This window comes from Pseudomonas sp. RV120224-01b, from assembly GCF_003208145.1.
Classification (GTDB): Bacteria; Pseudomonadota; Gammaproteobacteria; order Pseudomonadales; family Pseudomonadaceae; genus Aquipseudomonas; species Aquipseudomonas monteilii.
Window position 1 is genome coordinate 395,779 of the sequence record NZ_QKMQ01000002.1, and the last position, 57,671, is coordinate 453,449.

A 57,671-nucleotide genomic window follows, 5' to 3' on the forward strand; every position below is an offset into this window, starting at 1 on the left:
GCACCGTGCGTATCGTTGCCGCCGACGGTACCGAACTGGGCTCCGCCGTGGTCGGCCCGACCGGCGTGTTCAGCATCAACCTCAACCCGCCGCAAGTAGACGGCGAAGTGCTGCAGGCCACCGCCACCGATACGGCCGGCAACACATCCACAGCCAGCTCGGTCACCGCACCGGATATTGACGGTGTCGATACCACGCCACCCGCAGCACCAACCGACCTGGTGATAGGGCTGGCCGGCCAGCGCTTGAGCGGCCGCGGCGAACCCGGCACAACGGTGCAGGTACGCGATGCCGCAGGTAATGTGCTGGCCACCGGCACTGTCGGGGCAGACGGTAGCTTCGCTATCACGCTGGCACCGGCCGTGAACGACGGCAGCACCCTGCAAGTCACCCTGACTGATGCTGCAGGCAACGTGTCGCAGCCGGGCTCGGTAACCTCCGTCGACCTGCTGCCTCCGGCTCAACCCACCGACCTGGCCTTGGCCGATGGCGTGACCTTCACCGGTCGCGGCGAACCAGGCGCCACCGTGCAGGTGCGTGATGCTGCCGGCAACCTCATCGGTACGGGCATCGTCGGTACCGACGGCCTGTTCAGCGTCACCCTTAACCCTGCCCAGGCCAACGGCGAAGCACTGGACGTCCGTCTCGTGGACGCGGCTGGCAACACTTCTGCCCCGCTGCAGTTCGATGCCCCGGATATCACTGCGCCCGCCGCACCGACCGAACTGGCTGTCAGCGCCGATGGCACCGTGCTTACCGGCCGGGCCGAACCGGGCAGCACCGTGCGCATCGTTGCCGCCGACGGTACCGAACTGGGCACCGCCGTGGTCGGCCCGACCGGCGTGTTCAGCATCAACCTCAACCCGCCGCAAGTAGACGGCGAAGTGCTGCAAGCCACCGCCACCGACGCAGCAGGCAACATATCCACAGCCAGCTCGGTCACCGCACCGGATATCGACGGTGTCGATACCACGCCACCCCCAGTACCAACCGACCTGGTGATCGGCGTGGCCGGTAGCCAGCTCACTGGTCGTGGCGAAGTGGGCACCACCGTGCAGGTCCGTGATGCCGCCGGCAACCTGCTGGCGACTGGCACTGTTGGGCCGGATGGTACCTTTGTGGTGTCCTTGAGCCCTGCCGTGATCGACGGCAGCACCCTGCAAGTGACCCTGACCGATGCCGCCGGCAACGTGTCGCAGCCGGGCTCGGTGACCTCCGCCGACCTGCTGCCTCCGGCTCAACCCACCGACCTGGCCCTGGCCGATGGCGTGACCTTCACCGGTCGCGGCGAGCCAGGCGCCACCGTGCAGGTGCGTGATGCCGCTGGCACTATCATTGGTACGGGCGTGGTCGGTGCCGACGGCCTGTTCAGCGTCACCCTTAACCCAGCCCAGGCCAATGGCGAAGCGCTGGACGTTCGTTTGGTGGACGCGGCTGGCAACACTTCTGCCCCGCTGCAGTTCGATGCCCCGGATATCACGCCACCTGCTGCGGTCAGCAACATTGCAGTCGGCAGCGGCGGCCTGGCGCTGAGCGGCCGAGGTGAACCGGGTGCCACCGTCGAAGTCCGTGATGCCAACGGCACGGTGATCGGCACAGGTGTAGTGGGTGCCAACGGCACCTTCCTGATCGACCTTGACCCGGCCGTGCAGCCCGGCGAGCAACTGAGCCTGGTGCAGACCGACCCCAGCGGCAACGCCTCCGAAGCGCTGCAGTTCGAAGTCCCGGTAACCACCGCCCCGGCCAGCCCCAGCGACCTGGTGTTCGCCGAGGACGGCACCAGCATCAGCGGCACGGCGCCTGCCGGCACCCGCGTGGAAGTGCACGACGCCAACGGCACGCTGATCGGCAGTGTCGTGGCCGGCCCTGATGGCAGCTTCACCGTCGTTCTGGCCCCGGCCCAGGCCAATGGCGAACTGCTGGACGTCGTGGCCATCGATGATGCGGGTGTATCGTCACTACCAACGCAAATCACCGCGCCAGACATTACCGCGCCGGCCGCCCCGAGCGAACTGGCCGTCAACGCCGATGGCACTGTCGTCACCGGCCGTGCCGAACCGGGCAGCACCGTGCGGGTACTGGCCGCCGATGGCACTACCGTGCTGGGTAGCGTCGTGGTTGGCGCAACCGGCAGCTTCAGCATCACCCTCAGCCCACCACAAGTGGACGGCGAAGTGCTGCAAGTCACCGCCACCGATGCGGCAGGCAACACCTCGACGGCAGGTTCGGTCACCGCGCCAGATATCGACGGTGGCGACATCACGCCACCCGACGCACCAACCAATCTGGTGGTCGGCCTGGCCGGCAGCCAGCTGAGCGGGCGTGGCGAAGCCGGCACTACCGTGCAGGTGCGTGACGCCGCAGGTACTGTTCTGGCAACCGGTACGGTCAGCCCCGACGGCACATTTACGGTGACCTTGACTCCTGCCGTGAACAACGGTAGCACCTTGCAAGTCACCCTCACCGATGCCGCTGGCAACGTCTCGCAACCCGGTTCAGTCACTTCGCCGGACTTGCAGGCCCCTGCGCAACCTACTGACCTGGCCCTGACCGAGGGTGTCACCTTCACCGGCCGCGGCGAACCCGGTGCCACCGTGCAGGTGCGCAATAGCGCCGGCACTGTGATCGGCACCGGCCTGGTTAACGCAGACGGCACCTTCAGCGTCACCTTGTTCCCCGCCCAGGCCAATGGCGAGGCGCTGGATGTGCGGGTGGTGGATGCCGCCGGCAACAGCTCGGCGCCACTCCAGTTCGATGCCCCCGACATCACCCCGCCTGCTGCTGTCAGCAATGTCGTGGTCGGTGCCAGTGGCCTGGTGCTCAGCGGTCGCGGCGAAGCGGGTGCAACCGTCGAAGTGCGTGATGCTGGCGGTACCGTCATCGGCACCGCCACGGTCGGCGCCAACGGCACCTTCACGGTCAATCTCGACCCTGCAGCCCAGCCAGGCGCGGTGCTGAGCCTGGTACAAACCGACCCGAGCGGCAACGCGTCCGAAGCCTTGCAGTATGAAGTGCCACTGACCACTGCCCCCGATAGCCCAAGCGGCCTGGTGGTTGCCGCCGATGGCACCAGCCTCACCGGCTCTGCCCCGGTGGGCAGCCGTGTGGAGGTACGTGATGGCAACGGCATCCTGGTTGGCAGCGTGGTGGTGGGCGGCGATGGCACCTTCACCGTCATCCTCAACCCGGCCCAGGCCAACGGCGAACTGCTGGATGTAGTGGCCATCGACGGCACAGGGGCATCGTCGCTGCCGGTGCAGGTCAGCGCGCCAGACATCACCGCGCCAGCCGCGCCAAGCGAACTCGCGATCAATGCCAACGGCACCGTTGTCACCGGCCGTGCCGAAGTGGGCAGCACCGTGCGCGTGCTGGCTGCCGACGGCACTACGGTGCTGGGTACGGCGGTGGTGGGTGCGACCGGTAGTTTCAGCATTACCCTCACACCTGCACAAGTGGACGGTGAAGTGCTGCAAATCACCGCCACCGACGCCGCCGGCAATGCCTCCGGCGCCGGTAGCGTCACGGCCCCCGACATCGACGGTGTCGATACCACGCCACCCCTGGCGCCGACCAACCTGGTCGTTGGCCTGGCCGGTGGCCAGCTGAGCGGCCGTGGCGAAGCGGGTGCCACCGTGCAGGTGCGCGATGCCCAAGGCAACGTGCTGGCCAGCGGCACGGTCAACCCGGACGGCACCTTCCAGATCGTCCTGACGCCACCCGTCAACGATGGCAGCACCCTGCAAGTGGTGCTGACCGATGCCGCCGGCAATGCCTCCACGCCAGGCACGGTGGCCTCCCCAGACCTGCAGGCCCCTGCTCAGCCCACCGGCCTGGGCCTTGCCAGTGGCGTTACCTTGACCGGTAGCGGTGAACCTGGCACCACCGTGCAGGTACGCGACACCTCAGGCACCGTGATCGGCACCGGTGTGGTCAACCCGAACGGCAGTTTCAGCGTTACCCTGTCCCCCGCCCAGGCCAATGGCGAAGTCCTCGACATCCGCCTGGTGGATGCCGCCGGCAATACCTCGACGCCGCTGCAATTCAACGCCCCGGACATCACCCCGCCTGCGCAGGTCAGCAATATCGTGGTCGGTGCCGATGGCCTGACCCTGAGCGGTCGCGGTGAGGCCGGTGCCACCGTTGAAGTGCGGGACACCAATGGCACATTGATCGGCACAGGTACGGTGACCGGCAACGGCACCTTCGTGCTCGACCTCGACCCGGCCGCGCTGCCGGGCGAACGCCTGAGCCTGGTGCAGACCGACCCAAGCGGCAACGCTTCCCAAGCCTTGACCTTCGACGTACCGCTGGTGACCACGCCGGCCAGCCCGAGCGACCTGGTGTTCGCGGCGGACGGCACCAGCATCAGCGGTTCGGCGCCAGTCGGCAGCCGTGTGGAAGTGCACGATGCCAATGGGAACCTGGTCGGCAGCATCGTGGTGGGTGCCGGGGGCACCTTCACCGTTGTGCTCACCCCAGCCCAGGCCAACGGCCAGCTGCTGGATGTGGTCGCCATCGACACCAACGGGGCCTCGTCACTGCCGGCACAAGTAACTGCGCCGGATATCACCGCCCCAGCCGCGCCAAGTGAGCTGGCCGTCAGCGCCGATGGCAGCGCAGTGACCGGGCGCGCCGAAGCCGGCAGCACCGTACGCGTGCTGGCCGCCGACGGCACTACCCTGCTGGGCAGTGTCGTGGTGGGCGCCAGCGGGGCCTTCAGCATTGGCCTCACCCCACCGCAAGTGGCAGGCGAACAGTTGCAGGTAACCGCTACCGATGCCGCAGGCAATGCCTCCACGGCCGGTACCGTTACCGCGCCGGTCATCGATAACGGCGGCGATACCACGCCGCCCGCGCCAGCCACCAACTTGGTGATCAGCGCCGATGGCCGCACGGTTTCCGGCCGCGGCGAAGTGGGTGCCACCGTCAAAGTGCTCGACGACCAGGGCCAAGTGCTGGTGAGCGGCACCGTTCAACCCGATGGCAGCTTCAACGTGCAATTGCCAACTCCAGTGGTGGATGGCTCCTCCCTGCAGGTGACCTTGACCGATGCTGCCGGCAACGTCTCCACACCTAGCCCACTGACTGCGCCAGACCTTGTGGCCCCCCTGCAACCAACGGGCCTGGTGTTGACCAATGGCGACACCCTGGCCGGTACTGCCGAAGGCGGCGCCCGGGTAGAGGTGAAAGACGCCTTGGGCAACCTGATCGGCAGCGCCATCGCCCAGCCGGATGGCAGCTTCAGCCTGACCCTGAACCCGCCACAGGCCAATGGCGAAACACTGTCCATTACCGTAACCGATGCGACAGGTAACACCTCTGTACCGCTGAGCTATGTGGCCCCGGACATCACGGCGCCGACACTCGTCACTGACGTGGTAGCCGCCGATGGCAGCCTGGCCGTGTCTGGCCGTGGCGAACCCGGTGCCACGGTGGAAGTGCGTGATGCGCAGGGTACGGTGCTCGGCACCGGCACCGTCGCGCCAAATGGCACCTTCGTGGTCGACCTCGAATCGCCGTTGGCGGCGGGCGAAACCCTGGTGCTGGTGCAGACCGATGCCGCCGGCAATACCTCGGTAGGGCTTAGCGTGACGGTTGCCGATGCACCGCTGCCCGAGAGCCCGAGCGGTGTCGTGGTGAGCGCAGATGGCTCCAGCGTCTCCGGTACCGCACCGACGGGCACGCAGGTGCAGGTACGTGACGCGCAGGGCAATGTGCTGGGCAGCGCACAGGCAGGCCCGGACGGCAGCTTCACCATCGGCCTGACCCCGGCACAAGCCAACGGCGAAACCCTGGATGTGGTGGCTGTGGATGGCGCCGGCAACGCGTCACTGCCGACCCAAGTCACCGCCCCTGACATCACGCCACCCAATGAAGCCAGCCAGCTGCAACTGAGCGCCGATGGCAGCCTGCTCACCGGCCGCGGCGAGCCGGGCACCACCGTGCAGGTCATCAGCGCCCAGGGTGTCGTGCTGGGCAACGCCCAGGTCGGCGCTGACGGCGTGATCAGCGTGGTGCTCAACCCACCGCAAACCGACGGCCAGGAACTGGACGTGGTGCTGCGCGACGCGGCCGGCAATACCTCGACCGCCACCGTCATCGCACCCGATCTGGATGGCCCGCTGCAACCTTCCGGGATGGCCATCGATACTGCAGGCATTCACCTGACCGGCCTGGGCCAAAGTGGCTCCATCGTCACCGTGCGTGATACCAACGGCAACGTGCTGGGCACCGCCATAGTGGGTGCAGACGGACACTTCGATGTCACCCTCAATGCGCCACAGCGCAATGGTGAGAGCCTGAGCGTCGAGGCCACCGACAACCTGGGCAACAGCGCCGGGCCGGTGAGCTTCACCGCCCCCGATTCCACGCCGCCGCAGGCGGTCACCAACCCGACCATCGATGGCACAGGCACCACCGTCACCGGTAGCGGCGAACCTGGCGCCACCGTGACCGTGCGCGGGCCGGATGGCAGTGTGCTGGGCAGTGCCGTGGCAGGCCCGAACGGTGCATTCGAAATCACCCTCACACCACCACAGACCAACGGCCAGGCGCTGACCGTGGAGCAGCGTGACCCAACCGGCAACCTGTCGGCGGCCGCCGACCTGCCGGCCCCGGACACCGAGTTGCCGGCGCCCCCGACCGGCCTGACCCTGTCTGGCGATGGCAGGACCATTACCGGCAGTGGCGAGCCAGGTGCGCAGGTGAGTGTTACCAATACAGCGGGTACCGTGCTGGGCACCGCCACGGTTCAGCCAGACGGCAGCTTCCTGGTAAGCATCAACCCGCCCCAGCTCAATGGCCAGACGCTGTCTGTGACCCAGACAGACAGCGCCGGCAACGACTCGCCCGCCGGCACCGTGACCGCGCCTGACTTCGAGGCGCCGCTGCCGGCGCAAGGCCTGGGCCTGGATCCGGCCGGTACCCTGCTCAGCGGCCAAGGCGAGGCAGGCACCACCGTAGAGGTTCGCAACGCGGCAGGCGACCTGCTGGGTACTATTCAGGTGGCGCCCGACGGCACGTTCGAAGTACCACTCGCCCCCGCCCAGACCAACGGCGAAGTATTGTCGGTGGTGTTGATCGATGGTGGTGGCAATGCCTCACCGTCTGCCAGCTTCACCGCCGATGACAGCAGCGCGCCAACAGCGCCGGGCGGCCTCACCATCACCCCAGGCGGCAACGCCATCCAGGGTACTGGTGAAGCTGGGTCCACGGTGGAAGTGCGGCTTACCGACGGCACCCTGGTAGGTACCATCGTCGTGCCGGCAGGTGGCAGCTTCACAGTGCCACTCTCGCCCGCCCAACTGGACGGCCAGTCTCTCAATGTGACCCTGACCGATACTGCCGGCAATGTGTCCCTGCCCGGCCAGATCAATGCGCCGGACATCACGCCACCGGCAGCGCCCACGGGTGTGCTGGTCAGTCCGGACGGCAGCACCGTCACCGGCAATGCGCCTGGCGCCAACTCAGTGTCCGTGAACGACGGGAATGGCAATGTGGTCGTGGTGGCCGTCAATCCGGATGGCAGTTTCAGCGTACCGCTGAATACCCCGCTGACCAATGGCCAGACTGTGACTGTGGTGGTGACCGATGCAGCCGGCAACGACGCTGCTCCGGTCTCCGTCAACGCCCCGGACACCACCAACCCGGATTCTGCTACCGGGCTTACCGTGAGCCCCGACGGCAGCACCGTTGGGGGTACTGCGGAGCCTGGCAGCACAGTGGAAGTCCGTAACCAGGACGATGGCACCGTTCGCGGCACCATCACCGTTGGACCAGACGGCACCTTCGTGGTTGACGTCGACCCGCCACTGGCCACCGGCGAAACCGTTGATGTGGTGGTGATCGACCCTGCCGGCAACGAATCCCCCGAAGTGCCACTTGCCGGCCCGACCGGCACCGAGGTGGCCACACCGTCGGCCCTGTCCATCAGTGCCGACGGCTTCCTGCTGACCGGCCAGGGGACGGTCGGCTCGCTGATTACCGTGACCTCCGGGGGCACCACCCTGGGCACCGCCACGGTCGGCAGCGACGGCACCTTCCGTGTGTTCTTCCAGAGCGCCCAGCTCAACGCCCAGATCTTGCAGGTCAGCGCCAAGGCTACCGTCGATGGCCTGCCTTCGGTGCCAGCCATTGTCGTGGCCAACGACACCACCGCGCCAAACGCACCGACCCAAGTCGTACTCAATGCCACCGGCAGTACGCTGACCGGCCAAGGCGAAGTGGGTGCTACCGTGCGTGTGACCGATGCGCAGGGCAACCTCCTGGGAACCGCGCCCGTCGGCAGCAACGGCCTGTTCAGCATCGATTTCTCGCCAGCTGTCGCCAACGGCCAGAACCTGATCGTGACCCAGGCCGACGCGGCGGGTAACGTCTCGCTCGCGGCCACCCTGCAAGCCCCTGACCTGCAGGCACCGCTGGCCGCCAGCAACCTCAGCCTCAACAGCGCGGCCACCGTGCTCAGCGGCCAGGGTGAAGCCGGCGCCACCGTGACCGTACGCGATGCCAGTGGCGCCATCCTGGCCACCGGCACCGTCAACCAGAGTGGGCAGTTCCAGATCACCCTGCCCAGCGCGCAAACCAGCGGCAGCGCGCTGCAAGTCACCCTCAGCGATGCCGCCGGTAACATTTCCGGCCCGGCCAGCCTGGCGACGCCAGACCGCACACCGCCTGCCGCCATCACCAACCCGGTGCTGAGCCAGGACGGCCGGCAGCTGTCCGGCAGCGGCGAAGTGGGGGCTACCGTGCAGGTACGCAACGCCGCCGGTACTTTGCTGGGCACGGCCACGGTGGGCGCCGACGGTCGCTTCACCGTGACCTTCGACACCCCGCAAGCCACCGGCCAGGCCATCGGCGTGACCCAAGTGGATGCCGCCGGCAACACCTCGCCAGCCGTCAATGTGGCAACCCCGGACCTGACCCCACCAGCCCCACTCACCAACGTGGTGCTGAACAACAACGGCCTGACCCTGACCGGCCTGGGCGAAGCCGGTGCCACAGTCACCGTGCGCGGCCAGGACGGCACCATCATCGGCACTGGACTGGTGGCCGCCAACGGCAGCTTCACCCTCACCCTGAACAGCGCCCAGCTCAACGCCCAGCACCTGAGCGTTACGCAGACCGACGCGGGCAACAACACCTCTGCCGCCGTGGCCGTTACCGCGCCGGACTTCACCCCACCCGCTGCACCGACTGCACTGGTCCTCGCCGCCACCGGGCTGCAACTGTCCGGTAACGCCGAAGCCGGCAGCACCGTGACCGTACGCGATGCCAGCGGCAACGTGCTGGGCACGGCGACAACCGGCAGCAACGGCACCTTCCAGGTCACCCTGAACAGCGCCCAGACCAACGGGCAGACCCTGCAGGTAACGGCTACCGACGCGGCCGGCAACGTTTCACCGGCCGCGCCTTACACCGCAGCCGATACCACGCCGCCAGCGGCCGTGACCAACCTGGCGGTGTCTGCCAGTGGCACCACCCTGACAGGCAATGGCGAAGCCGGGGCGACCGTCACCGTACGGGCACCCGACAACACCGTGCTGGGCACCGCCACGGTCGGCACTGACGGCCACTTCAGCGTCACCCTGTCGCCAGCCGCGATCACCGGTGAAAGCCTGAGCGTGGTCCAGGCCGACGCCGCACAGAACGTCTCCCCGGCACAAAGCGTCACCGCGCCGGGCCTTCTGGCACCGGCGACACCGGACAACCTGGTACTGGCTGCCGACGGCCTGTCGGTGACCGGTACCGCTACGGTAGGCAGTACGGTCAAGGTGTATGGCCCCAACGGCGTATTGCTGGGCAGCAGCCCGGTAGCCAACGACGGTACCTTCACCGTCAACCTCGGCAGCGCCCAGGCCAACGGCGAACGGTTGGAGGTAAGCGCCACCGGCAGCGACGGCGCAGTCTCGCTGCCGGCGACCCTGCAGGCACCGGACACCACCGCACCGCAACCACTGACCAACCTGGTGCTGTCCAACGACGGCCTGGTACTCACCGGGCGCGGTGAGCCAGGTGCCACCGTCACCGTGATCGGCGAAGGGGGGATCGACCTGGGCACCGCCTTGGTGGATGCCAGCGGCAACTTCAGCGTCAACCTCAGCGCCGCGCAGATCAACGGTGAACAGCTCAGCGCCAGCCAGTCCGATGTGGCCGGCAACGAGTCCAACAGCGTCAGCCTGACTGCCCCCGACCGCGTGGCGCCGGATGCCGCTGGCAACCTGGCCTTCGCCGGCGGTGGCAGCCTGCTCAACGGTACCGGTGAAGCGGGGGCCGCTGTTCGCGTGCTGGCCGCCGACGGCACGGTGCTGGGCAACGCAACAGTGCGCGCCGACGGCACCTTCCAGGTCAACCTCGCCTCGCCTCAGGCCAACGGCCAGCAGGTGCAGGTGGTGCTGACCGATGCCGCCGGCAACCAGTCCGCCGCCAGCGCCATCACTGCGCCGGACACCACGGCACCCGCAGCACCCACCGCGCTGGCAATATCCAGCGATGGCGTGACCATCACCGGCCGCGGCGAAGTGGGCGCGCTGGTCACCGTCACCAACCCGGCAGGCCAGCCCATCGGCAGCGCCACCGTCGATGCCAGCGGCCACTTCACCATCACCCTAAGCCCGGCGTTGGGCAATGCCGAACTGCTCAGCTTCACCCAGGCCGATGCCACCGGCAACGTGTCGGCCGTGGCCACCCTGCAAACCCCGGACTTCACACCGCCAGCGCCCCTTACCGCCGTGGTGATCAACGCCGACGGCAGTGTGGTCAGCGGCCTGGGCGAAGCAGGCGCGACGGTCACCGTCAGCAATGCCGCCGGCACCGTGCTAGGTACCGGCACAGTGCTGGCAGACGGCACCTTCCGCGTCGAGCTGTCGCCCGCGCAAATCAATCATCAGGTGCTGTCGGTGCAGCAGGCCGACCCACCCGGCAACATCAGCTTGCCGGTCACCGTTCAAGCACCGGACCATACGCCACCCGCCGCCGCAACCGCGCTGCAGCTCAGTGTGGCAGGCGATGAACTGGGCGGTGTCGGCGAAGCGGGCGCTACCGTGCGCGTGTATGTCGGCACTACACAGATTGGCACTGCCGTGGTGGCTGCCAATGGCAACTTCGTGGTCGAACTCAATACCCCGCAACTGAATGGCCAACTGCTGCAGGTCACCCTGACCGACAGCAGCGGCAACGTTTCGACGGTCAGCACGGTCACGGCGCTGGACATCACCCCGCCGGCCACCGTGATCGCCAGCCTCAACGACAGCGGCACCCAACTGATCGGTACCGCCGAAGCCGGCACCCGCGTCACCGTGGTCAACAACAATGGCGACCTGCTGGGCCAGGTGACAGTCGACCCGGATGGCACCTTTGTGCTCGACCTGAACAACCCGCAAATCAATGGCCAGGTACTGACGGTGATCGCCCAGGACGCCACCGGCAACCCGTCGGCGCCCTTGCAGGTAACCGCGCCAGACCTGACACCGCCTGTGCAGCCAGGCAACCTGCTGCTCAACCCGGCAGGCACGTCAATGACCGGTACGGCGGAAGCCGGCTCCACCATCACTGTTCGTGGCCCTGACAACAGCATCGTGGGTACGGTGGTGGTGGGCGGCAACGGCGAGTTCACCGTTGTCATCAACCCGGCTCAGAACAACGGCCAACTGTTGACCGTGGTATCCACGGACGCGGCCGGCAATGCCTCGGTCCCCGCCAGCTACCAGACCAACGACACCTCGCCACCCGCCGTGGTGACCAACCTGGCGATCGACAATACCTATAGTTCGTTGACCGGCAGGGGCGAAGCCAATGCCACGGTCACCGTCAGAGTCGGTGGCCCCAACGGCACCGTGATCGGGACCGGTCTGGTGGACGCCGCTGGCAACTTCCAGATAAACCTTACGCCGGCGCCGGGCTCAGCCGCATTCCTCTCCGTGACACAGTCCGACGGTACCAATACCTCAGGGGCTGTGACGTACATCACCCCTCTGGTGCCGCCACCCGAACCACCGACCAATGCGATACTGGGCAGCGACGGCCTTACCTTGACCGGTACGGCCGCAGCCGGCGCAAGCATTCGCGTCTACGATGCAGCCGGCAACCTGATCGGTTCAGGCCTCGCCAACATCGGAACGGGTAGCTTCAGCATCACGCTGAACGCGGCTCAACTCAACGGCCAGCACATCTCGGTGACGGCAGTCTCGCTGCTGGGCGGCGAATCGCAGCCGCTCTTCCTGCAAGCGGCCGACATCACCCCACCGGCCAACCCGGTGGTTACCAGCCTGTCGGCCAATGGCCTGGTGCTTACCGGTACCGGTGAGGCCGGAGCCACGGTGACCGTGCGCGATGCCAGCAACAACGTGCTTGGAACGGCGTTGGTGAATGGCGGTGGTGTGTTCACCGTCAACCTCAACGCGGCGCAGCTCAATGGCCAGGTACTGGGCGTGAGCCAGACCGACGCTGCAGGCAACGCGTCTGGCAGCACCAGCTACACGGCCGTTGATGTCCAGCCGCCAGCCGTGCCGACCAACGTGACCATCAACGGCACAGGCACGGTACTGACCGGTAACGGCGAAGCAGGGGCTACCGTCACCGTGCAAGGCCCGAGTGGCCAGGTGGGTACCGGCGTGGTGCAAGCCAACGGCACCTTCAGCATCACCCTGACCTCGCCACAGAACGACGGGCAATTGCTGGTGGTACGCCAGACCGATGCAGCCGGCAACCTGTCCGCCAGCACCAGTTTGACCGCACCGGACACCACGCCACCCGCAGCACCGGTGGCGGCCATCAACGCCAACGGCACCTCGGTCAGCGGCTCTGGCCAGGTCGGCAGCACCGTCACCGTGCGCAACAGTGCCGGCACCGTACTGGGCACCGCAACGGTGGGCACTAACGGCCTGTTCGTGGTCAGCCTCACGGCCGCACAAATCGACAACCAGGCGCTCAGCGTCACCCTGACCGACAGTGCCGGCAACGTGTCTACCGGCACCGCACTGACCGCACCAGACCTGACCCCGCCTGCAGTGGCCGGCAACCTGCAGATCAGTGCCGACGGCAGTACCCTCACCGGTACCGGCGAAGCAGGCGCCACCGTCACTGTGCGCAGCGCCAGCGGTACCGTACTGCAAACCGCGACCGTACAACCGAACGGTAGCTTCACCGTGACCCTGAGCCCGCCTCAAGACAACGGCCAGGTCCTTTCGGTCGGCCTCACGGACCCGCGTGGCAACGTGTCGGGCAACGTCACCATCACCGCGCCCGATGTGGATGCCAACGCCCCGGTCATCGCCAGCGACAACCTGGCGACGGCAACGGTCAACCTGGTACCGGTCACCGCGACCAAGACCTACACCGACAGCTTCACCACCCTGCTGTCGGGCTTCACCAAGACCTACACCTGGACCGTAGCCGCCGGCACCACGGTGGACCCGACCCTGACACTGACCACCAACAGCGTACTGGCGCTGCTCAACAACTCCACGTTCACCCTGCAAGTGAAAGACGCGACGGGCGCCTGGGTGACGCTGGCCACCGGCAACACCCAGGGCCTGCTCGACCTGATCGTGCTGCCGCTGGGCCTGCAGGTCGATATCGGTACCCTGCAAGCCGGTGACTACCGCCTGACCGTGGGCAGTGGCGGCATTGGCCTGATCACCAACGTGACCACTTCGCTGGACATCACGGCCACCAGCCTGACCCAGTTCACCGGGACTGGCACTGCCACCACCGGCAACGTCATCACCGATGTGGGCACCGATGGCACTGTCGATGCACGTGGCCCGGACAGCGCCGCCGTGCTCCAGGTGTTCAAGGACGGCAGTTATGTCGCGGCCGGCAGCGCCACCACGGTACAAGGCCTGTACGGCACACTGGTGATTCGCGCGGACGGCAGCTACACCTACACGCCAAACGGCAGCCCGAGCAGTGTCGGCAAGGTCGATGTGTTCAGCTATCAGCTGGTGCATGCGAACGGCCTGTCCGACTCTGCCAACCTGTATGTACGTATCGACAGCCCGCAGGCCACGGAGGTGTGGAGCAACATCAACTACGGTGCGCCGGCCACAGTGGTCGATGCCGTCAACGACGTCGGCTTCAGCCACCTGACCCTGGTCAACCGTGTGGACACCAGCAGCAGCTCGCTGGGCACGCTGAGCCTGCCGGTAATTGGCACGCGCCAGGCCACCTACACCACCTCGGTTGCTGCCGATACCACAGCCAACCTGCAGGTGGTGGTCAACTCCACCAACCTGTTGAGCCTGCTCAACGGCACCACCATCGAGTTGCTCAAGCTCAATCCGGCCACCGGCCAGTATGTGCTGGTGCAGTCGGTGCCTGGCGGCTCATTGGTCAGCCTGCTGGGGGGCGGTGCGGCTTATACCTTCCAGAACCAGGGGGCCGGTACTTACCACGTGCGCGTCACAGCGGGCGGCATCGGCCTGCTCAGCTCCATCACCACCAGCCTGAACGCCACCACCACGCACCTCACCGAGTTCGTGGTCAGCAGCGCGACCACAGCCACCGGCAACCTGCTCACCGATGACACCGTGGGCTCGGCCTTGACCGTGCTCAGCGTGCTGACGGCGGCCAACACCTACACCATCCCGGGCTACAACGGAGTTAGCGTGGCCGGCACCTACGGCACACTGCTGGTGCATGCTGACGGCAGCTACACCTACACCCTCAACTCAGGGCTCACGTCGACAGCCGTCGGCCAGCACGACACCTTCACCTACGAGCTGACCCACCCCAACGGCACCACCGACACCGCAACGCTCACCATCAACCTGGACAACGCCGCCGGCCTCACCAGCACGATGTCGTTGCTGTCCGATACCGGTGACGAAGGGGTTGCGCTGGCCAGTGTTGCCGCGTCGGCTTCCACCGAGGTAATTGCCGGCACCGACGGCAACGACCACCTCGATGGCAGCCAGGGTGGCCATATCACCCTGCAGGGTGGCGCAGGGGACGACACCTTGGTGGTGGTCGACCAGAACTTCGCCAGCGTGGAGGGCGGCACCGGTACCGACACCCTGCTGTGGGGCGGTGGCGATGCCAGCATCGACCTGGGCAACCTGGCCGACCGGGTGCATGACATCGAAGTCATCGACCTCAACGACACCAGCGCGGTGGCGCTTACCCTCAACCTGGCAGACGTGGTGGCCATCACCGAAACCGGCAACGACACACTGATCATCAAGGGGGACGACAAAGACACGGTTCACATGACAGACAACTGGACGCTGGTCGGGAACCAAACCGCCGACGGCATCGACTATAACCAATATACGGCCCAGGAGGATCCGAGCCATAACCTGTGGGTGCAGAACGGTATCCATGTGGTCTGAGGCCGCTGTAATCCCGCCGGGCACACGCCCGGCGGCATGGACGACCAGCAGTAAGGGAACTATGTGAAGCGAAGCAGTCCGCTGTCACCGCTGTTGCTGGGCGCCTTCGGGCTCCTGGTGCTGAACTTCCACCCGGCCGCCCAGGCAGCCGACGACATCGACCCACAACTGCGCCAGATCGGGCCATCGCTGCTACGCGATGCGCCCGAAGCGTTGCCCGCCCGCCCCGCTATCGGCATGGCCCCGGTGGCCAGTGGCGAGCGCCTGGGGCTGACCGACGCGGTGCTGCAAGCCGCGCAATGGCACCCCAGCATCGCCGAAGCCATCGGCAACCTGTACAAGCAAGGTGAAGGCATCAACGTCGCCCGTGCGGGGTATTACCCGCAGATTTCCGGCGGTATCCGCACCGGTTATGACACCGGTTACGGCGGTGACCGCAACAGCCAGGCACTGAACCTGTCGCTCAAGCAGATGCTCTACGACTTCGGCAAGGTCGACAATGCCGTCAGCGCGGCCCAGGCCGCCGCCGCCCGTGCCCAGGCCAACATCCTGCTGGTGGTCGACGAGCTGGCCCGCGACACGGCCTACGCCTGGATCGAAACCCGCCGCTACGAACAACTGATGACCATCGCCCGCGACCAGATTCGCGGGGTCGGCGACATTGCCGGCATGGCCCGCCAGCGCAGCGACATGGGCGCCAGCACCCGCTCCGACGTGGTGCAAGCCGAGTCCCGCGTGGAAAGCGCCCGCGCCACGCTGGAGGAATACCAGTCGCAATACGAACGCTGGCGTTCCACCCTGGCGGCCCTGATGGGGCGCGTTACCCCGCCAGCGCTGACCGAGCAAGCACCGCCCGAGCTGAACCAGGCCTGCAAGCGGCCCTCGCAGGGCGATGACCGCCTGCCCGCCGTGCTGATGGCCCTGGCCCAGCGCGCCCAAGGCCAGGCCGAACTGGCCCAGGCCAAGGCCGAAGCCTACCCGACTCTGTCGTTGCAACCCCAGGTCAACCACTACCTGGACGACGACTACAACCGCGACAACGCACGCCTGGACCGCACCCAGGCCGGCATCTACCTGAACGTCGAAGTGCCCATCTACCAGGGCGGCGCCATCAGCGCCCGCACCCGCGCTGCCGGCCATGCGCTGACCGCCGCCGACTCCGCCGAGGATGCGGCACGCCTGCAGGCGCGTCGCGGCCTGGCCGAGGCCATGGCGCAAACCTCCGGGCTGGGGCGCCGGCTGACGTCCCTGGAGGCGCGCCAGGTCAGCATCCAGGAGGCGCGCATGCTGTATGGCCGGCAATACCTGGACCTGGGCACGCGGCCCCTGCTCGACCTGCTCAACGCCGAGCAGGAGATCTACCAGTCACGCTTCGAACTCGCCGGCACCCGCTCCGACCTGCTACGCCTGGATGTCGACTGCCTGTACAACACCGGCGCCCTGCGCACGGCCTTTGGCCTTGAGGGGCGCAACCTGCAAGGGGTGGAGATCCAGCCATGACCGATTCCATCAATGTGACCCTGCCCAACCAGGCGCCCGCTGCTGCCCCCGAAGCGGCTCACCGGCCAGACCTTGGGCCATGGCTGGAGGTGATGCTGCAGGTGGCGCACCACTACCGCCTGGACGTGTCGCCACAACGCATCCGCCTGGCCGCCGTCGAGGACGCCCGCCCGCTGGACGAAATCCTCCGCCACATGGCGCGCCAGGCTGGCCTGGCCCTGCGCTTCGTACGCTTCGATGCCAAGGGCTTGCGGCAATGGCGCACCCCGTTGGTGCTGGAGCTGGACGATGGCCAGCTGGCGGTGGTCGAGTCGGTCACTGAAAAGGACGACCTGGCGGTGGTGTTTGCCGGCGACCAGGGCCTGACCACACGCCTGCCGCGTGACAGCCTCAAAGGCCGCATCAACCGTGTTGCCCTGCTGCGCCCGGCGCGGCCGCTGCGCGACGTGCGCACCGACGACTACACCGCGCCCTACGACCGCCACTGGTTCGCCCGCATCGTGCTGCGCGACCTGCGCCCGTATGGGCAAGTGATGGTCGCCTCGCTGGTGGCTAACGTCCTGGCCCTTGCGGGGGTGCTGTTCTCGATGCAGGTGTATGACCGGGTAATCCCGGCCGAATCGCTGCCCACCCTGTACGTGCTGTTTGGCGGTGTGGTGCTGGCGTTGGTGTTCGACTTCAGCATGCGCCTGCTGCGCCTGAAGGTGACCGACCTGCTCGGCAAGCGCGCCGACCTGCGGGTGAGCGACCTGGTCTACGGGCATGCGTTGCGCCTGCGCAACTCGGTGCGGCCGAAGTCCACAGGGTCGTTCATCTCGCAACTACGCGAGCTGGAATCGATCCGCGACCTCATCACCTCCAGCACGGCCACGGTATTGGCCGACCTGCCGTTCTTCCTGCTGTTCCTGCTGGTGTTCTGGCTGATCGGCGGCGTGCTGGTGTTCATCCCGCTGGCCGCACTGCTGGCCATGGTAGTGCCCGGAGTGCTGGCACAGCGGCGCCTGGCGCGGCTGGCCAACGCCTCCATGCGCGAGTCGGCGCTGCGCAACGCCATGCTGGTGGAAAGCATCCAGGGCCTGGACGAAATCAAGGCACTGCAAGCCGAAGCGCGCTTCGAGCGGCAATGGAACCAGTACAACGCGGCCTGCGCCCACACCAACCTGCGCCTGCGCACCCTCACCAATGGTCTGGTGACCTGGACGCAGAACGTACAGGGCGCCGTGTTTGCCGTGGTCATCGTGATCGGCGCGCCCATGGTGATCGCCGGCGACCTCACCACCGGTAGCCTGGTGGCGGCGTCGATGCTGTCGTCGCGGATGATGGCACCGCTGGCGCAACTGACCCATGTACTGACCCGCTGGCAACAGGCCAAGGTGGCCCTCCAAGGGCTGGACAAACTGATGCAGTCCCCGGTCGACCACCCCGAAAGCGAGGCCCGCGTACACCTGCCGGCCATCCGTGGCGAGTACCGCCTGCGCCAGGCCAACTTCCGCTACAGCGAAGAATCGCCCCCAGTACTGAATATCGGCCAATTGGACATTCAACCGGGCGAGCGTATCGCCGTGCTCGGGCGCAACGGTGCCGGCAAGTCGACCCTGCTGCAAGCCCTGGGCGGGGCCATGGACCTGGTGCAAGGCGAAGTCAGCCTGGACGGCATCGCCCTGGCCCACCTCGACCCCGCAGACCTGCGCCGTGACGTCGGCCTGCTGCCGCAATACGCGCGCCTGTTCCACGGCACACTGCGGGAAAACCTCACCCTCGGTGCCGGCCAGGCCAGCGACCAGGAACTGGTTGCCGCGCTGGCGGCCACTGGCGCACTGGACTTCGTGCGCCGCCTGCCCAAGGGCATGGACCACCTGATTCTGGAAGGTGGCCTGGGTTTATCGGGCGGGCAGCGCCAGGCCCTGGTGCTGTCGCGCCTGCTGGTGCGCCAGCCACAGGTTTTGCTGCTGGACGAACCCACCGCCTCGCTGGACGACATGACCGAGCGCAAGCTGCTGGATAACCTGGAGCGTTTCTGCCAGGGCCGCACTCTGGTGATCGCCACCCATCGCCTGAGCGTACTGCAACGGGTCGACCGCATCCTGGTGCTCGACGGCGGGCGCATTGTCATCGATGACACGCGCGATGCCGCGCTGGCCAAACTGCAAGGAGCCCAGGCATGAGCAACCATGAACTCCCGGCCTCCTACCTGGATGGGCAGGACGACCAGGCGGTGTTCCGCGCCGGACGTATCATCACGATTTGTGCATTGATGCTGGCCGCGTTCCTGGCCTGGGCCGCCTGGTTCGAGGTGACCGAGGTGTCCACCGGCACTGGCAAAGTGATCCCCAGTTCGCGGGAGCAGGTGATCCAGTCGTTCGAGGGCGGCATCGTGGCGCAGATGAGCGTGGCCGAAGGCGACCTGGTCGAGCGCGGCCAGGTGCTGGCCCAGCTCGACCCGACCAAGACCGCCTCCAGCGTTGGCGAAAGTGAAGCCAAGTACCGCGCCGCCAAAGCCAGCCAGGCCCGCCTGCAGGCGGAGGTGACCGGCAAGCCGCTGACCTTCCCCGACAGCCTGCGCGACTCACCCGAGCTGATCGACGCCGAAACCGCGTTGTACCAGACCCGCCGTCGCGGCCTGGAGCAAACCCTGGCGGGCATCCAGGACTCACTGCAACTGGTGCGCAGCGAACTGAAGATCACCGAAAACCTGGCCAAGATGGGCGCTTCCAGCCGGGTAGAAGTGATCCGCCTTAACCGCCAGCGTTCAGAGCTTGAACTGAAAGCCAACGAAGCCCGCTCCGACTACCTGGTGCGGGCCCGGGAAGAACTGGCCAAAGCCAGCGCCGAGGCCGACAGCCTGTCGGAAGTGATCCGCGGGCGCAGCGACTCGCTTACCCGCCTGACGTTGCGTTCGCCAGTGCGCGGCATCGTCAAGGACATCGAGGTCAATACCCTGGGTGGCGTGGTGCAGCCCGGGGGCCAGGTGATGAAGATCGTGCCGATGGACGAACGCCTGCTGATCGAAACCCGCATCGCCCCGCGCGATATTGCCTTCATCCACCCGGACCAGGCGGCCAAGGTCAAGATCAGTGCCTATGACTATTCGGTGTACGGCGGGCTGGATGGCAAGGTGGTGGGCATTTCGCCGGACACCTTGCAGGATGAAGTGAAGCCCGAGATCTACTACTACCGGGTGTTCATCCGTACCGAGCAGGACAGCTTGCAGAACAAGGCCGGCAAGCACTTTGCAATTGTACCGGGGATGGTGGCCACGGTGGATATCCGCACCGGGGAGAAGACCATTCTGGATTACCTGATCAAGCCGCTGAACCGGGCCAAGGAGGCCCTGCGCGAACGGTAGCTGGCCCAGGGCCGCTTTGCGGCCCAATCGCCGGCAAGCCAACTCCCACCTCGACCGCATGCTCTTCAAGCCTTATGCAGTACCTGTGGGAGCTGGCTTGCCGGCGATTGGGCCAGAACAGGCTATACATCCCTAAAGCCCAGCCCGAACAGGCCGATAACCGGTTATCCCCTGTTCCCCACCGAAGGTCACCATGGCCACGCAAAATGCCCGCGCGGACTCGCTGTCCCTGCTGCTGTTCACCCTGCGCAGCGGCAAGCTGATGGCAATCAACCTGCTCAAGGTCAGCGAGATCATCCCCTGCCCGCCGCTGACCAAGCTGCCCGAGGCGCACCCCCACGTAAAAGGCGTGGCAACCCTGCGCGGCCATTCGCTGTCGGTCATCGACCTGTCCCGCGCCATTGGCGAGCGGCCCCTTGCCGACCCGGACGGCGGGTGCCTGATCGTCACCGAGATCAGCCGGTCGCGCCAAGGCCTGCATGTGCAGGCGGTCAGCCGCATCGTGCATTGCCTGAGCACCGACATCAAACCGCCGCCCTTTGGTTCAGGCAACCGCTCGTTCATCACCGGCGTAACCCGGGTGGACAACACCCTGGTGCAGGTGCTGGACATCGAAAAGGTCATCCATGCCATCGCCCCACCGGTGGCCGAACCGCCCCATGGCACCTTGAGCGAAGAAGACGCCAGCCTGCTGGCCGCCGCCAATATCCTGGTGGTGGACGACAGCCAGGTAGCCCTGCAGCAGTCGGTGCACACCCTGCGTAACCTGGGCATCGAATGCCACACCGCGCGCAGCGCCAAAGACGCCATTAACGTGTTGCTGGAACTGCAGGGTACGCCGCAGGAGATCAACATCATCGTCTCCGACATCGAAATGAGCGAAATGGACGGCTACGCCTTCACCCGCACCCTGCGCGAAACGCCCGACTTCCAGCACCTTTACGTGCTGCTGCACACCTCGCTGGACAGCGCCATGAGCAGCGAAAAGGCAACCCAGGCCGGGGCCAACGCCATCCTTACCAAGTTCTCCTCACCGGAGCTGACCGATTGTCTGGTGGTGGCCGCGCGTACCGTGGTGTTCACCGAGCGCTGATATATTCAGCGACAACTTCCCCGGCTTGCCGCCGGGGGTGAGTCGGGCATAATTCGCGCCCCTCGTAAGAAAACTGCCGGAACCGCGTATGAAGTTCTTCAGCTCCATCCTGATCAGCTGCGCCCTTTTCAGCGGTATCGCACAGGCCTCCAGCAGCCAGGCCTGGAACGAGCAGCGCCAACAGATGCTCAAGGCCTGCCTGGCTGCCAGCCAGTTCAAGGACGCCCACGCCCGTGGCAAGCCCGCCGAGTTCGATGACCAGGTGGGCATGAGCGCCCTGCTGATCGAAGGCGTGTACCCACAGAAGCACATGCAGCAGCGCACCGGCACCGAGTTGTGCCTGTACGATCGCCAGCACCAGCGTGCCTTTGTGAGCGAGTGGAGCCCGGAGGCCAAGTGAGCGACAGCTTGCGATTCGGCTGCACCGGTTGCGGCAAGTGCTGCACGGGCCACCATGTACCGTTGACGCTTGATGAAGCGCGACGCTGGGCGGACGATGCCGGCCAGGTAGTGGTGCTGATCGAGGCGTTCATCACCGACGGTCCCGGCATGCCGGCTGATCAGCGCGAGCATGTACTGCGCCGCTCCCATCCCGTGCACTGCGGCGACGGCGAAGCACGCGTGTCGGTGACCTTTGCCGCCTTCAACCCCGGGCGCTGCCGCAACCTCGACGACAACGACCTTTGCACCATCTACGACCAGCGCCCGCTGGTCTGTCGCATCTACCCGGTGGAAATCAACCCACACATTCCGCTGCGCCCGGACAACAAGGACTGCCCGCCAGAAGCCTGGCAGCAGGGGCCGGAACTGATCCACGGTACGCAACTGGTCGATGCGGAACTGGAAGTGCTGGTGCAAGCCTCGCGGCAGGCCGACCGGGACGACATTGCTGCCAAGGTGGCGGTGTGCCAGGCGCTGGGCATGACCACCAGTGCGCTCAAGGGTAATGGTTTTACTGCTTACCTGCCGGACATGGGGGCGTTTGCCACTGCGCTGGCGCAGGTGCATGGGGATGACGGGGGGCAGTGGACCTTGCATGTTCAGGATGAGGCGCTGGTCGCGAGCTTGCAGGGGCTTGGTTTGCGCACTACCAACGAAACTCCGGTGTGTTACGCGTTCATTGGCTTCTAGCCTGACTCACTGCGAAAAGGCATACACGGTAATTGTGGGAGCGGGCGTGCCCGCGAAGAATACAACGCGGTGGATGGCACCGGCTCTGCCGGTGTTCGCGGGCGCGCCCGCTCCCACAGGGATCGCGCAAACTTTCACACAAGCCAGTGGCGCCCTGACCTTAAGGCCCGAAACTGACAGCGCTGTCAGCCAGCGGTCACGCTGCCGACCCGGTTCGGGGGCTATAAGATTGAGTACAGACTACCGTTCCCTCCCCTCTGGCCAAGGTGCCCGCACCGATGCGACGTCCGTCCCGCTCTGTCATCCTCGCCGCCCTGGCGCTTCTTGTCCTGGTGGTAGCGGGCAGCTGGTATAGCCAGCGCCAGCCTGCACCCGCTGCCCGTGCGCAGGCGGCCATCCCCGTGCGCGTGGTCAGCGTCGCCCAGCAAGACGTGCCGCGCTACGCCAGCGCCATCGGGACAGTTCAGTCGCTGCACAGCGTCGAAGTACGGCCACAAGTCGAGGGGGTACTCACCCAGGTGCTGGTGAAGGAAGGCCAGTGGGTCAAGGAAGGCGACCTGCTCGCCACCCTCGACGACCGCAGCATCCGCGCCAGCCTCGACCAGGCCCGCGCCCAGCTCGGCCAAAGCCAGGCACAAATCCAGGTGGCTGGCGTCGACCTCAAGCGCTACCGCCTGCTCAGCAGCGATGACGGCGTATCCAAGCAAACCCTCGACCAGCAACAGGCGCTGGTCAACCAGTTGCAGGCCACCGTCAAGGGCAACCAGGCCGCCATCGCCAACGCTGAAGTGCAGCTCTCCTACACGCAGATCCGTTCACCGGTTACCGGGCGCGTCGGCATCCGCAATGTCGACCCGGGCAACCTGGTACGCACCAGCGACACCCAAGGCCTGTTCAGTGTCACCCAGATCGACCCCATCGCCGTCGAATTCGCCCTGCCGCAGCAAATGCTGCCAACCCTGCAAAGCCTGCTCAAGGCACCCACCCCGGCGCTGGTGCAGGCCTACATGGACGCCGACGGCGACCGCAGCCTGCTCGGCGAAGGCCACCTGGCACTGATCGACAACCAGATTTCCGGCACCACCGGTACCGTGCGGGTAAAGGCCGAGTTCGACAACAAGGATGGCCACCTGTGGCCGGGCCAACTGGTCACCATCCGCCTGCGCACCGCCGTGGAAGAAAACGCCCTGGTGGTGCCGCCACCGGTGGTGCAGCGCGGCGTCGACGGGCACTTCGTCTACCGCCTGGACGGCGACAAGGTCACCAGCGTGCCGGTGAAGGTGCTGTACCAGGACAGCGGGCTGAACATCATTGCCGGGGTCAAGCCGGGCGAGCGCCTGGTGCTCGATGGCCAATCACGGCTCAAGCCGGGCGCGCGGGTCGAAGTCACGCCTGATGCTCCCGCGCCGTCGGAAATGGCCGACCGCCGGAGCCAGCCATGAACACGCGCAACGGTGTTTCTGCCTGGTGCATCGATCACCCCATCGCCACCCTGCTGTTGACCTTCGCCCTGGTACTGCTGGGGGCCATCGCCTTCCCGCGCTTGCCGGTGGCGCCGTTGCCAGAGGCAGACTTCCCGACCATCCAGGTGACTGCCCAACTGCCCGGCGCCAGCCCGGAAACCATGGCCTCATCGGTGGCCACGCCGCTGGAGGTGCAGTTCAGCGCCATCCCCGGCATGACCCAGATGACCAGCAGCAGCGCGCTGGGCTCGACCACCCTGATCCTGCAGTTCACCCTCGACAAGAACATCGACACTGCCGCCCAGGAAGTGCAGGCGGCGATCAACACCGCCACTGCGCGCCTGCCGCAAGACCTGCCCAACCCGCCAACCTGGCGCAAGGTCAACCCGGCCGACAGCCCGGTGCTGGTGCTGACGGTCAGCTCCGACCAGATGCCCGGCAACGACCTCAGCGACTACACCGAAACCCTGCTGGCCCGCCAGCTGAGCCAGATCGACGGGGTGGGCCTGATCAACATCACCGGCCAGCTGCGCCCGGCAATCCGCGTGCAGGCGCAGCCCGAGAAGCTGGCCGCCATCGGCCTGACCCTGGCCGACCTGCGTCAGGCCATCCAGCAGACCAGCCTGAACCTGGCCAAGGGCGCGCTGTACGGCGAGCACAGCGTGTCGACCATCGCCGCCAACGACCAGCTGTTCCACCCCGAGGACTACGCGCAACTGATCGTCTCGTACCGCGATGGCGCCCCCGTACACCTCAAGGACGTGGCCAAGGTGATCAACGGCGCCGAAAACGCCTACGTCAAAGCCTGGTCCGGCGACCAGCCGGGGCTGAACCTGGTGATCTTCCGCCAGCCCGGGGCCAACATCGTCGATACCGTAGACCGCGTGCTGGCCGCCCTGCCCCGGTTGCAAGAGATGCTGCCAGCCTCGGTCGAAGTGTCGGTGCTGCAGGACCGCACCCAGACCATCCGTGCCTCGCTGCATGAAGTGGAACTGACGCTGATGATCGCCGTGGCCCTGGTGATCGGGGTGATGGCGCTGTTCCTGCGCCAGTGGTCGGCGACCATGGTGGTATCCAGCGTGCTGGGCGTGTCGCTGATCGCCAGCTGCGCGTTGATGTACATCCTCGGTTTCAGCCTGAACAACCTCACCCTGGTGGCCATCGTCATCTCCGTGGGCTTCGTGGTCGACGATGCCATCGTGGTGGTGGAGAACATCCACCGCCACCTGGAGGCCGGCGACGACAGCCGCACGGCGGCGCTCAAGGGCGCCGGGGAAATCGGCTTTACCGTGGTGTCGATCAGTTTCTCGCTGATTGCCGCATTCATCCCGCTGCTGTTCATGGGCGGTGTGGTCGGGCGGCTGTTCAAAGAGTTTGCCCTGACCGCCACGGCCACCATCCTGATTTCGGTGGTGGTTTCGCTGACCCTGGCGCCAACCCTGTGCGCGCTGTTCATGCGCAGCCCACCCGGTGAACACAAGGGCGGCTTTGGCGAACGCCTGGTCGGGTGGTACGAAAAGGGCCTGAACCGCGCCCTCGCCCACCAGCGCCTGACCCTGGGTGTGTTTGGCGTGACCCTGGCGTTGGCGGTGGCCGGCTACGTGGCCATCCCCAAGGGCTTCTTCCCGTTGCAGGACACCGGTTTCATTCTGGGCACCAGCGAAGCAGCGGCGGATGTCTCGTACCCGTCGATGATCGAGAAGCACCAGGCGCTGGCCAAGATCATCGGGGCAGACCCGGCCGTGCGCGCGTTCTCCCATTCGGTGGGCGTTACCGGCAGCAACCAGACCATCGCCAACGGCCGTTTCTGGATCGCCCTCAAGCCACGTGGCGAGCGCGATGTGTCGGCCAGCGAACTGATCGACCGGCTGCGGCCCAAGCTGGCCCAGGTACCGGGCATTGTCCTGTACATGCGCGCCGGCCAGGACATCAACCTCAGCTCCGGCCCGTCCCGCACCCAGTATCAGTACGTGCTCAAGAGCAACGACGGCGAGGCCCTGAACCTGTGGACGCAGCGCCTGACCGACCGGCTGCGGGAAAACCCGGCGTTCCGCGACCTGTCCAACGACCTGCAACTGGGCGCCAGCGTCACCCGCATCGACATCGACCGCCAGGCCGCCGCGCGCTTCGGCCTGACCACCACCGATGTCGACCAGGCCCTGTACGACGCCTTCGGCCAGCGGCAGATCAGCGAATTCCAGACCGACACCAACCAGTACAAGGTGATCCTCGAACTGGATGCGCAGCAGCGTGGCAAGGCCGAGAGCCTCAACTACTTCTACCTGCGCTCGCCGCTGAGCAACGAGATGGTGCCGCTGTCGGCCGTCGCCCACGTGGCGCCGCCCAGCACCGGGCCGCTGTCGATCAGCCACGATGGCCTGTTCCCGGCGGCCAACCTGTCGTTCAACCTGGCCCCCGGCGTGGCCCTGGGCGATGCTGTGAGCATCCTCGACCGCACCCAGCGCGAGCTGGGCATGCCCGACTCCATCAGCGGCAACTTCCAGGGCGCGGCCCAGGCCTTCCAGAGTTCGCTGTCGAGCCAACCGTGGTTGATCCTGGCCGCGCTGGTGGCGGTGTACATCATCCTCGGCGTGCTGTACGAAAGCTTCGTCCACCCACTGACCATCATTTCCACCCTGCCCTCGGCCGGCCTGGGTGCGCTGATATTGCTGTGGGCCATGGGCCAGGACTTCAGCATCATGGGGCTGATCGGCGTGGTGCTGCTGATCGGCATCGTCAAGAAAAACGGCATCCTGCTGATCGACTTTGCCCTGGAAGCCCAGCGTCATCAGGGCCTGACGCCGGAGCAGGCGATTCATCAAGCGTGCCTGACGCGCTTCCGTCCGATCATCATGACCACCCTGGCCGCCTTGCTCGGCGCGGTGCCGCTGATGTTCGGCTTCGGCACCGGCGCCGAGTTGCGTCAGCCACTGGGCATTGCAGTGGTCGGCGGCCTGCTGGTGAGCCAGGCCCTGACGCTGTTCACCACCCCGGTCATATACTTGGCCCTGGAGCGCCTGTTCCACCGCCGCCAGGCTGCCCGAGCGGCAGCGCCAAGTGCCAGCTAGGACAAGACCATGCGTGTGCTGATCATCGAAGACGAAGAAAAAACCGCCGACTACCTGCATCGTGGCCTGAGCGAACAGGGCTTTACCGTGGACCTGGCGCGGGACGGCATCGACGGCCTGCACCTGGCCCTGGAGGGCGATTACGCTGTGATCGTGCTGGATGTGATGCTGCCCGGCCTGGACGGCTATGGCGTGCTGCGCGCCTTGCGCGCGCGCAAGCAGACGCCGGTGATCATGCTGACCGCCCGCGAACGGGTCGAAGACCGCATCCACGGCCTGCGTGAGGGTGCCGACGACTATCTGGGCAAGCCGTTCTCGTTTCTTGAACTGGTCGCCCGTCTTCAGGCCCTTACCCGCCGTAGCAGCAGCCACGAACCGCTCCAGGTGCAGGTGGCAGACCTGTGGATCGACCTGATGGCGCGCAAGGCCACCCGCGCCGGCCAGCGCCTGGACCTGACTGCCAAGGAGTTCTCGCTGCTGAGCGTTCTGGCCCGGCGGCAGGGTGAAATCCTGTCGAAGACGGCGATTGCCGAGCTGGTCTGGGACATCAACTTCGACAGCGATGCCAACGTTGTGGAAGTGGCAATCAAGCGCCTGCGCGCCAAGCTGGACGGGCCTTTCGACAACAAGCTGCTGCACACCATCCGAGGCATGGGCTATGTCCTGGAAAACCGTGCGGGGTAATTCCATCGCCCTGCGCCTGTCGGCGCTGTTCATCCTGGTAGCACTGGGCGTGTTCGTGTTGATCGGCTCGGCACTTTACCGCCAGGTCGACCACAGCCTTGACTTGCTGCCGCAAGCTGAACTGGACGCACGCTTCAGCGTGCTCGAATCCACCCTCAACCGCTTCGGTACGCCAGACCACTGGGCCAAGATCAACAACAAGCTCAACCTGCTGAGCGAAGAAGACAAACGCATCCGCTTCTGGGTGGTCAGCAGCAACCCGGCCTACGAGTACGGCCACCCCAGCGAGCTGGTACGGGCCTTCGCCGAAGGCCCGCAGGGTATGCGCGACCTGCGCCTGCCCGACCGCCCCTACCCTTACAAGGTGCTGGTCAGCGAACTGCCAGCACTGGGCGAGCGGCCACCGCTACGCTTTCTGATCGGCATCGACACCGAAACCTTCTGGCAGGCGCAGCACAGCCTGCTGGTGGCGATTGTCGGTTTGGCAGTGCTTGGCGTACTGCTGGCCTCAGTGCTGGGCTACTGGGTGGCGCGCATTGGCCTGCGCCCGTTGCTGGCGTTGTCCAACGAGGCCCAGGCCCTGGCCCCGCCACGCCTGGACGGGCGCTTGAAGACCCACGCGCTGGCCCCGGAACTGGCGCAGTTTGCCGGCGCCTTCAACGCTGCGCTCGACCGTGTCAGCCAGGCCTACTCGCGGCTGGAAGCCTTCAACGCTGACGTTGCCCATGAACTGCGCTCCCCGCTCACCAACCTGATCGGCCAGACCCAGGTCGCACTCACCCGAGGCCGCAGCGCCGAGCATTATTTCGAAGTGCTGCAATCCAACCTGGAAGAGCTGGAACGCCTGCGCAGCATCATCAACGACATGCTGTTTCTGGCCAGTGCCGACCAGGGCAGCAAGGCCACTGCCCTGACCCAGGCCTCGCTGGCAGAGGAAGTGGCGACCACGCTCGACTACCTGGACTACATCCTCGAAGACGCGCAGGTCAGCGTGAACGTAAGCGGCGATGCCCACGCCCCCATCGAAAAAGCCCAACTGCGCCGGGCGTTGATCAACCTGCTGAACAACGCCGTGCAACATACGGCGCCACACCAGGTGATCCAGGTGCAGATCGATGCCGGGCCGGAGCAGGTCAGCATCGCCGTGAGCAACCCGGGGCCGGCGATTGACGACGAGCACCTGCCGTTGCTGTTCGAGCGCTTCTACCGGGTGGATGCGGCGCGCAGCAACAGTGGCGGGGGTAACCATGGGTTGGGGTTGGCCATCGTCAAGGCGATTGCGCTGATGCATGGGGGGGAGGTGTTCGTGCGCAGCGGGGCTGGGGTCAATACCTTCGGTATCAAGCTGCCAACCCATGGCTGACAGGCGTCACGGTCCCTGTGGGAGCGGCCTTGTGTCGCGAAAGGGTCGCGAAGCGGCCCCAAGTTCTGTGCCATAGCATCAATTGCCGGGGCTGCTCTGCAGCCCTTTCGCGACACAAGGCCGCTCCCACAGAGAACCGCTAAAGCGCTCTAGATTGCGGGTTTGCGCCGAAAGTACTATTGCTTTCTCAGGGATCGTTACCTTTTGCGCAACAGTGCTTATCGCACTTCGCTCTGTTTCCAGTGCACTGAAAGGACTAACTTTACCCCCGTCCTCATTAGCACTTGCACCGCAAGAAGGTAGTTTCAAATGTCCAACAGTATGGGTATTGCCAGCGTCTTCGTTCTGTCTTCCCTGTTGTTGTCGCCCCTGGCCATGGCCGAAGAATCCAGCGCTTTCGTCACCCGTAATGCAGAGCTCGCCGCCGTCCACCAAGAGGCCCGCGACGCTGTGGCTGCAAACAAGTCTGACGCCGCCAAAGACGCAAAACAGACAGCTTCCAAAGCTGCTGTCGATGCCAATGCCGACAGCTGATCAAGCGCTGTTGCTGCTCCCGATTTCCCTTGGCTACGCCATGGGCACCACCGGTGCCGATATGTTAGCCTTTTAAAGCCGCTGCCGATCAGCGGCTTTTTTTATGTGCTTTAACGCTCAGCCCGGCTGTAACGTCTACTTATAAGAAAGACGCACATTCAAAAATAAAAACTGCCCCACCGTCACACCAAAGGAGCTAGTACCGGTGCCTTCCGCGTTTCGTTTTACCCCGCTGTTCATTGCGTTGACTGCAACGATCCCTTTCGCCGCCCAGGCAGATGAAGACAAGGCTGATGGCTTCATCGAAGGGTCGTCCTTCAACCTGCATTTCCGTAATGCCTACTTCAACCGCGACAACCACAACGCCGGCGTGCGCGACACCCGCGAGTGGGGCCAGGGCGCGGTTGCGCGCTTCGAGTCCGGTTACACCCCGGGTGTGGTCGGCTTTGGCCTGGACGCCCATGCCATGCTGGGCCTCAAGCTCGACGGCGGTGGCGGCCATGCCGGCACCAGCATCCTGCCCGAGCACATCAAGGACGACGGCGAGCTGGGCGCTGCCCCGCACTCGTTCTCCACGGCTGGCGCTGCAGTCAAGCTGAAGGCATTCGACACCGAGCTGAAAGCCGGTGACCTGTTCCTCACCAACCCGGTGATCGCTGGCGGCGAAACCCGCATGCTGCCGCAGACCTTCCGTGGCGTGAGCCTGACCAACACCAGCATCGACGGCCTGCTGCTCGAAGGCGGCCAGGTGAGCTTCACCCACCCGTACAACCAGAGCGGCCACCGCCGTATCGACACCTACTACGGCTCGCTGAACGAACACGACAAGAGCAAGCACCTGAACTGGGCCGGCGCGTCGTGGAGCGGTACCGAGAACATCACCGCCAACCTGTACGCCGCCGAACTGAAGGACATCTGGAACCAGTACTACGCTGACTTCGACTACACCTACGTGGTCAACGACCTGGTCAGCCTGAACCCAGGCGTGCACTTCTACCACACCCAGGACACCGGCCAGGCCCTGCTGGGCAAGATCGACAACAACACCTACAGCGTGCACTTCACCGTCAACGCCGGGTTCCACAGCGTCACCGCCGCCTACCAGCGGGTCAACGGCAACACGCCGTTCGACTACATCAACCTGGGCGACAGCGTGTACCTGGACAACTCGCGCATGTACTCGGACTTCAACGCGCCGAACGAGCGTTCGTGGAAGCTGCAGTACGACTATGACTTCGCCGGCGTCGGCGTGCCTGGCCTGACCACCTCGCTGTCGTACTCGCGCGGTGAAGCCGACCTGACCAAGGCGGTGCAGGACACCACGCACTACGACTACTACCGTGAAGATGGCAAGAACGCCATGCACTGGGAACGCGACCTGGACGTGAAGTACGTGTTCCAGGAAGGTGACCTGAAAGACCTGTCGGTGCTGGTGCGCTATGCCACCCACCGTGGTAGCCAGGGTTATGCGTCGATCGACAGCAACAGCGACAACGATGAAGTGCGGGTGATCGTGGATTATCCGCTGAACGTGTTCTGATCCAAGACCGTATGCGAGGGCTTTGCCCTCGCTTCGCCGGCAAGCCAGCTCCCACAGGTACTGCAGCAGCCTCAAAGGTTGCACTGTACCTGTGGGAGCTGGCTTGCCGGCGATGGGCTGCGCAGCAACCCTACGCGTGATTCCGTCGGACAAATCTTGTCCGACAATCCGCGCTTCCCTAGAATGTCGCCGCCGCGAATGGCCCTGCCCACGCAGTAGCGAGCATGCCCACCCGATTACCGCGTTTCGCATTCCTCAGGTCGCACCCCGAGCTGACCCTCAATCTGGGCAGCTGCCTTGCCGTGCTCGCCATCGTCGCCATCGTCAGCTACCTGCTGGCGCGGGAACGCGATAGCGTCGAGCTGTCGGCCATTCGCTCGTCCAACAACATCGTTCAGTTGATCGAAAGCGACATCCTGCGCAACGCCGAACTCTACGATCAGTCCCTGCAGGGCCTGATCTGGGCTGTCGGACGCAAGGAACTGCCGGAAATCCCCGGCCCGCTACGCCAGCGCCTGCTATTCAATGAAGCCTTCGTCGACCGCAAACGCGGTGATGTGCTGTGGCTGGACAAACAAGGCAACGTAGTGGGCGACTCCACCAGCAGCGTGCCGCGCAAGGCCAACTTCGGCGATACCGGGGTGTTCAAGGCGCATCAGAACAACGCCAACCTCGGTTTGCTGGTGGGCCCGCCGTTCAAGGCCAAACTGGGCGACCTGGACTGGTGTATCAGTTTCAGCCGGCGTATCTCTGGCCCCAATGGCGAATTCGCCGGGCTGGCGGCAGGGGCACTGCGCCTGTCGTACTTCAGCGAACTGTTCCAGCGCCTGGACATCGGCGACGACAGCAGCATCAACCTGTTCAATACCGACGGGCAGTTGCTCGCCCGCCAGCCCTCGCGCACGCAAGACCCACTGATCGGCACCAACTATGCCGAGCGGCCCAACTTCAAGCGTATTCTCAGCGAACAGAGTGGCAACTTCACCGCACGCTCCGGGAGCGACGGCAGCTCACGCATCTACACCTTTGCCCGTGTCGCGCAGTTGCCGCTGATCGTACTGGTGGTTCACTCGGCAGACGAGGTGTTCCAGTCGTGGCGACGTACCGCGATTCTGGTCAGCGTCGCTACCGGCGTGCTCTGCGTGGGCATTCTCTGGCTGACCCTGCTGCTGGGCCGCGAACTGCGCCGCCGTCAGGAAGCCGAGCAAGGCCTGGCAACCCTGGCTGCCACCGACAGCCTGACGGGCCTGGCCAACCGTCGCCGCCTGGACCAGGTGCTGCGCCAGGAATGGGCTCGCGCGCAACGCAACCGCAAGCCGCTGGCCGTGCTGATGGTGGATGTGGACCATTTCAAGGCATTCAACCAGCGCCATGGCCATGCCGGTGGCGACCATGCCCTGCGTGAAGTGGCCAAAGCCATCGAAGCGTGCATCCGCCGCCCGGCCGACCTGGCTGCGCGTTATGGTGGGGAGGAGTTTCAGGTGGTGCTGCCGGAAACCGACCTGGCCGGCGCCCGGTTACTGGCGGAACGCATACGCGCCAGCGTCGAGGCGCTAGCGCCGTTTGCCGATGATGCCCACGCGGTGACGGTGAGCATCGGTATCGGCCTGTCCGGCACCCAGCACGACCTGGCCAGGGTACTGGGCGCTGCGGACGAAGCGCTCTACCGGGCCAAGGCCATGGGCCGCAACCGGGTAGAGGGGCCTGAGGCTTAAGAACGGGCGCGGGCAGCGTTGCGCAGGGCCTTGACCTGGTCATGGTTGCGCTGCACGCCTTGCAACTGTTTTTCCACCAGGCTGTAAGTCATGTCGCTGGCGGTGCGGCCCAGTTTCACCAGCTTTTCGCGGGCTTCCTTGTAGGCTTTAAGCGCGTGGTCCTCGCCCCGCTCCACCTCGTTGAGCACCGCTTCTTCATCCTTGCCGGTGACCATCGACTTCAGGTTGACCCAGCCACGGTGCAGGTCGCCGCTGATGCTGGTGGAGGTTTCCGGGTCGCCGCCCAGGCGGCGCACTTCGCTTTGCAGCTCGCCTGCGGCATTGGCGCACTCGCCGGCACGCTGGACGAAAAACGCTTTCAACTCTGGGTTCTTCACATCATCGGCCGAGGTCTTGAAGCCTTTCTCGCCATCCTTGCTGTACTCGATCAGGTCGTTGAGCACATCGATCACGTCTTTGTTGGGGTTACTCATGGTACGAACTCCTTGGCAGGTGATAGTCATCTGTAAGGGAGCAGTGTTCGTGCCAAGCCTTAATCAAAAAATAAATCCATTATTTTCAATGACTTATGTAATTAAGGATGAAGACTGATGAGGGCGTTCTGCATGATTGCCGCTTGGGCGCTCGTGCAGATTGCAGTATGGTCGGCGCTTTTCCACAGCCAGGTGCATCGAAGATGAAGCCGGAAACCCTCGAACTGCTGGTGACCCGGACCATGCCGTTTGGCAAGTATCAGGGACGGATCATTGCCGACCTGCCGGGGGACTACCTGGCGTGGTTTGCGCGCAAGGGCTTTCCGGCGGGGGAGCTGGGTGGGCTGCTGGCGTTGATGCATGAGATCGACCACAACGGGTTGGGTGATCTGTTGGTGCCGCTGCGGCAGAAGCATCGGCGGTGACCTGTGCTGGCCCTATCGCCGGCAAGCCAGCTCCCACAGGATCGCGCTGGCCTCTGGAGCTGCGCTGTACCTGTGGGAGCTGGCTTGCCGGCGATAGGGCCAGTGGAGCCAACCCAGGTCTTTAGCCTTTTACAGGAGCCACCGCCAACTCCACCCGCTCGCTCTTCTTGATCACCGCATACACCACCGCCGTCACCAGGCTACCCGCCACAATCGCCAGCAGGTAAAGCAGTGCATGGTTGATCGCATTGGGAATCAGCAGCACGAACAAGCCGCCATGCGGCGCCATCAGCTTGCAGCCGAAGTACATCGACAGCGCCCCGGTCAATGCGCCACCCACGACACTGGCCGGGATCACCCGTAGCGGGTCTTTGGCTGCGAACGGGATCGCCCCTTCGGAGATGAAGCACAGCCCCAGCGCCAACGCCGCCTTGCCTGCCTCGCGCTCGCTCTGGGCGAACTTGCGCCGGGCCAGGAAAGTGGCGATGCCAAGGCCTATCGGCGGCACCATGCCGGCGGCCATGGTCGCCGCCATCGGTGCGTAGCTCGACGACGCCAGCAACCCCACCGAGAAGGCATAGGCGGCCTTGTTGATCGGCCCGCCAAGGTCGACGCACATCATGCCTCCCAGCAACAGCCCCAACAGGATGGCATTGGTGGTGCCCATGCTGTCGAGGAAGTGCGTAAGCCCTTCGAGCATGGCCGCCACCGGCTGGCCCACCACGTAGATCATCACCAGGCCGGTGAACAGGCTGGCCAGCAGCGGAATGATCAGGATCGGCTTCAGCGCTTCCAGGCTGGTGGGCAGGCGCGCCCAGCGGGCAATGGCCTTGGCGCTGTAACCGGCAAGAAAGCCCGCGACGATGCCACCGATGAAACCGGCCCCCAAGGTGCTGGCCAGCAGGCCACCGATCATGCCCGGCGCAAGCCCCGGGCGGTCGGCGATGGACCAGGCGATGTAGCCCGCCAACAGCGGTACCATCAGCTTGAACGCAGCCTCGCCACCGATCTGCATCAACGCCGCCGGCAAGGTGCCCGGCTCTTTATACGCCTCGATGCCGAACACGAACGACAGGGCAATCAGCAGCCCACCGGCCACCACCATGGGCAGCATGAACGACACCCCGGTCAGCAGGTGCTTGTACACACCGGTCTTCTCGCCCTTTGCCGTACTGGCAGCGGCTACGGCATCGGCGCTGCTTTCCACTTTGGCTTCGGCCAGGGCCTTGTCCAGCGTGGCGCGGGCTTGCTTGAGGGCGATGCCAGTGCCACAACGGTAGATCCGTTTGCCGGCAAACCGCGCAGTGGGCACTTCGATGTCAGCGGCCAGCAGCACCACATCCGCCTCTGCGATGGCCTCGGCAGACAAGGGATTGCGCGCCCCGACCGAACCCTGGGTTTCGACCGTGAGTTGATAGCCCATCTGTTGTGCCGCTTGCTGCAAGGCTTCTGCGGCCATGAATGTGTGCGCGACGCCGGTCGGGCAAGCAGTGACCGCAACGATTCGCGTGACAGCGCTGCCAACAGCGACTGGGGCGTCTGATGCCGCCACCAACGGCTGGGCATTGGCGGCCGCCTCATCGAGGAAGCCTTCACGGTCGGCCAGCGCCTGGGAGGGTGTGCTCTGGTACACGCGCTTGCCGACAAAGCGGGCCAGGTCCACTGCGCCAGTGCTGACTACCAGCACCCAGTCGGCGTCGGCGATCTGTTGCGCACTCAGTTGCCGTTCCGGGTACCCGGCGTCCTGCACTTCGACACTGGTACTCCAGCCACGCCGCTGGGCAGCGGCGGACAACAAGCGTGCGCTCAGCACACTCGACACCTGGCCGTTGGGGCAGGCGGTGACAATGGCAATGTTCATCGGCAACCCTCTTGTTGTTCTGTCAGTTGCACGGCCGCTTCCAGACGCGCCAGTTGCTCGCGGTCACGGATGCCGAAGCCAACCTGGGTGACGGCCTGGGCAGCAATTGCGGTGGCGCGGGCCAACGTCTGCGCAGGCAGCTCGCCCTGCAGCAGGCCATGGACCATGCCGGCTACCAGCGAATCCCCCGCCCCCACCGTGCTGGCGACCCGCACCTTGGGTGGGCAGGCGTGTACGGCCAGATCGCGGGCGAACCAGCTGACACCCTGCTCACCTGCAGACACCACCACATGTTCGACGCCGCTGGCCAGCAGGTGCTCGGCGGCTGCACGTTGCTGCGCCGGGTTATCCACAGCCAGGCCGAGTACCTCGCCCAACTCTTCGGTATTGGGCTTGACCAGCCAAGGCGCGCTTTGCAGGCCCGCACGCAAGGCTTCGCCGCTGCTGTCCAGCGCGACCTTCAGGCCCGATGCCTTCAACTGGTCGAGTAACTGGCGGAACCACTCGGCACTGATGCCACGCGGCAGGCTACCGGCCACCACCACCGCATCATGGCCTGGGGCGACCTGTTTCAGGCGGCGCAGCAGCGCGCTACGCGCCGCCTCATCAACTTCCGGGCCCTGGCCGTTGATGTCGGTGACGCGGCCATCGGCCTCGACCAGCTTGATGTTGCTGCGGGCTTCGCCCGGCACGCGAACAAAGCAGTCGGCAAAACCGCGCCACTGGATCAGCGCTTCGAATGGCTGCAGGTTGTCCTGCCCGAGAAAGCCGCCGACGGTCACGCTGTGCCCCAGGTCGGCCAGTACCTGGGCAACGTTCAGCCCTTTACCCGCTGCATGGCTCTGTTGTACCTGGCTGCGGTTGACTTGCCCCGGGCGCAGGGTGTCCAGGCCGATGGTGATATCCAGCGCCGGGTTCAGGGTGAGGGTGAGGATCTTGGCCATTCAGAAACGCTCCACCAGCGCGCGAACCGCCGCAGCGCTGTCTTGTTGCAGGGCCTCGCGCGCCAGGGCGCGGGCCGTCTGGTGATCGGCCTGGCGAACCAGGGCCTTGACTTCGGCGATGCTGCGCGCAGATACGCTGAGCTCGTCAACGTCCAGCCCCAGCAGCACAGGCACCGCCTGCGGGTCGGCCGCCAACTCGCCGCATACGCCTACCCACTTGCCATGGGCATGGGCGGCGCGCACGGTCATGTCGATCAGGCTGAGCACGGCCGGGTGCAGGCCATCGGCCTGGGCCGAAAGGCTTGGGTGGCCACGGTCGATGGCCAGGGTGTATTGGGTCAGGTCGTTGGTGCCGATGCTGAAGAAGTCCACTTCACGCGCCAGTTGCGGCGCCAGCAAGGCCGCCGAAGGCACTTCGACCATGATGCCCAGTTGCAAGTCGGCCACCGGGGTTTCTGCACGCAAGCGCTCGACCATGGCCCGCGCCTCGCGCCACTCGTGTACCTGGCCAACCATCGGGAACATGATACGCAGCGGGCGATTGTCGGCAGCCTGCAGCAAGGCACGCAGCTGGTCTTCCATGATGTGCGGGCGCTGCAGAGTCAAGCGCACGCCGCGCACGCCAAGGAAAGGGTTTTCTTCGGCGGCGATCGGCCAGTACGGCAGCGGCTTGTCGCCGCCGACATCGAGGGTGCGTACCACCAGCGGGCGCCCGTCCAGGCCATCGAGCACGCGGCGGTACTCGGCTTCCTGGGTCGCCACGTCCGGGGCCTGGGGGTGTGCCATGAAAATCAGTTCGGTGCGTAGCAGGCCGACGCCTTCGGCGCCCTGCTCCACCACCTTGTCGATGCCGTTGCTGTCCCCGATGTTGGCGAACACCTCGACAGCGTGGCCATCGCGGGTCACGGCGGGTTCGAGGCGATTGGCCCACGCGGCCTGCAGGCGTTGCTCGCGGGCATCACGCTCGGCCAGGGCGCGTTGCAATTCTTCTTCCGGCGGCGCCACGTTGACCACGCCGCGTTGGCCATCGAGCAATAGCGGCGTGCCGGGCTCAAGCAGCAGGACCGCTGCCCCCGCACCCACCACTGCAGGAATGCCCAACGCACGGGCGACGATGGCACTGTGGGCAGTGGCGCCTCCTTGAGCGGTGACGATGCCGGCGACCCGGCTTGGGTCCAGCCGCGCCACATCGGACGGGCCGACTTCGGTCATCACCAGTACGTAAGGTTGCTCCGGCTCAACCTGGGCCTGCACACCGCACAATTGCGCCAGCACGCGGCGGCCGATGTCGCGCAGGTCGGCGGCGCGTTCGGCCAGCAAGGCATCGTGCAGCGCCTCTTGCTGACGGGCTGCGGCTTCGATTACCGCCATCCAGGCTGCCGCAGCACTTTCGCCTTGGGCAAGGCGCTGTTCGACATCGTCGGTCAGGGCCGGGTCGGCGAGCATTTCCTGATGGGTGACGAAGATCTCGCCAATGGCTTTGTCGCTGCGCTTCACCAAAGCCTGCAGGTCGCTGTCCACCGCCGCTATGGCCTGACGCAGCTTTTGCCGCTCCAGAGCACTGGATTCGCCACGTAGTGGATAATCGAACTCACGCTCGACACACACATGCGCCGGGCCGCTGGCAATGCCGGGGGCAGCGCCCACGCCCTGGATACGGCTACCGGCCACGGGGGCTTGCAGCACGTCGGCCGCAACGCTGGCAATGGGTGCTTCACGTTGTGCCAGCGGCTCGACCTCTTCGCCCAGACCCTGTTCGATGGCCGCCAGCAGCACCGGCAAGGCATCGGCGGCGATGCCCGGTTCGGCCACCAACTCCAGCGTCTGGCCACGGCGGGCGCCGAGGCTGAGCAGCTTGCTCAGGCTCTTCACCGACACCGCCGGCTGCGCACTGTCGACCACGCGAACGCGGATCTCGCCCTCGAAGCCTTTGGCCAGTTGCGCCAGCACCTTGGCCGGGCGCGCATGCAAGCCATGCGGGTTGGCCAGCACGATGCGCGCACTGGGCCAATCCGCTGGCGCCTCGCCCCCCAGCACTTCCAGTACCGCACGGCTGCTGGTGGCCTGGTAGAGCATTTGCCCACGCCCTTCGATCAGCACTTCGCACAGGCGCTCAAGCAAGGCCTGGTGGGCCGCGCCGAGGCTGGCCAGGCAGAACAGGCCGTTGAGCGGCTGGTCACGGTAACGCAGTGGCTGCTGCGGGGTGATGAAGGCCAGGCCGGGTTGGCGCACCTGACGCTCGCTGTGCAGCCACCACAGGCCCTCGCCCAATGGCAGCGGCTCGGCCTGTTGCAGCACGGCGGCAAAACCGCTGTTAACACAGTCGGCACGCTGCAGCAGGCGGGCACCGCGCCAGGCCAGTTCGTCGAAATCCTCAGCGGGAACGTTCAGGCCGACCAGCTGCGCATCCAGCGCCAGTTCCTGAGGCGCACCTTGCAGCAACTTGAGCAGCGCTTCGGCAGAGCTGGCCCGGCGTAGCGCTTCGGCCAGGTCGGTCTCACCCAGGGCACGGGTGAGCAGCTGCAGCAGGCGCAGGTGTTCATCGGAGCGTGCAGCAATGCCAATGGCCAGGTAGACCCTTTGCCCATCACCCCAGTCTACGCCTTCGGGAAACTGCAACAGGCGCACGCCCGTGGCATGCACCAGATCGCGGGTTTGTGGCGTGCCATGGGGGATGGCGATGCCCTGGCCAAGGAACGTTGAGCCTTGGGCCTCGCGGGCCTGCAGCCCTTGCAGGTAACCCTCGGCGACCAGGCCGTCAGCGACCAGCCGGTCCGCCAGCAGGCACAACGCCTCGGCCTTGTCGGCGGCCGTCTGGCCCATGGCTATCTGCTCCTTGGCGAGCTCGAGCATGACCTTCTCCTTTTGCAGTTCCCGGTCGGGTACTGGAGTATTGTTGTGAAATTCACATGAAGGGCCAGTTCAACAGCCTTGCACAGATGGCAGCCGAGGCAGAAAATTCGGCGGCTGAAACGTTTAATCTGACCAGACGGCCACGTTACTCGATAATCTGCCCGGTAAAAAGCCCCATCCTGTCGGACAATTGCGACAATGGTCGTCTGCGCGTGATGCCTGCGCTGGGTCAAAATGCCCGGTCCGGCCTTACAGCCAGCCCCGGAAATAACAAGGAAAATTCGGTGAAACTCAGCGATATCGCCCGCCTGGCCGGTGTGTCCGTGACCACAGCCAGCTATGTCATCAACGGCAAGGCTGAACAGCAGCGCATCAGCAACACCACCGTCGAGCGCGTGCGTGCAGTGGTCGAAGCCCATGGCTTTACCCCAAACCCGCAGGCCGCTGGCCTGCGCAGCCGGCACACCCGCACCCTGGGCTTCATTCTCCCGGATCTGGAGAACCCCAGCTACGCCCGCATTGCCAAGCAGCTGGAGCAAGGCGCCCGCGCCCGTGGCTACCAGTTGCTGATCGCCAGCAGCGATGACCAGCCCGACAGCGAGCGCCAGTTGCAGCAACTGTTCCGCGCCCGCCGCTGCGACGCGCTGTTCGTCGCCAGCTGCCTGCCGCCGGAAGATGACAGCTACCGCGATTTGCAGGACAAAGGCCTGCCGGTGATCGCCATCGACCGCCGCCTGGACCCTGCGCACTTCTGCTCGGTGATCAGCGACGATCGTGATGCCAGCCGCCAACTGGCCGCCAGCCTGCTTAGTGCCGCCCCGCGCAGCATTGCCCTGATCGGCGCCCGTCCTGAGCTGTCCGTCAGCCAGGCGCGTGCCGGCGGCTTCGACGAGGCGCTGCAAGGCTATGCCGGTGAAGTGCGCCGCTATCAGGGTGAAGCGTTCAGCCGCGAGTGCGGCCAGCGCCTGATGCAACAGCTGATCGACGACCTGGGCGGCCTGCCGGATGCCTTGGTGACCACCTCGTACGTACTGCTGCAAGGGGTGTTCGATACCCTGCAGGCGCGCCCTGCCGATTCGCGCCAGCTGCAGCTGGGCACCTTTGGCGACAACCAGTTGCTTGATTTCCTGCCGCTGCCGGTCAATGCCATGGCCCAGCAGCATGGCCTGATTGCCGCCACCGCGCTGGAGCTGGCGCTGGCCGCCATCGAGGAAAAGCGCTACGAGCCAGGTGTGCATGCCGTTGGTCGTACCTTCAAGCAGCGCATCACTGCAGCCTGACCATGCGCCTGATCGACACCCACACCCACCTGGACTTCCCCGACTTCGACGCCGACCGCCCGCGCCTGCTGGCCAATGCGGCGGCGCGTGGGGTGGAACGTATGGTGGTGCTGGGGGTGTACCAGGCGAATTTCCAGCGGGTGTGGGACCTGGCCTGCACCGATCAGCGCCTGTTCGCGGCACTCGGCCTGCACCCGGTCTACCTCGACCAGCACCGCCCGGAGCACCTCGTTCAGTTGCGCGAATGGCTGGAACGCCTGCACGGCGATACGCGGCTGTGCGCCGTGGGTGAATTTGGCCTGGACTACTACCTTGAAGACCTGGACAAAACCCGCCAGCAGGACCTGTTTGAAGCGCAACTGCAGATGGCCTGCGATTTCGAACTGCCTGCGCTGTTGCATGTACGCCGCAGCCATGCGCAGGTGATTGCCACGCTCAAGCGCTACAAACCGGTGCGGGCGGGGGTGATCCATGCGTTTGCCGGCAGCTACGAAGAGGCGCGCGAGTACATCAAGCTGGGCTTCAAGCTCGGGCTTGGCGGTGCCGCGACGTGGCCACAGGCACTGCGGCTACGCAAGACCCTGGCGCGGCTGCCGCTGGAGAGTGTGGTGCTGGAGACCGATGCGCCAGACATGGCGCCGGTGATGTACCCGGGGGTGAGGAACAGCCCGGAGCATTTGCCAGAGATTGCCGGGGCGCTGGCCGAGGTAATGGGGATTGATGTCGGGGAGCTGGCAGAAGCTAGCAGCCGCAATGCTTGCGATTTGTTTGACTGGTGAAGCTCAGTTGTGGGAGCGGCCTTGCGTCGCGAAAGGGCCGCAAGGCGGCCCCAGCAATCTAAGCGGCGAAGCTGAAAATCTGGGGCTGCTATGCAGCCCTTTCGCGACGCAAGGCCGCTCCCACAAGGGGGGACGCACCTGGCTTAAGATCAAACCAGCACCGTCCACAGCGCAAACCCGGCATACCACAGCACCGCACAGCGCAGCAGCAGTTCCCACAAGCTGTCCAGCCGCCCCAACCCGCGCTGGCTGTCCTCATCGTCGGGAATGTCATCGGCAATGCGCCCGACACGGGCCACCAGGTGCGCCGCACTGATGTGCCAGTTGAGCACCTCGTGCAACATCACCCGGGTGACCGAGAGGAAGTTGCCCACCAGGGCAAAGCTCAACGCCAGTACCCGCACCGGCAGCCAGTCCATGATGTGCCGCAGCTGTTCGGCCCGCGCCTTCAGCGCAGGCTGCTTGCTGTGCTCGCCGCACAGCGCCAGCAGGCGATAAGCCAGCGCCGCCCCAGGCCCCAGCACGAAATACCAGAAGATCACCGCGAAAAAGCCCTGGTACACCTGCCACAGCAGGTTGCCCTGCACCCTTACCAGCAAGCTGTGCGGCTCGTCGGCGGCCAGCCCCAGGTCACGCTCTGCAACATGTAGCGCCGCCTGGTCATCACCGCGCCGCCAGGCATCGCGGAACGGCCCAAGCGAGGCCTTGGCATCACCACGGCCCAGGCTATAGACCAGCACCAGCAGGTGCACCGGCAAGGCCAACAACCCATATGCCACCGGCTCCAGTACATGCGGCAGCAACACCAGCAGCATTACCGGTGCCAGCACCAGAATGGCCAGCGTCCACCAAGGGTGTATCTTGCCGCTGCGCTCCAGACGCACCAGTTCGCCAAGGAAGAACCCGTCGCGCTGCACGCGGTGGCGCAGGGCCGAAAACTTCTCGACCCACAGTGCCAGCAACAACACCAGAAAACTCATGCCTTGTCCTCGTTGTGCAACAACGCTTCGCGGTAGCGCGGCCAATCGAAGGACGGGCCGGGGTCGGTCTTGCGTTGCGGGGCAATGTCGCTGTGGCCCTGAATGCGACTCAGGTCGATGGCCGGCCAGGCGCTACGAATGTGCCGGGTAAGCTGTTCCAGCACGGCGTACTGGGCGTCGGTATAGGCCTGGTCGTCAGTGCCTTCCAGTTCGATACCGATGGAGAAATCGTTGCAGCCTTCACGCCCGTCGAAACGCGACACACCCGCGTGCCAAGCACGATCGAGCAAGGATACGAACTGGGTCACCGCCCCGTCACGCTCGACGAACAGGTGCGCTGACACGGTCAGGTGCTTGATGCTGTCGAAGTAAGGATGCTCATCGGGGTCCAGGCGATTCTGGAAAAACTGCTGCACCTTGCCGGTGCCGAAACAGGCTGGCGGCAGGCTGATGTTGTGGATCACCAGCAGGGAAATCGATTCGCCTTCAGGGCGGGCATTGAAGTTCGGCGAAGGGCAGTGGGTGATTCCGGTTCCGTGAAACCAGCCAGTGGCACGGTCCAATTGCATGGGGCAGATCCTGAAAACGCCGTGAACAGGTCAACAGTATGCCCTGCGCTCAACACCGTTTGCATGTGAATGATTGTAATGTTGCCGCCTACTGCACCCAAGGTTGCCGCAACCCATTGAGCACCGCCTCCAGCGCCCGCTCGAACAACAAACCGTCATCCAGCATCCGTACGTCCCCTCGGTGCAGTGCCTGGGCCAGGGCAGTGCTGTTCCACTCACGCACTTTCATGCCGGTACGGTTGGCGAATACCAGCCTGTCGTTACTGCCGACGTGCGCTACCAGTTTGCAACGCAGCGGTTCGCCGTCATCCATGACTTCAACCCAGCTGCCGATGCGCAAGCGCTGCACATGCTGCAGCGTTGCCGCCTGCCCATCGGCAAATTGCAGCGGTGCACAGGCCGGCTCTTCGGCCATCGCCAGCACGATGTCCTCGTCCACCAGCACTTCGGCGAAGGGCTTGCCATGGCCAGCCGGTAGCTCAGTGCCCGCACAGGCATGCAGGTGCAACTGCTCCAGTTGCAGGAAGAACTCTCGGGTTGCTGCTGAATCCAGCGCCACGCTGGCCAGGCCATCGCGCAGCGCCTTGAGCAGGCCCGGCACCTGCTGCAGAAGTGCTTGCGGCTCATGCCCCGGGGTGATGCTGGCCAGCAACGCATCCACGGTCTGCAGGGCATCGCGCCAGCCCTGGGAGGCTTCACCCTGCTTCAGCCAGGCCAACTGCAGTACCTGGCTCCAGGCTTGCACCAGCATCTGCACCACCACCAGGGGCAATACCCGACCGCGCAGGCGCTGGTTGAGCACCTGCTGCACCTGGTGCCGCGCCTGCAAGGCACGGGCCCGCCCCTCTTCGGCGTCGCGGGTGCGCTGTTCAAGCAGCTCGTTGCGCCGCCGTTCCTCTTGGTTGGATGCAAGAAACTCATCGAGAAGCTCGGCAAACAGGCCAGCATCTTCGGCAAAATCATTGAGCAGGCGCTGGACTGTGCTTTCTACCCGCAGGTGAAGGCTGTCACGCAGGCCTTCGCTGCCGCACTCCCAGCCAATGGCCGCACCCGCAATCTCGTTGATCAGCCGGCGCCCCGGGTGGCTGGCCCGGCTGAACAGCCCCTTGTCCAGCAATGCTACCTTGAGCAAGGGAATATGCAGGCGCACAAGCAGTGCGCGCAGGCTGGCGGGCAGGTTGTCATCACGCTGGATGAAGGCGAACACAAGGCCGACCAGGTTGATCACGTCCTCATCGTCCACGGCGATGCGCCGGCGCGTGCCGCTGCGCACACTGACCCGCAACAGCAGTTGCTCAAGCTGCTGGCCGAGCTCGAAGTCATCTGCCTCGTGAGTTGCGGGTACATAGTGTTGCAAGTGCGACAGCAGACGAATCAGGTCGGCCGTGCTGATCGGCTGGGCAGCAGCCACCGCCTGCAATCGCGGTGCGAACTGCCCGCGCAGTGGGGCCAGCAAGGTTTGCAATGAGGCGAAATACGCTTGCCCTGCCGCATCTGCCCCAACGTCCTGGCCTTGGCTCAACGGCCCTCGTCGTGTGCGCAAGCGCCTGTCTTCGGCGCGCCGGCGCGGTGCCGGCTGCAACTCCGGCAGTACACCGGCTGCGGCCAACAGCTGGTTGGCGTCGGCATAGAGAATGTCGGCATCACGCAGCACATAGCGCTCGAACAGCTTGAGCAGCACCAGCTTGACCCGTAAACCAACCCCCAGGTTGCGCCCGGCGTCCAGGAAGTACCCGCACAAAGCGGCCGGGCCCAACGGGTTGTGCTGCTCATGCAGGGGGTGATCGAGCAGCGCCTGCAAGCGCAGGCCCAGTTGCTGCAGGCCAATACCATCGCGTGACAGCACCCGCGCAACCATGCCTTCCATTGCCGCAGCCCGTTCCCGTTGGGCCTTGGTCCGCAAACTGCCCGGTTCGGCCAGGTGCGCCAGCGGGTCGGGCTGGCCGATGCGTGCGTAAGTGTCATGGAAGGTATCAAGAAAGCCGCGTTCGATGCTTTTGCGCTTGAGCCTCAGATCACGCATGGCTTCGAAGTACAGATGCTGGTCATAACGGTCGAAGGCCTTGTCAGCCATTTCGAAGAGCGTGTCATCGGCGTTGTCGAACAAGTCCTGCAAGCCTTGGCGCAACTGCAAGGCGGCCTTGTCGCGGACCTGCAGCAGCAATACCGGAAGGCAAAGAAGAGGCGTACGCCCCCCTCGGTCGATGGCAGCCGCCAAGGGCACCACCTTGCCTTCTTTCTGCATCCTGGACTCCTTGCAGGGTGTCTTGCCCGACAGGGGCTGATGATCGTCAAAGCTATGACGCCAAATACTGGGCGCTATTATCGGTAAAAAATCGCATCGCTGCCAGCGCCGTTTCACCGACCGGTTAATGACCCGAATGGGCTCGAATTGCTCACAATGCCCGACCAACGGACATCGCCAAGGCGGCTGTACACACCGGCCCCCTGCCCTATAATCGCGGGCATCTAGCTAGTGGAGCCGAACATGCCGAACCTACGCCTCGCCGACCTGACCGCTGAAATCGAAGCCAACGTGCGCCGTGCACTGTTGGAAGACATCGGCAGTGGCGATATCACCGCGCAGCTGATCCCGGCCGAGCGCCTCGCCAAGGCGACCATCATCACCCGCGAAGACTGCGTGATCGCTGGTACCGCCTGGGTCGATGCCGTTTTTCGTCAGCTCGACCCACGCGTGGCGGTGCACTGGCAGGTGGCGGACGGTGAGCGGGCGACTGCCAACCAGCCGCTGTTCCACCTGGAAGGCCCGGCCCGTTCGCTGCTGAGCGGTGAGCGCAGCGCGCTGAACTTCCTGCAGATGCTGTCGGGGGTAGCCACCCGTGCGCGCTTCCTGGCCGACTTGGTGGAAGGCACCCAGGTGCGCCTGCTGGACACCCGCAAGACACTGCCGGGCCTGCGCCTGGCGCAGAAGTACGCAGTAACCTGCGGCGGCTGCGACAACCACCGCATCGGCCTGTACGACGCATTCCTGATCAAGGAAAACCACATTGCTGCCAGCGGCGGCGTGGCCGAAGCCGTGTCCGCCGCACACCGTATTGCGCCAGGCAAGCCGGTTGAGATCGAAGTGGAAAGCCTGGATGAACTGCGCGAGGCGCTGGCCGCTGGCGCGGACATCATCATGCTGGATGAGCTGAACCTGGACGAAATGCGCGAAGCAGTGCGCATCAACGCGGGCAAGGCCAAGCTGGAGGCCAGCGGTGGGGTCAACGAAACGACCCTGCGTGTGATTGCCGAAACCGGCGTGGACTACATCTCGATTGGTGCCATGACCAAGGATGTGAAGGCGGTGGACCTGTCGATGCGGCTCAGCCTGTGAGCTGACCGCAGGCAACAAAAAACCGGCCATTGAGCCGGTTTTTTGTTGCCGTTGCTGAGGACCCTATCGCCGGCAAGCCAGCTCCCACAGGTACCGCGAAAGGCCTGAAGGCGGTGCAGTTCTTGTGGGAGCTGGCTTGCCGGCGATGGGCCGCAGAGCGGCCCCGGCGTCATTGGATCAGAACGAGGCGTTGGCCAGGCCGTCCAGGTAACGTTCTACGTCCAGTGCCGCCATGCAGCCGGCGCCGGCCGAGGTAATGGCCTGGCGGTAAACGTGGTCTGCCACGTCACCTGCAGCGAACACACCCTCAACGTTGGTGGCAGTAGCGTTGCCTTCACGGCCGCCGTTGACCACCAGGTAGCCGTCTTTCAGGGTCAGCTGGCCTTCGAACAGCGAGGTGTTCGGGGTGTGGCCAATGGCGATGAACACGCCGTCGACCTTGATTTCGTCGCTGCTGCCGTCGTTGTTCTTCAGGCGCGCACCGGTCACGCCCATGTTGTCACCCAGCACTTCGTCCAGGGTGGCGTTGAGCTTGAGCTCGATCTTGCCTTCAGCCACACGGGCGTTCAGCTTGTCGACCAGAATCTTCTCGGCGCGGAAGGTTTCGCGACGGTGTACCAGGGTCACCTTGCTGGCGATGTTGGCCAGGTACAGCGCCTCTTCCACGGCAGTGTTGCCACCGCCAACCACGGCGACCGGCTTGTTGCGGTAGAAGAAGCCGTCGCAGGTGGCGCAGGCCGAAACGCCCTTGCCCATGAAGGTTTCTTCCGACGGCAGGCCCAGGTAACGGGCGCTGGCACCGGTGGCGATGATCAGTGCGTCGCAGGTGTACTTGCCGCTGTCGCCCTGCAGGGTGAACGGCTTGTTGGCCAGGTCGACGGCATTGATGTGGTCGAAGACGATTTCGGTTTCAAAACGCTCGGCGTGCTCTTGCATGCGCTGCATCAGGGCCGGACCGGTCAGGCCGTGGGGGTCGCCCGGCCAGTTGTCGACTTCGGTGGTGGTGGTCAGCTGGCCACCGGCCTGCATGCCGGTGATCAGCAGCGGCTTGAGGTTGGCGCGGGCAGCATAGACTGCGGCGCTGTAACCGGCAGGGCCGGAACCGAGAATGATGACGCGCGAATGACGTACTTCAGACATGTCGAACTCCTGTCGAGCGGGCCGCACGGGCCGGCATCGGTGTACCGGCTGCGCCAGCTGGAAATTTAAAACGGACCCACGCAGCACTTGGGGAAGGCTACAACGCGCAGGCCCGAAAAGCGGAAAGTTGAGCGCACTGTAGCGAGGTCGCAAAGATTAAGGAAATATCCTTAGACAATCCACCTCATAGGCATCGTCTATGCTGCGATTTCATCGATAAACACGTCCCTGGCGCTTTTGTTACATCCCGTTTCCCGCCCGCAACCCGCCTTTCGTCGGCGCGGCAAACTCGGTAAGGTCAGCGCGTTTTCCTTCTCTGCGGAGTACCTCGATGCAAGCCCCTGTCCTCTCTGGCCCCCAATACCTGCGCGAAGGCCTGAAACTGGTGCTGAGCCCCAACCTGCGGTTGTTCGTGCTGCTGCCGTTGGCGGTCAACCTGCTGCTGTTCGGTGGCCTGATCTACTTCGCCGGCCATCAGTTCGGCCTGTGGCTGGACGCGCTCATGCCAACGCTGCCGGACTGGCTGAGTTTCCTCAGCTACATCCTCTGGCCGCTGTTCGTGGCCTTGCTGCTGCTGATGGTGTTCTTCACCTTCACCCTGGTGGCCAATATCATTGCCGCGCCGTTCAACGGCTTTTTGGCGGAAAAGGTCGAGGTGGTGGTGCGCGGCCAGGATAACTTCCCGGCGTTCAGCTGGGGTGAGCTGGTAGCCATGGTGCCACGCACTTTCAGCCGCGAAATGCGCAAGCTGGGCTACTTCCTGCCACGGGCTATTGGCCTGTTCATCCTGTCGTTCATCCCGGTGGTGAACGTGGTGGCCGCACCACTGTGGCTGATGTTCGGGGTATGGATGATGGCCATCCAGTACATCGACTACCCGGCGGACAACAACAAGATGAGCTGGCAGGACATGCTCGCCTGGCTGCGCAGCAAGCGCTGGCAGAGCCTGGGCTTTGGCGGGATTACCTACCTGGCGCTGATGATTCCGGGGGTGAACGTGCTGATGATGCCGGCGGCGGTGGCCGGGGCTACGTTGTTCTGGGTGCGGGAGCGCAAGTAATACCCAAGAGCCATGAACGGTTGCCATAACCTGCGCGGGCTCTGTGGGAGCGGGCGCGCCCGCGAACACGGGCGTAGCCCGTGCCATCCACCGCAGCGCCTGCTTCGCGGGCTTGCCCGCTCCCACAAAGAGCGATCGCAGTGCCGACGTTCATAGGAACGTCATCACTGCCCCAACCGGCTGGAAAACTGCCCCACCACATCCACCACACGCTTGGCCCCGTCCTGGATCTCGACAATCACGCTACCCGTCTCGTCAGCCAGTGCCAGCCCCTGCTCGGCCTGGCGCTTGCTGGTGTCGATGATCGCCACCGCCGCCTGCGCCAGTTGCTCGTTCTGCTTCACCACCCGGGCGATTTCCTCGGTGGCGGTGCTGGTACGCGAGGCCAGTTGACGCACTTCGTCGGCAACCACGGCAAAACCCCGCCCCTGTTCGCCGGCACGGGCCGCCTCGATAGCGGCATTGAGCGCCAGCAGGTTGGTCTGCCCGGCGATGTCGCTGATGGTCTTGATGATGGAACCGATTACCCGCGACTGGGTATCCAGCGCCTGAATGCCCTCGGCCGCCTCCTGCATCGAGGCTTCCAGGCCACGCATCACGCTGACGGTCTGGGTAACCACATCGGTGGCCTTCTGGGCGCTGACATCGGTACCCAGCGAGGTGTTGTAGGCAACATCTGCTGCCTCGGCCACCGCCTGTTCCTGGTTGACCTGGTCGGTAATCACAGTGGCGAACTTGACCACTTTGTACAGCACGTCATGGGCGTCGAAGATCGGGTTGTACGAGGCCTCCAGCCAGATCACCCGGCCGTGGGCGTCGATGCGCTTGAAGCGTTCGGCAACGTATTCACCACGGCGCAGCTTGTCCCAGAACGCCTGATAGCCGGCCGAGTTGGCCTCTTCGGGCTCGCAGAATATGCGGTGGTGCTTGCCGCGAATTTGCTCCAGGCGATAGCCGACGGTGGCCAGGAAACGGTCATTGGCAGTGAGGATGGTGCCGTCCAGGTCAAACTCGATAACGGCGGTCGAGCGCATCAACGCCTTGATCAGGCTTTCATGCTCGCGCGAAGTCTCGATGGTGCGGGTGAGGTCGCTGGAATGCAGGGTGAAGTACTTGATACGCCCTTCGCTGTTCTTGACCGGCTGCAGGATCGAGCGCAGCCAGGCTTCCTGGCCATTGCCGCGCAGCAAGCGGAAGGCACCGTTCAGGTGCTCGCCACGGGTGATCGCGCTTTTCATGCGTTGGTAGAAATCCAGCGACTTCACATGCGCGGGGACGATGTCCTCAATGTTGCGTCCAAGCAATTGTTCGGCACGGTAGAGCATCTCGCTCTCGAAGTTGCCGTTGACCATCTCGATCCGTCCCTGGGGGTCGAGTTGAAGTACCAGCATCTCGTTGTCGAGGCTACTCTTGACCTGTTCGATGGACATCAGGTCTTCGCGCAGCTGCCGGATTTCTTGCTTGAGCTTGTTGTTGAACATCATCGCTCTCCTGGAGCGCATCACGTAGTCGAATGCATCTGCATCGGCTGCCGCCTGCACCTTCTTGAGTGCCGCACCAGGAAATATTCAAAAAGGCGCAAGCGTCGGCGGTCGGGCGTCATCTGCATGTCACATGGCCGTCACATTGGCGCAATCCAGCAGGCGGAAACTTTTTGTCATGAATACACCCGCCCTACGCATTACCCTGGTCAGCGAAACCTTCCCACCCGAAATCAACGGCGTGGCCAATACCCTTGGCCGCCTCAGCGAAGGGCTGCGCCAACGCGGCCACGACGTCGAGGTGGTACGCCCACGTCAGGCCGGTGAAACACCGGTGCACAACGACCCAAACCTGATGTTGTGCCGTGGCTGGGCCCTGCCCGGCTACCCGGGCTTGCAGTGGGGCGAGGTGTCGATGCACAAGCTGATGCGCCGCTGGCGCCGGCAGCGCCCGGATGTGCTGTACATCGCCACCGAAGGGCCACTGGGGCTCAGCGCCCTGCGCGCAGCCCGGCGCCTGGGGCTGGCGGTGGTCAGTGGCTTTCACACCAACTTCCCGCAGTATTCCGGCCAATATGGCCTGGGCTTGCTGGCGCGCCTGCTCACCCACTACCTGCGCTGGTTCCATCGGCGTACAGCGATCACCCTGGTGCCCAGCCTCAGCCAGCGTCTGGAGCTTGAACGCCGTGGTTTCGAGCGCTTGGACCTGCTGGCCCGAGGTGTCGATGCCTGCCTGTTCAACCCGGCCCGACGCAGCCAGGCGTTGCGTGAAAGCTGGGGGCTAGGCCCGGACGATATCGCCGTGCTGCATGTCGGGCGGCTGGCGGTGGAAAAGAACCTCGGGCTACTGCGCCCGTGCCTTGAGGCATTGCAGAAGACTTATCCACAGAAACGCCTGCGCCTGATCCTGGTGGGGGACGGGCCACAGCGTTCAGCACTCCAACAGCAGGTGCCGGATGCGGTGTTCTGTGGCGCACAGAGAGGTGAGGTGCTGGCCGAGCACTATGCCAGCGGTGACCTGTTTCTGTTCCCGAGCCTGACCGAAACCTTTGGCAATGTAGTGCTCGAAGCCATGGCTTCGGGGTTGGCTGTGGTCGCTTACGACGAGGCCGCCGCAGCGCAGCATATTCGCCATGGTCACAGCGGCGCGCTGGCGATGCCGGGGGACCAGGCAGCGTTCATCGATGCGGCCTGCTGGTTGCTGGAAGAAGAGGAGACGTTGCGCCGGGTGCGGCTGAATGCGCGGCAGCATGCAAGCCGTCAGGGGTGGTCGGCGATTGTCGAGCAGTTTGAGGGGTATCTGCGTGCTGCCCGGAACCAAGCGGCTGCCACACCTGCTTCCAGGCTTGATGCTACGCGATCTGTGTAGGAGCGGCCTTGCGGCCCTTTCGCGACACAAGGCCGTTCCTACAGGGACCGCGCAAGGCTTTCAGACCAGTGCTTTTTCGATAGCCTGCACCACCGCCGGATCATCTGGCGCTGTACGCGGTGAAAAGCGCGCCAGCACCCGCCCATCCTTGCCCACCAGAAACTTCTCGAAATTCCAGGTGATGTCGCCCGGAAACTCGGCTCCTTCGCCCGCCAGCAGGCGGTACAGCGAATGGCGCTGCGGCCCGTTGACCTCCAGCTTGCCCCCCAGCGGGAAGCTCACGCCGTAGTTGAGGCTGCAAAATTCCTGAATTTCCTTTTCGCTGCCTGGCTCCTGCCCGGCAAACTGGTTGCACGGCAGGCCAAGCACGTTGAAGCCCTTGTCCTTGTAAACCTGGTAGAGGTTTTCCAGGGCCTTGTATTGCGGCGTGAGCCCACACTTGGACGCGACGTTGACCACCAGCACCACTTGGCCCTTGAACGGGGCCAGGGGCAGCTCCCCTCCGTTCAGCGCGTCCAGTTTCAGGTCGTGAAATGCACTCATGATGACATCCCCTCTCAGGTTCCCGGTTGCCGCGCAGGCAAATTCCGCCCACTAAAAAGGCGCTCGTCCAAACCGTCCACCTCCCGTAGGAAGGCAAATCGGCTTGCCCGAGCGCCTGGCGACTTTCTGAGCTTAGCGCAGAAAATCAGTGGTGATGGCCACCTTCACCGTGGATGTGACGGTGAGCGATTTCTTCGTCGCTGGCGTCACGCACGTTGACAACCTTGACCTGGAAGGTCAGGCGCTGGCCGGCCAGCGGGTGGTTGCCGTCAACGGTGACGTCGTCGCCGTCGATGTCGCGGATGGTGACGATCTGCATCTGGCCATCCGGCGCCGAAGCGTGGAACTGCATGCCCACTTCCAGCTCGTCGACGCCTTCGAACAGGCTGCGGTTCAGGGTGCTGACCAGTTCGGCCAGGTATTCGCCGTAGGCGTCTTCCGGCTCGATGGAAACGTTCAGTTCGTCACCGGCCTGCTTGCCTTCCAGGGCTTTTTCCAGGCCCGGGATGATGTTGCCGGCACCGTGCAGGTAAACCAGCGGCGCGCCACCGGCGGAGCTGTCGATGGTCTCCCCGGCGTCGTTGGTCAGGGTATAGTCGATGGAGACAGCCTTGTTGGCGGCGATCAGCATGGGGCAAGACCTTTTGCAAAAGAATGTAGAGCGCACAAGTGTAACGAAGCCATCGTCCGATTGCGAACGTGCCGCGGACGAGCAGCGGCCCATCAGTCGGATCACCGGCTTCCACCAGGACGAAGAAGGCCACTGGGTGGCCGAACTGTCCTGTGGCCATACCCAGCACCTGCGCCACCAGCCACCGTGGCAGGCACGCCCCTGGTTGCTCGACCCGGCCCAGCGCGCGCAGCACATCGGCCAGCCTTTCGCATGCGGCTGGTGCGTACAAGGGGCCGATAGCGCTACCCTTGGCCGTTAATTTCTGGCACCGCTTATTTCGAGAAGCACGCATGCAGACATTTTTCATTGCGCCGACCGACTTCGGTGTCGGCCTGACCTCCATCAGCCTGGGCCTGGTGCGCACCCTGGAGCGCGCGGGCCTGAAGGTCGGCTTCTTCAAGCCGATCGCCCAGCCCCACCCGGGTGATACCGGCCCCGAGCGCTCCACCGAACTGGTGGCCCGCACCCATGGCATCAAGCCCCCGGTGCCCCTGAGCCTGGCCCATGTCGAGCGCATGCTCGGCGATGGCCAGCTGGACGAGCTGCTCGAAGAAATCATCCGCCTCTACCAGCAAGCCTGCATCGGTAACGACGTGGTGGTGGTCGAGGGCATGGTGCCCACCCGCCACGCCAGCTATGCGGCGCGGGTCAACCTGCACCTGGCCAAGAGCCTGGATGCCGAGGTGATCCTGGTGTCGGCCCCGGAAAACGAAGTGCTCAGCGAACTGTCCGGCCGGGTCGAACTGCAGGCCCAGCTGTTCGGCGGCCCACGCGACCCGAAAGTGCTCGGTGTCATCCTCAACAAGGTGCGCACCGACGAAAGCATGGCCGACTTCGCCACCCGCCTGCGCGAACACTCGCCCCTGCTGCGCGGCAACGATTTCCGCCTGCTCGGCTGCATCCCCTACCAACCCGAATTGAACGCCCCGCGCACCCGCGACGTGGCCGAGCTGCTCGGTGCCCAGGTGCTCAATGCCGGCGACTACGAGCAGCGGCGCATGAGCAAGATCATTATTTGCGCGCGCACCGTGGCCAACACGGTGCCGCTGCTGACCTCGGGTACCCTGGTGGTCACCCCGGGCGATCGCGACGACATCATCCTTGCCGTCAGCCTGGCGGCGATCAATGGCGTACCACTGGCCGGGTTGCTGCTGACCAGTGACAGCAAGCCCGACGCGCGCATCCTCGGCCTGTGCCGCGGCGCGCTGCAGGCTGGGTTGCCGATCCTGTCAGTCAGCACCGGCTCGTACGACACCGCCAACCAGCTCAATTCGCTTAACCGCGAAATCCCTGTGGACGACCGCGAGCGCGCCGAGTTCATCACAGACTTCGTCGCCAGCCACCTCGACGCCGCCTGGCTGCACCAACGCTGCGGCACCCCGCGTGAAATGCGCCTGTCGCCAGCTGTGTTCCGCTACCAGTTGATCCAGCGGGCGCAGCAGGCCAACAAGCGAATTGTCCTGCCCGAAGGCGCCGAGCCGTTGCTGGTGCAGGCTGCGGCCATCTGCCAAGCCCGTGGCATTGCCCGCTGCGTGCTGCTGGCCAAGCCCGAGGATGTCGACGCCGTGGCACGCGCCCAAGGCATTACCCTGCCGCCTGGCCTGGAAATTCTCGATCCCGAGCTGATTCGCGGGCGCTATGTCGAGCCCATGGTAGAGCTGCGCAAGAGCAAGAACCTCAACGCGCCAATGGCCGAGCAGCAGCTGGAAGACCCGGTGGTGATCGGCACCATGATGCTGGCCCTGGACGAAGTGGACGGCCTGGTCTCGGGCCTGGTGCACTCCACCGCCAACACCATTCGCCCTGCCCTGCAACTGATCAAGACTGCGCCTGGCTCAAGCCTGGTGTCGTCGGTGTTCTTCATGCTGTTCCCGGAACAGGTGCTGGTGTACGGCGACTGCGTGATGAACCCGCACCCGAGCGCTGCCGAGTTGGCAGAGATCGCCCGGCAGAGCGCCGAGTCGGCGCAGGCCTTCGGCATCGCACCGCGGGTGGCGATGATCAGTTATTCCAGCGATTCAGCGAGCGATGAGGAAGTGGAGAAGGTGCGCGAAGCGACACGCCTGGCGCAAGGTGCAGCGCAAGCGTTGCTGATCGATGGGCCATTGCAGTACGACGCGGCGGCCAACCCGGCGATTGCACGGGACCTGGCGCCAGGCAGCCCGGTTGCCGGGCGTGCGACGGTGTTCGTGTTCCCCGACTTGAATACCGGCAACACCACGCACAAGGCGGTGCAGCGCAGTACTGATGGGGTCAGCCTGGGGCCGATGCTACAGGGGCTGCGCAAGCCGGTGAACGACTTGCCGCGCGGGGCTCAGGTTGACGATATCGTGCACACCATTGCGCTGACGGCGATTCAGGCCAGCGTAGTACGCTAGAAGCAGGGGCTGCTGCGCAGCCCATCGCCGGCAAGCCAGCTCCCACAGGGACCGCGAGACACTGTGGGTTGCGCAGTACGTGTGGGAGCTGGCTTGCCGGCGATGGGCCGCAAAGCGGCCCCGGCGATCAATCAGGGATACTGCTGAACCTGGCCTTGCTGCTGGTCATACTGCTGACCCGGAATCGGCTTCAGGTTCACTTCCACACGGCGGTTCTGCGCACGGCCATTGGCGTCGGCGTTGCTGGCGATCGGCTGGTCCGGGCCCATGCCACGTACCGAGATACGCGAGGCATCCACACCCTGCGAGGTCAGGTAGGTGCTGACCGCCTGCGCACGGCGCTGGGACAGGTCCATGTTGTGCTGGCGGCTGCCGGTGCTGTCGGTGAAACCGACCACTTCGATGGTGTTCTGGTTGAACTGCTTGAACGAGCCGGCCAGGTTGTTCAGCGGCGAGTAGAAGCTAGGGGCGATGTTGGCCGAGTCGGTGGCGAAGGTGATGTTGCCCGGCATGATCAGCTTGATCTGGTCACCCTGACGTTGCACTTCCACGCCAGTGTTGGCCATTTGCGCACGCAGCTCTGCTTCCTGCTTGTCGGCGTAGTAGCCGTAACCGGCAGCAGCAGCACCCACCGCAGCAGCGCCGATCAGCGCACCCTTGCCACGGTTGTTGTGGTCGATGGCGGCACCGGCGATGGCGCCGGCCAGCGCGCCCAGGCCGCCGTACTTGGCGGTCTTGCTCATCCCCGTGGAGCCCTGCGCCTGACCCTGGTTGTCATAAGGGTTCTGGCCGGCACAGCCGGTCATCAGGGCAGCGGCAGTTGCGACGATAATCAGACGACGCATGGTGAACATGGACAAGCTCCTACTGAAATTCATAAATGCGGCAGATCTCAAAGGGATCTATGCCAGCCTTGGATTGCATCGGCAACGAAAAATTCCATGAAAGTGCCTTCATGTGCCATCAGGCACGTACGAAGGGGTTTTCGCGCATTTCATCGCCCAGCCGAGTATCGGGCCCGTGGCCGGTCACCACGATGGCCTCTTCGTCCAGCCGGTACAGCCGCTCCTTGATGGAACGCACGATTGCCCGCTGGTCCCCACCCCACAAATCGGTGCGGCCAATGCCCCGGCGGAACAGGGTATCGCCCGCAATCAACAGCTTGGCATCGGCGAACCAGAAGCTCATCGAGCCCGGGGTATGGCCTGGCGTATGCAGGGCCACGCCACAACCACAGGCCAGCTCTTCATCATCGCCCAGCCAGCGGTCGGGTGACGGCACCGGAGTATAGGGAACGCCGAACATCTGGCACTGCATCTCCAGGTTGTCCCACAGTACCTGGTCGTCCTTGTGCAGGTGCAAGGTAGCGCCGGTCAGTTCCTTGAGCTTGCCCGAAGCCAGGAAGTGATCGAAGTGCGCGTGGGTGTGGATGATGCTCACCAGCGTCAGGCCGTGGGCCTGCAGGCGTGCCAGGATTTTGTCCGGGTCACCGCCCGGGTCGACGACAATGGCCTTTTTGGTCAAGGGGTCGCCGATCAAGGTGCAATTGCATTGCAGGGGGCCTACAGGGAAGGTTTCGCGGATGAGTGCAGGCGGGGCTTGGGTCATGATGCTCTCGGCGGTAAAACTGGGGTTTGCTCAGAGCCTGACAGGAAAATGAGGTGGGTGCACGAGGTTCATGCCTTGGGAGGTTTGGCGCTCATGAGATCGAGCGCCACACATCTTAAGGCAGGAACAACCTGAACAACCCGCCCCCAAGCGCCCCGCCATTGGAAATTTCGATCCGCCCACGCACCCCGCCGCTTTCATGCAACGCCGCAATCCGCGCCGCAAAATACAGCCCCAGGCCGGTACTGCCGCTGGTTGAGTCGATGCCCTGGATGTACTCCTCCTGGCGCTCGAGCATGTGTTTTGGATAACCCGGGCCGTCATCGTTCACGCAGATGGCCAGCTGGTTGTCGGCCTCTTCGATGGTAATCAGCAACGCGTGCCCGGCATAGCGGGTGGCGTTGGTGATGACGTTGGCGATCACCGAGGCCACCAGTTCACGGTCGAAGAAACCCAGCGGGTTGTCGGTGTCGATGCGCCAGGTGGCGAGGATGTCATTGTGCTTGAGCACTTCCTGGTGGGCCGCCAGCTGAGCTTCGATGAAATCGTCCAGCTCATGGTAGTCCGGGCACACCGGCAGCTGGTTGATACCCAGTTTATAGAGCCCCAGCAGTTGCACCAGCATGCCGTTGAGGTGGCGAAACTCATGCTCCATGATGCCCTGCTCGGCACCACCGCGCAGCTCTTCGGGCAGGCGTTCTACCCACTGGTTGTGGGACTGGATCAGCGCCGACAACGAACTCTTGAGGTCGTGCACGGTGGAGGCGATCACCGTGGAAAAGTCCAGCCCCTGATTGTCTTGATTCATGCGCCGAACACTCGGATGTGCAGTTTGCGGTAACGGTCATAGCGATTGTCGCTGGCAGGGATACCGGCCACGCTGGTCAAGGCGTCCTGGCATTCCTGCATGATCGCGGGCTGAGGGTTGTCACCGCCAATACGCAGCAGCGCCTGGGCGGTGTTGAGGGCGATGCTGATGTTCTTCGGCTGCATACCCAGCGCCTTGCGGAACAGTTGCAACGCCTCGCCAAGCTGCCCTCCCTGGTAACTGCGCACACCCTGGCGATTGAGGGTGACCGCTTCGGTAATGGCGTTGAGCACCGTGGGGTCGTCGGTCAGCTTGCCCACTTTCTCCATGACCTTGGGGTCATCACC

The 57,671-nt window shown here is 64.9% G+C and carries 37 protein-coding genes and 1 pseudogene (1 of these 38 running past the window's edge); 22 read left to right on the top strand and 16 right to left on the bottom strand.

The genetic code is table 11. The features are described 5' to 3' along the window. The 14 genes from N436_RS05110 to N436_RS05175 all read left to right on the top strand — a co-directional run. Positions 1–15,326 (top strand): BapA/Bap/LapF family large adhesin (locus tag N436_RS05110; RefSeq protein ID WP_110740536.1); only part of this gene is annotated, 15,326 nt, incomplete at its 5' end. Positions 15,327–15,389: 63 nt separating this feature from the next. Continuing rightward, the gene (locus N436_RS05115) at positions 15,390–16,826 is read left to right on the top strand and encodes a TolC family outer membrane protein (RefSeq protein ID WP_110740537.1); all 1,437 of its coding nucleotides are present in this window, start codon (positions 15,390–15,392) and stop codon (positions 16,824–16,826) included. Next, positions 16,823–18,991: a type I secretion system permease/ATPase gene (locus N436_RS05120; protein WP_110740538.1), complete on the top strand. Its 2,169-nt coding sequence runs from the start codon at positions 16,823–16,825 to the stop codon at positions 18,989–18,991. Before N436_RS05115 ends, N436_RS05120 begins: the two co-directional genes overlap by 4 nt. After that, positions 18,988–20,172, top strand: coding sequence for an HlyD family type I secretion periplasmic adaptor subunit (locus tag N436_RS05125; RefSeq protein ID WP_105945674.1), 1,185 nt, complete (start codon positions 18,988–18,990; stop codon positions 20,170–20,172). The genes N436_RS05120 and N436_RS05125 overlap by 4 nt, the downstream gene beginning before the upstream one ends. A gap of 193 nt (positions 20,173–20,365) precedes the next feature. Continuing rightward, positions 20,366–21,265, top strand: coding sequence for a chemotaxis protein (locus tag N436_RS05130; RefSeq protein ID WP_105945673.1), 900 nt, complete (start codon positions 20,366–20,368; stop codon positions 21,263–21,265). An 88-nt stretch (positions 21,266–21,353) separates the two neighbouring features. Further along, positions 21,354–21,665: a hypothetical protein gene (locus tag N436_RS05135; RefSeq protein WP_105945672.1), complete on the top strand. Its 312-nt coding sequence runs from the start codon at positions 21,354–21,356 to the stop codon at positions 21,663–21,665. Beyond that, the gene (locus N436_RS05140; protein WP_110740539.1) at positions 21,662–22,396 is read left to right on the top strand and encodes a YkgJ family cysteine cluster protein; all 735 of its coding nucleotides are present in this window, start codon (positions 21,662–21,664) and stop codon (positions 22,394–22,396) included. Before N436_RS05135 ends, N436_RS05140 begins: the two co-directional genes overlap by 4 nt. Before the next feature lie 278 nt (positions 22,397–22,674). Further along, positions 22,675–23,838, top strand: a complete 1,164-nt coding sequence (locus N436_RS05145; protein WP_105945670.1) for an efflux RND transporter periplasmic adaptor subunit — start codon at positions 22,675–22,677, stop codon at positions 23,836–23,838. Beyond that, positions 23,835–26,927, top strand: coding sequence for a multidrug efflux RND transporter permease subunit (locus N436_RS05150; RefSeq protein ID WP_105945669.1), 3,093 nt, complete (start codon positions 23,835–23,837; stop codon positions 26,925–26,927). Before N436_RS05145 ends, N436_RS05150 begins: the two co-directional genes overlap by 4 nt. A gap of 9 nt (positions 26,928–26,936) precedes the next feature. Continuing rightward, positions 26,937–27,611: a heavy metal response regulator transcription factor gene (locus tag N436_RS05155; RefSeq protein ID WP_012270545.1), complete on the top strand. Its 675-nt coding sequence runs from the start codon at positions 26,937–26,939 to the stop codon at positions 27,609–27,611. After that, positions 27,586–28,974 (top strand): heavy metal sensor histidine kinase, encoded by a 1,389-nt coding sequence (locus N436_RS05160; protein ID WP_110740540.1) that lies wholly within the window; start codon positions 27,586–27,588, stop codon positions 28,972–28,974. Before N436_RS05155 ends, N436_RS05160 begins: the two co-directional genes overlap by 26 nt. A gap of 309 nt (positions 28,975–29,283) precedes the next feature. Then, entirely contained in the window at positions 29,284–29,508 is a 225-nt protein-coding gene (locus N436_RS05165; protein ID WP_110740541.1) for a hypothetical protein, read from the top strand. 205 nt (positions 29,509–29,713) lie between these two features. Then, positions 29,714–31,048 carry an OprD family porin gene (locus N436_RS05170; RefSeq protein ID WP_105945666.1) on the top strand — a complete coding sequence of 445 codons (1,335 nt, stop codon included), beginning with the start codon at positions 29,714–29,716 and terminating at the stop codon, positions 31,046–31,048. A 224-nt stretch (positions 31,049–31,272) separates the two neighbouring features. After that, entirely contained in the window at positions 31,273–32,763 is a 1,491-nt protein-coding gene (locus N436_RS05175; protein WP_105945665.1) for a sensor domain-containing diguanylate cyclase, read from the top strand. Here the strand turns inward: N436_RS05175 and N436_RS05180 are convergent. Next, complete coding sequence (locus N436_RS05180) at positions 32,760–33,236, bottom strand: PA2169 family four-helix-bundle protein (RefSeq protein ID WP_019099750.1); 477 nt, start codon at positions 33,234–33,236, stop codon at positions 32,760–32,762. The genes N436_RS05175 and N436_RS05180 overlap by 4 nt on opposite strands. 203 nt (positions 33,237–33,439) lie before the next feature. Here N436_RS05180 and N436_RS05185 point away from each other — a divergent pair, with 203 nt between their 5' ends. After that, positions 33,440–33,661 (top strand): DUF3820 family protein, encoded by a 222-nt coding sequence (locus N436_RS05185; protein WP_016713256.1) that lies wholly within the window; start codon positions 33,440–33,442, stop codon positions 33,659–33,661. A gap of 121 nt (positions 33,662–33,782) precedes the next feature. Here N436_RS05185 and N436_RS05190 read toward each other — a convergent pair whose 3' ends face one another. Genes N436_RS05190 through ptsP form a run of 3 tightly spaced genes read right to left on the bottom strand, consistent with a single transcriptional unit; the run spans position 33,783 to position 39,319 of the window. After that, on the bottom strand, positions 33,783–35,522 hold the full coding sequence (locus N436_RS05190; RefSeq protein WP_110740542.1) for a PTS fructose-like transporter subunit IIB: 1,740 nt from the start codon (positions 35,520–35,522) through the stop codon (positions 33,783–33,785). Further along, the gene (pfkB, locus tag N436_RS05195) at positions 35,519–36,466 is read right to left on the bottom strand and encodes a 1-phosphofructokinase (RefSeq protein WP_110740543.1); all 948 of its coding nucleotides are present in this window, start codon (positions 36,464–36,466) and stop codon (positions 35,519–35,521) included. Before pfkB ends, N436_RS05190 begins: the two co-directional genes overlap by 4 nt. Then, positions 36,467–39,319, bottom strand: coding sequence for a phosphoenolpyruvate--protein phosphotransferase (gene ptsP, locus N436_RS05200; protein ID WP_110740544.1), 2,853 nt, complete (start codon positions 39,317–39,319; stop codon positions 36,467–36,469). A 284-nt stretch (positions 39,320–39,603) separates the two neighbouring features. Between ptsP and cra the strand changes: the two genes are divergently transcribed. Both cra and N436_RS05210 read left to right on the top strand, forming a co-directional pair. Beyond that, positions 39,604–40,599: a catabolite repressor/activator gene (cra, locus tag N436_RS05205; protein ID WP_028699510.1), complete on the top strand. Its 996-nt coding sequence runs from the start codon at positions 39,604–39,606 to the stop codon at positions 40,597–40,599. A gap of 2 nt (positions 40,600–40,601) precedes the next feature. After that, entirely contained in the window at positions 40,602–41,378 is a 777-nt protein-coding gene (locus N436_RS05210) for a TatD family hydrolase (protein WP_110740545.1), read from the top strand. Between the two features lie 149 nt (positions 41,379–41,527). On the opposite strand, the gene ampE is transcribed toward N436_RS05210, so the two are convergent. The 3 genes from ampE to N436_RS05225 all read right to left on the bottom strand — a co-directional run bounded on the left by ampE (position 41,528) and on the right by N436_RS05225 (position 45,172). After that, positions 41,528–42,358, bottom strand: coding sequence for a regulatory signaling modulator protein AmpE (gene ampE / locus N436_RS05215; RefSeq protein WP_110740546.1), 831 nt, complete (start codon positions 42,356–42,358; stop codon positions 41,528–41,530). Beyond that, positions 42,355–42,927 carry a 1,6-anhydro-N-acetylmuramyl-L-alanine amidase AmpD gene (gene ampD, locus N436_RS05220; RefSeq protein WP_105945659.1) on the bottom strand — a complete coding sequence of 191 codons (573 nt, stop codon included), beginning with the start codon at positions 42,925–42,927 and terminating at the stop codon, positions 42,355–42,357. The genes ampE and ampD overlap by 4 nt, the downstream gene beginning before the upstream one ends. An 88-nt stretch (positions 42,928–43,015) precedes the next feature. Continuing rightward, positions 43,016–45,172, bottom strand: coding sequence for a DUF1631 domain-containing protein (locus N436_RS05225; protein ID WP_110740547.1), 2,157 nt, complete (start codon positions 45,170–45,172; stop codon positions 43,016–43,018). 243 nt (positions 45,173–45,415) lie between these two features. On the opposite strand from N436_RS05225, the gene nadC reads away from it, so the two are divergent. Further along, a complete protein-coding gene (gene nadC / locus N436_RS05230; RefSeq protein ID WP_105945657.1) occupies positions 45,416–46,264 on the top strand; it encodes a carboxylating nicotinate-nucleotide diphosphorylase in 849 nt (282 codons plus the stop codon). 177 nt (positions 46,265–46,441) lie between these two features. Here nadC and trxB read toward each other — a convergent pair whose 3' ends face one another. Then, positions 46,442–47,404, bottom strand: coding sequence for a thioredoxin-disulfide reductase (gene trxB, locus N436_RS05240; RefSeq protein WP_003247318.1), 963 nt, complete (start codon positions 47,402–47,404; stop codon positions 46,442–46,444). 331 nt (positions 47,405–47,735) lie between these two features. On the opposite strand from trxB, the gene cysZ reads away from it, so the two are divergent. Beyond that, entirely contained in the window at positions 47,736–48,464 is a 729-nt protein-coding gene (cysZ, locus tag N436_RS05245) for a sulfate transporter CysZ (protein WP_105945656.1), read from the top strand. A 164-nt stretch (positions 48,465–48,628) separates the two neighbouring features. Here the strand turns inward: cysZ and N436_RS28885 are convergent, their stop codons facing one another. Both N436_RS28885 and N436_RS28890 read right to left on the bottom strand, forming a co-directional pair. After that, on the bottom strand, positions 48,629–49,060 hold the full coding sequence (locus N436_RS28885) for a methyl-accepting chemotaxis protein (RefSeq protein ID WP_371105378.1): 432 nt from the start codon (positions 49,058–49,060) through the stop codon (positions 48,629–48,631). Between the two features lie 156 nt (positions 49,061–49,216). After that, positions 49,217–49,966: pseudogene (locus N436_RS28890) on the bottom strand (PAS domain-containing protein); the annotation flags it as partial. A 157-nt stretch (positions 49,967–50,123) separates the two neighbouring features. Between N436_RS28890 and N436_RS05255 the strand changes: the two are divergent. After that, entirely contained in the window at positions 50,124–51,314 is a 1,191-nt protein-coding gene (locus tag N436_RS05255) for a glycosyltransferase family 1 protein (RefSeq protein WP_105945655.1), read from the top strand. A gap of 60 nt (positions 51,315–51,374) precedes the next feature. Here N436_RS05255 and N436_RS05260 read toward each other — a convergent pair whose 3' ends face one another. Next, entirely contained in the window at positions 51,375–51,857 is a 483-nt protein-coding gene (locus N436_RS05260; protein ID WP_105945654.1) for a glutathione peroxidase, read from the bottom strand. Between the two features lie 145 nt (positions 51,858–52,002). Then, complete coding sequence (locus N436_RS05265; protein WP_003259610.1) at positions 52,003–52,488, bottom strand: peptidylprolyl isomerase; 486 nt, start codon at positions 52,486–52,488, stop codon at positions 52,003–52,005. Here N436_RS05265 and N436_RS05270 point away from each other — a divergent pair. Continuing rightward, on the top strand, positions 52,487–52,789 hold the full coding sequence (locus N436_RS05270) for a DUF3565 domain-containing protein (protein WP_110740627.1): 303 nt from the start codon (positions 52,487–52,489) through the stop codon (positions 52,787–52,789). The two genes, N436_RS05265 and N436_RS05270, sit on opposite strands and share 2 nt — an antisense overlap. Before the next feature lie 31 nt (positions 52,790–52,820). Next, positions 52,821–54,908 (top strand): phosphate acetyltransferase, encoded by a 2,088-nt coding sequence (gene pta / locus N436_RS05275; protein ID WP_110740549.1) that lies wholly within the window; start codon positions 52,821–52,823, stop codon positions 54,906–54,908. Between the two features lie 131 nt (positions 54,909–55,039). Here the strand turns inward: pta and N436_RS05280 are convergent, their stop codons facing one another. The 4 genes from N436_RS05280 to N436_RS05295 all read right to left on the bottom strand — a co-directional run. Further along, positions 55,040–55,762, bottom strand: coding sequence for an OmpA family protein (locus N436_RS05280; protein ID WP_016501466.1), 723 nt, complete (start codon positions 55,760–55,762; stop codon positions 55,040–55,042). Between the two features lie 109 nt (positions 55,763–55,871). Continuing rightward, a complete protein-coding gene (locus N436_RS05285; RefSeq protein ID WP_110740550.1) occupies positions 55,872–56,516 on the bottom strand; it encodes an MBL fold metallo-hydrolase in 645 nt (214 codons plus the stop codon). 115 nt (positions 56,517–56,631) lie between these two features. Next, the gene (locus N436_RS05290; protein WP_016713275.1) at positions 56,632–57,324 is read right to left on the bottom strand and encodes a sensor histidine kinase KdpD; all 693 of its coding nucleotides are present in this window, start codon (positions 57,322–57,324) and stop codon (positions 56,632–56,634) included. After that, a protein-coding gene (locus N436_RS05295) for a tetratricopeptide repeat-containing response regulator (protein WP_060500151.1) crosses the window boundary here: on the bottom strand, positions 57,321–57,671 show its 3' portion. 1,257 nt of this gene lie beyond the right edge of the window; the window shows 351 of its 1,608 coding nt (coding positions 1,258–1,608); its start codon lies off the right edge, out of view; its stop codon occupies positions 57,321–57,323. The genes N436_RS05290 and N436_RS05295 overlap by 4 nt, the downstream gene beginning before the upstream one ends.

What these genes read in the sequence shown, in the direction of transcription:
- nadC (WP_105945657.1), top strand. Translation starts at nt 45,416, where the DNA reads ATGCCGAACCTACGCCTCGCCGACCTGACCGCTGAAATCGAAGCCAAC.
- N436_RS05280 (WP_016501466.1), bottom strand. Translation starts at nt 55,762, where the DNA reads ATGTTCACCATGCGTCGTCTGATTATCGTCGCAACTGCCGCTGCCCTG.
- ampE (WP_110740546.1), bottom strand. Translation starts at nt 42,358, where the DNA reads ATGAGTTTTCTGGTGTTGTTGCTGGCACTGTGGGTCGAGAAGTTTTCG.
- N436_RS05120 (WP_110740538.1), top strand. Translation starts at nt 16,823, where the DNA reads ATGACCGATTCCATCAATGTGACCCTGCCCAACCAGGCGCCCGCTGCT.
- N436_RS05135 (WP_105945672.1), top strand. Translation starts at nt 21,354, where the DNA reads ATGAAGTTCTTCAGCTCCATCCTGATCAGCTGCGCCCTTTTCAGCGGT.
- cysZ (WP_105945656.1), top strand. Translation starts at nt 47,736, where the DNA reads ATGCAAGCCCCTGTCCTCTCTGGCCCCCAATACCTGCGCGAAGGCCTG.
- N436_RS28885 (WP_371105378.1), bottom strand. Translation starts at nt 49,060, where the DNA reads ATGCGTGGCCTGGAAGCCTCGATGCAGGAGGCGGCCGAGGGCATTCAG.
- pfkB (WP_110740543.1), bottom strand. Translation starts at nt 36,466, where the DNA reads ATGGCCAAGATCCTCACCCTCACCCTGAACCCGGCGCTGGATATCACC.
- N436_RS05185 (WP_016713256.1), top strand. Translation starts at nt 33,440, where the DNA reads ATGAAGCCGGAAACCCTCGAACTGCTGGTGACCCGGACCATGCCGTTT.
- ptsP (WP_110740544.1), bottom strand. Translation starts at nt 39,319, where the DNA reads ATGCTCGAGCTCGCCAAGGAGCAGATAGCCATGGGCCAGACGGCCGCC.
- N436_RS05180 (WP_019099750.1), bottom strand. Translation starts at nt 33,236, where the DNA reads ATGAGTAACCCCAACAAAGACGTGATCGATGTGCTCAACGACCTGATC.
- N436_RS05270 (WP_110740627.1), top strand. Translation starts at nt 52,487, where the DNA reads ATGGGGCAAGACCTTTTGCAAAAGAATGTAGAGCGCACAAGTGTAACG.
- N436_RS05150 (WP_105945669.1), top strand. Translation starts at nt 23,835, where the DNA reads ATGAACACGCGCAACGGTGTTTCTGCCTGGTGCATCGATCACCCCATC.
- N436_RS05125 (WP_105945674.1), top strand. Translation starts at nt 18,988, where the DNA reads ATGAGCAACCATGAACTCCCGGCCTCCTACCTGGATGGGCAGGACGAC.
- N436_RS05175 (WP_105945665.1), top strand. Translation starts at nt 31,273, where the DNA reads ATGCCCACCCGATTACCGCGTTTCGCATTCCTCAGGTCGCACCCCGAG.
- N436_RS05190 (WP_110740542.1), bottom strand. Translation starts at nt 35,522, where the DNA reads ATGAACATTGCCATTGTCACCGCCTGCCCCAACGGCCAGGTGTCGAGT.
- N436_RS05130 (WP_105945673.1), top strand. Translation starts at nt 20,366, where the DNA reads ATGGCCACGCAAAATGCCCGCGCGGACTCGCTGTCCCTGCTGCTGTTC.
- N436_RS05160 (WP_110740540.1), top strand. Translation starts at nt 27,586, where the DNA reads ATGTCCTGGAAAACCGTGCGGGGTAATTCCATCGCCCTGCGCCTGTCG.
- N436_RS05145 (WP_105945670.1), top strand. Translation starts at nt 22,675, where the DNA reads ATGCGACGTCCGTCCCGCTCTGTCATCCTCGCCGCCCTGGCGCTTCTT.
- N436_RS05285 (WP_110740550.1), bottom strand. Translation starts at nt 56,516, where the DNA reads ATGACCCAAGCCCCGCCTGCACTCATCCGCGAAACCTTCCCTGTAGGC.
- N436_RS05265 (WP_003259610.1), bottom strand. Translation starts at nt 52,488, where the DNA reads ATGCTGATCGCCGCCAACAAGGCTGTCTCCATCGACTATACCCTGACC.
- pta (WP_110740549.1), top strand. Translation starts at nt 52,821, where the DNA reads ATGCAGACATTTTTCATTGCGCCGACCGACTTCGGTGTCGGCCTGACC.
- N436_RS05165 (WP_110740541.1), top strand. Translation starts at nt 29,284, where the DNA reads ATGTCCAACAGTATGGGTATTGCCAGCGTCTTCGTTCTGTCTTCCCTG.
- N436_RS05260 (WP_105945654.1), bottom strand. Translation starts at nt 51,857, where the DNA reads ATGAGTGCATTTCACGACCTGAAACTGGACGCGCTGAACGGAGGGGAG.
- N436_RS05225 (WP_110740547.1), bottom strand. Translation starts at nt 45,172, where the DNA reads ATGCAGAAAGAAGGCAAGGTGGTGCCCTTGGCGGCTGCCATCGACCGA.
- ampD (WP_105945659.1), bottom strand. Translation starts at nt 42,927, where the DNA reads ATGCAATTGGACCGTGCCACTGGCTGGTTTCACGGAACCGGAATCACC.
- N436_RS05155 (WP_012270545.1), top strand. Translation starts at nt 26,937, where the DNA reads ATGCGTGTGCTGATCATCGAAGACGAAGAAAAAACCGCCGACTACCTG.
- trxB (WP_003247318.1), bottom strand. Translation starts at nt 47,404, where the DNA reads ATGTCTGAAGTACGTCATTCGCGCGTCATCATTCTCGGTTCCGGCCCT.
- N436_RS05255 (WP_105945655.1), top strand. Translation starts at nt 50,124, where the DNA reads ATGAATACACCCGCCCTACGCATTACCCTGGTCAGCGAAACCTTCCCA.
- N436_RS05290 (WP_016713275.1), bottom strand. Translation starts at nt 57,324, where the DNA reads ATGAATCAAGACAATCAGGGGCTGGACTTTTCCACGGTGATCGCCTCC.
- N436_RS05210 (WP_110740545.1), top strand. Translation starts at nt 40,602, where the DNA reads ATGCGCCTGATCGACACCCACACCCACCTGGACTTCCCCGACTTCGAC.